The 56,608-nt window shown below is 58.3% G+C and carries 51 protein-coding genes, 1 tRNA gene and 1 pseudogene (1 of these 53 cut by a window edge); 31 read left to right on the top strand and 22 right to left on the bottom strand.

Annotation, left to right across the window (positions count from 1 at the left end; genetic code table 11):
• On the top strand, window positions 1-548 hold the 3' portion of the coding sequence (pyrF, locus tag KGD89_RS08420) for an orotidine-5'-phosphate decarboxylase (RefSeq protein WP_025259347.1). It extends 151 nt beyond the left edge of the window; the window shows 548 of its 699 coding nt (coding positions 152-699); its start codon lies beyond the left edge, outside the window; it ends in the stop codon at window positions 546-548.
• Window positions 549-599: 51 nt separating this feature from the next.
• On the opposite strand, the gene KGD89_RS08425 is transcribed toward pyrF, so the two are convergent.
• The gene (locus KGD89_RS08425; RefSeq protein WP_025259348.1) at window positions 600-1,604 is read right to left on the bottom strand and encodes an NADP-dependent oxidoreductase; all 1,005 of its coding nucleotides are present in this window, start codon (window positions 1,602-1,604) and stop codon (window positions 600-602) included.
• 196 nt (window positions 1,605-1,800) lie between these two features.
• Here KGD89_RS08425 and KGD89_RS08430 point away from each other — a divergent pair, with 196 nt between their 5' ends.
• The 3 genes and pseudogenes from KGD89_RS08430 to KGD89_RS26360 all read left to right on the top strand — a co-directional run bounded on the left by KGD89_RS08430 (window position 1,801) and on the right by KGD89_RS26360 (window position 4,931).
• Window positions 1,801-2,736: a S66 peptidase family protein gene (locus KGD89_RS08430; protein WP_038399777.1), complete on the top strand. Its 936-nt coding sequence runs from the start codon at window positions 1,801-1,803 to the stop codon at window positions 2,734-2,736.
• Between the two features lie 800 nt (window positions 2,737-3,536).
• Window positions 3,537-4,025: pseudogene (locus KGD89_RS26355) on the top strand (methyl-accepting chemotaxis protein); the annotation flags it as partial.
• Window positions 4,026-4,226: 201 nt separating this feature from the next.
• Window positions 4,227-4,931 (top strand): methyl-accepting chemotaxis protein, encoded by a 705-nt coding sequence (locus tag KGD89_RS26360; protein ID WP_404940691.1) that lies wholly within the window; start codon window positions 4,227-4,229, stop codon window positions 4,929-4,931.
• Between the two features lie 2 nt (window positions 4,932-4,933).
• Here the strand turns inward: KGD89_RS26360 and KGD89_RS08440 are convergent, their stop codons facing one another.
• Both KGD89_RS08440 and KGD89_RS08445 read right to left on the bottom strand, forming a co-directional pair.
• Complete coding sequence (locus KGD89_RS08440) at window positions 4,934-6,127, bottom strand: benzoate/H(+) symporter BenE family transporter (protein ID WP_025259351.1); 1,194 nt, start codon at window positions 6,125-6,127, stop codon at window positions 4,934-4,936.
• 50 nt (window positions 6,128-6,177) lie between these two features.
• On the bottom strand, window positions 6,178-6,633 hold the full coding sequence (locus tag KGD89_RS08445; RefSeq protein WP_025259352.1) for a MarR family winged helix-turn-helix transcriptional regulator: 456 nt from the start codon (window positions 6,631-6,633) through the stop codon (window positions 6,178-6,180).
• A gap of 82 nt (window positions 6,634-6,715) precedes the next feature.
• Between KGD89_RS08445 and KGD89_RS08450 the strand changes: the two genes are divergently transcribed.
• From KGD89_RS08450 to KGD89_RS08460, 3 genes are read left to right on the top strand one after another with little or no spacing between them, the layout of a single operon-like run.
• Window positions 6,716-7,882, top strand: coding sequence for an aminotransferase-like domain-containing protein (locus tag KGD89_RS08450; RefSeq protein ID WP_025259353.1), 1,167 nt, complete (start codon window positions 6,716-6,718; stop codon window positions 7,880-7,882).
• Window positions 7,883-7,919: 37 nt separating this feature from the next.
• On the top strand, window positions 7,920-8,522 hold the full coding sequence (locus tag KGD89_RS08455; RefSeq protein WP_025259354.1) for a glutathione S-transferase family protein: 603 nt from the start codon (window positions 7,920-7,922) through the stop codon (window positions 8,520-8,522).
• Between the two features lie 59 nt (window positions 8,523-8,581).
• Complete coding sequence (locus tag KGD89_RS08460) at window positions 8,582-8,935, top strand: lysozyme inhibitor LprI family protein (protein WP_371874959.1); 354 nt, start codon at window positions 8,582-8,584, stop codon at window positions 8,933-8,935.
• 18 nt (window positions 8,936-8,953) lie between these two features.
• On the opposite strand, the gene KGD89_RS08465 is transcribed toward KGD89_RS08460, so the two are convergent.
• Both KGD89_RS08465 and folE read right to left on the bottom strand, forming a co-directional pair.
• Window positions 8,954-9,325 (bottom strand): glutaredoxin, encoded by a 372-nt coding sequence (locus KGD89_RS08465; RefSeq protein WP_025259356.1) that lies wholly within the window; start codon window positions 9,323-9,325, stop codon window positions 8,954-8,956.
• Between the two features lie 71 nt (window positions 9,326-9,396).
• The gene (gene folE / locus KGD89_RS08470) at window positions 9,397-9,942 is read right to left on the bottom strand and encodes a GTP cyclohydrolase I FolE (protein ID WP_025259357.1); all 546 of its coding nucleotides are present in this window, start codon (window positions 9,940-9,942) and stop codon (window positions 9,397-9,399) included.
• 233 nt (window positions 9,943-10,175) lie between these two features.
• On the opposite strand from folE, the gene KGD89_RS08475 reads away from it, so the two are divergent.
• Window positions 10,176-10,358 carry a hypothetical protein gene (locus KGD89_RS08475; RefSeq protein WP_074568923.1) on the top strand — a complete coding sequence of 61 codons (183 nt, stop codon included), beginning with the start codon at window positions 10,176-10,178 and terminating at the stop codon, window positions 10,356-10,358.
• Window positions 10,359-10,397: 39 nt separating this feature from the next.
• Here the strand turns inward: KGD89_RS08475 and KGD89_RS08480 are convergent, their stop codons facing one another.
• From KGD89_RS08480 to KGD89_RS08490, 3 genes are all read right to left on the bottom strand, one after another.
• A complete protein-coding gene (locus KGD89_RS08480) occupies window positions 10,398-10,955 on the bottom strand; it encodes a Smr/MutS family protein (RefSeq protein WP_025259358.1) in 558 nt (185 codons plus the stop codon).
• 45 nt (window positions 10,956-11,000) lie between these two features.
• A complete protein-coding gene (locus KGD89_RS08485; RefSeq protein ID WP_025259359.1) occupies window positions 11,001-11,321 on the bottom strand; it encodes a hypothetical protein in 321 nt (106 codons plus the stop codon).
• Window positions 11,322-11,457: 136 nt separating this feature from the next.
• A complete protein-coding gene (locus KGD89_RS08490) occupies window positions 11,458-12,048 on the bottom strand; it encodes a cysteine hydrolase family protein (protein WP_025259360.1) in 591 nt (196 codons plus the stop codon).
• A gap of 199 nt (window positions 12,049-12,247) precedes the next feature.
• Between KGD89_RS08490 and prmB the strand changes: the two genes are divergently transcribed.
• Window positions 12,248-13,156 carry a 50S ribosomal protein L3 N(5)-glutamine methyltransferase gene (gene prmB, locus KGD89_RS08495; RefSeq protein ID WP_025259361.1) on the top strand — a complete coding sequence of 303 codons (909 nt, stop codon included), beginning with the start codon at window positions 12,248-12,250 and terminating at the stop codon, window positions 13,154-13,156.
• 38 nt (window positions 13,157-13,194) lie between these two features.
• Here the strand turns inward: prmB and KGD89_RS08500 are convergent, their stop codons facing one another.
• The gene (locus tag KGD89_RS08500; RefSeq protein WP_025259362.1) at window positions 13,195-13,995 is read right to left on the bottom strand and encodes a hypothetical protein; all 801 of its coding nucleotides are present in this window, start codon (window positions 13,993-13,995) and stop codon (window positions 13,195-13,197) included.
• Window positions 13,996-14,110: 115 nt separating this feature from the next.
• Window positions 14,111-15,106, bottom strand: a complete 996-nt coding sequence (locus KGD89_RS08505; RefSeq protein WP_038399778.1) for an alpha/beta hydrolase — start codon at window positions 15,104-15,106, stop codon at window positions 14,111-14,113.
• A gap of 143 nt (window positions 15,107-15,249) precedes the next feature.
• On the opposite strand from KGD89_RS08505, the gene aroC reads away from it, so the two are divergent.
• From aroC to KGD89_RS08535, 6 genes are all read left to right on the top strand, one after another.
• Complete coding sequence (gene aroC / locus KGD89_RS08510; protein WP_025259363.1) at window positions 15,250-16,341, top strand: chorismate synthase; 1,092 nt, start codon at window positions 15,250-15,252, stop codon at window positions 16,339-16,341.
• A gap of 31 nt (window positions 16,342-16,372) precedes the next feature.
• Window positions 16,373-17,545: an MFS transporter gene (locus KGD89_RS08515; RefSeq protein ID WP_038399779.1), complete on the top strand. Its 1,173-nt coding sequence runs from the start codon at window positions 16,373-16,375 to the stop codon at window positions 17,543-17,545.
• On the top strand, window positions 17,542-18,156 hold the full coding sequence (locus KGD89_RS08520) for a methylthioribulose 1-phosphate dehydratase (RefSeq protein ID WP_025259365.1): 615 nt from the start codon (window positions 17,542-17,544) through the stop codon (window positions 18,154-18,156). The genes KGD89_RS08515 and KGD89_RS08520 overlap by 4 nt, the downstream gene beginning before the upstream one ends.
• Window positions 18,157-18,236: 80 nt before the next feature.
• A complete protein-coding gene (locus KGD89_RS08525; protein WP_025259366.1) occupies window positions 18,237-18,782 on the top strand; it encodes a 1,2-dihydroxy-3-keto-5-methylthiopentene dioxygenase in 546 nt (181 codons plus the stop codon).
• 68 nt (window positions 18,783-18,850) lie between these two features.
• A complete protein-coding gene (gene mtnC, locus KGD89_RS08530; RefSeq protein ID WP_025259367.1) occupies window positions 18,851-19,534 on the top strand; it encodes an acireductone synthase in 684 nt (227 codons plus the stop codon).
• A gap of 275 nt (window positions 19,535-19,809) precedes the next feature.
• A complete protein-coding gene (locus KGD89_RS08535) occupies window positions 19,810-20,532 on the top strand; it encodes a helix-turn-helix transcriptional regulator (protein WP_025259368.1) in 723 nt (240 codons plus the stop codon).
• 99 nt (window positions 20,533-20,631) lie between these two features.
• On the opposite strand, the gene KGD89_RS08540 is transcribed toward KGD89_RS08535, so the two are convergent.
• Complete coding sequence (locus KGD89_RS08540; RefSeq protein WP_025259369.1) at window positions 20,632-20,910, bottom strand: DUF3509 domain-containing protein; 279 nt, start codon at window positions 20,908-20,910, stop codon at window positions 20,632-20,634.
• A 300-nt stretch (window positions 20,911-21,210) separates the two neighbouring features.
• On the opposite strand from KGD89_RS08540, the gene KGD89_RS08545 reads away from it, so the two are divergent.
• Together KGD89_RS08545 and KGD89_RS08550 are read left to right on the top strand one after the other, a co-directional pair.
• Window positions 21,211-21,741 carry an ankyrin repeat domain-containing protein gene (locus tag KGD89_RS08545; protein WP_025259370.1) on the top strand — a complete coding sequence of 177 codons (531 nt, stop codon included), beginning with the start codon at window positions 21,211-21,213 and terminating at the stop codon, window positions 21,739-21,741.
• Between the two features lie 84 nt (window positions 21,742-21,825).
• Window positions 21,826-22,350 (top strand): hypothetical protein, encoded by a 525-nt coding sequence (locus KGD89_RS08550; RefSeq protein WP_025259371.1) that lies wholly within the window; start codon window positions 21,826-21,828, stop codon window positions 22,348-22,350.
• Here KGD89_RS08550 and KGD89_RS08555 read toward each other — a convergent pair.
• Window positions 22,347-23,273 (bottom strand): ZIP family metal transporter, encoded by a 927-nt coding sequence (locus KGD89_RS08555; RefSeq protein WP_025259372.1) that lies wholly within the window; start codon window positions 23,271-23,273, stop codon window positions 22,347-22,349. The genes KGD89_RS08550 and KGD89_RS08555 overlap by 4 nt on opposite strands.
• 128 nt (window positions 23,274-23,401) lie before the next feature.
• Between KGD89_RS08555 and KGD89_RS08560 the strand changes: the two genes are divergently transcribed.
• The 8 genes from KGD89_RS08560 to KGD89_RS08595 all read left to right on the top strand — a co-directional run bounded on the left by KGD89_RS08560 (window position 23,402) and on the right by KGD89_RS08595 (window position 31,655).
• Complete coding sequence (locus tag KGD89_RS08560) at window positions 23,402-23,593, top strand: PLDc N-terminal domain-containing protein (RefSeq protein WP_025259373.1); 192 nt, start codon at window positions 23,402-23,404, stop codon at window positions 23,591-23,593.
• Between the two features lie 238 nt (window positions 23,594-23,831).
• Window positions 23,832-24,692, top strand: a complete 861-nt coding sequence (gene speE / locus KGD89_RS08565) for a polyamine aminopropyltransferase (protein ID WP_025259374.1) — start codon at window positions 23,832-23,834, stop codon at window positions 24,690-24,692.
• Between the two features lie 275 nt (window positions 24,693-24,967).
• Window positions 24,968-27,061, top strand: a complete 2,094-nt coding sequence (locus KGD89_RS08570) for an LTA synthase family protein (protein ID WP_025259375.1) — start codon at window positions 24,968-24,970, stop codon at window positions 27,059-27,061.
• Between the two features lie 141 nt (window positions 27,062-27,202).
• The gene (locus KGD89_RS08575; protein ID WP_025259376.1) at window positions 27,203-27,439 is read left to right on the top strand and encodes a hypothetical protein; all 237 of its coding nucleotides are present in this window, start codon (window positions 27,203-27,205) and stop codon (window positions 27,437-27,439) included.
• Window positions 27,440-27,683: 244 nt separating this feature from the next.
• Window positions 27,684-28,025: a ribonuclease E inhibitor RraB gene (locus KGD89_RS08580; protein WP_025259377.1), complete on the top strand. Its 342-nt coding sequence runs from the start codon at window positions 27,684-27,686 to the stop codon at window positions 28,023-28,025.
• A 457-nt stretch (window positions 28,026-28,482) separates the two neighbouring features.
• A complete protein-coding gene (locus KGD89_RS08585) occupies window positions 28,483-29,892 on the top strand; it encodes a circularly permuted type 2 ATP-grasp protein (RefSeq protein ID WP_025259378.1) in 1,410 nt (469 codons plus the stop codon).
• Window positions 29,893-29,904: 12 nt separating this feature from the next.
• A complete protein-coding gene (locus tag KGD89_RS08590) occupies window positions 29,905-30,861 on the top strand; it encodes an alpha-E domain-containing protein (protein WP_025259379.1) in 957 nt (318 codons plus the stop codon).
• Window positions 30,858-31,655 carry a transglutaminase family protein gene (locus KGD89_RS08595; RefSeq protein ID WP_025259380.1) on the top strand — a complete coding sequence of 266 codons (798 nt, stop codon included), beginning with the start codon at window positions 30,858-30,860 and terminating at the stop codon, window positions 31,653-31,655. The genes KGD89_RS08590 and KGD89_RS08595 overlap by 4 nt, the downstream gene beginning before the upstream one ends.
• 84 nt (window positions 31,656-31,739) lie before the next feature.
• Here the strand turns inward: KGD89_RS08595 and KGD89_RS08600 are convergent, their stop codons facing one another.
• Entirely contained in the window at window positions 31,740-32,111 is a 372-nt protein-coding gene (locus KGD89_RS08600) for a rhodanese-like domain-containing protein (protein ID WP_025259381.1), read from the bottom strand.
• 615 nt (window positions 32,112-32,726) lie between these two features.
• Here KGD89_RS08600 and KGD89_RS08605 point away from each other — a divergent pair.
• Window positions 32,727-33,455: an amidotransferase gene (locus KGD89_RS08605; RefSeq protein WP_025259382.1), complete on the top strand. Its 729-nt coding sequence runs from the start codon at window positions 32,727-32,729 to the stop codon at window positions 33,453-33,455.
• A 47-nt stretch (window positions 33,456-33,502) separates the two neighbouring features.
• Here KGD89_RS08605 and KGD89_RS08610 read toward each other — a convergent pair whose 3' ends face one another.
• The 6 genes from KGD89_RS08610 to KGD89_RS08635 all read right to left on the bottom strand — a co-directional run bounded on the left by KGD89_RS08610 (window position 33,503) and on the right by KGD89_RS08635 (window position 38,247).
• Window positions 33,503-34,474 carry a magnesium and cobalt transport protein CorA gene (locus tag KGD89_RS08610; protein WP_025259383.1) on the bottom strand — a complete coding sequence of 324 codons (972 nt, stop codon included), beginning with the start codon at window positions 34,472-34,474 and terminating at the stop codon, window positions 33,503-33,505.
• 109 nt (window positions 34,475-34,583) lie between these two features.
• Window positions 34,584-35,273 carry a crotonase/enoyl-CoA hydratase family protein gene (locus KGD89_RS08615; protein WP_025259384.1) on the bottom strand — a complete coding sequence of 230 codons (690 nt, stop codon included), beginning with the start codon at window positions 35,271-35,273 and terminating at the stop codon, window positions 34,584-34,586.
• A gap of 217 nt (window positions 35,274-35,490) precedes the next feature.
• Window positions 35,491-36,171: a class I SAM-dependent methyltransferase gene (locus KGD89_RS08620; RefSeq protein ID WP_025259385.1), complete on the bottom strand. Its 681-nt coding sequence runs from the start codon at window positions 36,169-36,171 to the stop codon at window positions 35,491-35,493.
• A gap of 30 nt (window positions 36,172-36,201) precedes the next feature.
• Complete coding sequence (locus KGD89_RS08625; RefSeq protein WP_025259386.1) at window positions 36,202-36,495, bottom strand: DUF6388 family protein; 294 nt, start codon at window positions 36,493-36,495, stop codon at window positions 36,202-36,204.
• A 140-nt stretch (window positions 36,496-36,635) separates the two neighbouring features.
• Window positions 36,636-37,514, bottom strand: coding sequence for a manganese catalase family protein (locus KGD89_RS08630; protein ID WP_025259387.1), 879 nt, complete (start codon window positions 37,512-37,514; stop codon window positions 36,636-36,638).
• 223 nt (window positions 37,515-37,737) lie between these two features.
• The gene (locus KGD89_RS08635; protein ID WP_025259388.1) at window positions 37,738-38,247 is read right to left on the bottom strand and encodes a ferritin-like domain-containing protein; all 510 of its coding nucleotides are present in this window, start codon (window positions 38,245-38,247) and stop codon (window positions 37,738-37,740) included.
• 279 nt (window positions 38,248-38,526) lie between these two features.
• On the opposite strand from KGD89_RS08635, the gene KGD89_RS08640 reads away from it, so the two are divergent.
• The 4 genes from KGD89_RS08640 (at window position 38,527) to KGD89_RS08655 (ending at window position 54,990) form a co-directional block, all read left to right on the top strand.
• A complete protein-coding gene (locus KGD89_RS08640; protein WP_167333076.1) occupies window positions 38,527-40,248 on the top strand; it encodes a ShlB/FhaC/HecB family hemolysin secretion/activation protein in 1,722 nt (573 codons plus the stop codon).
• 24 nt (window positions 40,249-40,272) lie between these two features.
• The gene (locus KGD89_RS08645) at window positions 40,273-53,037 is read left to right on the top strand and encodes a two-partner secretion domain-containing protein (protein ID WP_025259390.1); all 12,765 of its coding nucleotides are present in this window, start codon (window positions 40,273-40,275) and stop codon (window positions 53,035-53,037) included.
• A 28-nt stretch (window positions 53,038-53,065) separates the two neighbouring features.
• Complete coding sequence (locus KGD89_RS08650) at window positions 53,066-53,458, top strand: hypothetical protein (protein ID WP_143008677.1); 393 nt, start codon at window positions 53,066-53,068, stop codon at window positions 53,456-53,458.
• 926 nt (window positions 53,459-54,384) lie between these two features.
• Window positions 54,385-54,990 carry a hypothetical protein gene (locus KGD89_RS08655; protein ID WP_025259391.1) on the top strand — a complete coding sequence of 202 codons (606 nt, stop codon included), beginning with the start codon at window positions 54,385-54,387 and terminating at the stop codon, window positions 54,988-54,990.
• Window positions 54,991-55,118: 128 nt separating this feature from the next.
• Here KGD89_RS08655 and KGD89_RS08660 read toward each other — a convergent pair whose 3' ends face one another.
• Window positions 55,119-55,523, bottom strand: a complete 405-nt coding sequence (locus KGD89_RS08660; protein WP_025259392.1) for a hypothetical protein — start codon at window positions 55,521-55,523, stop codon at window positions 55,119-55,121.
• A gap of 140 nt (window positions 55,524-55,663) precedes the next feature.
• On the opposite strand from KGD89_RS08660, the gene KGD89_RS08665 reads away from it, so the two are divergent.
• Window positions 55,664-55,828 carry a DUF6021 family protein gene (locus KGD89_RS08665; RefSeq protein ID WP_038399780.1) on the top strand — a complete coding sequence of 55 codons (165 nt, stop codon included), beginning with the start codon at window positions 55,664-55,666 and terminating at the stop codon, window positions 55,826-55,828.
• Window positions 55,829-55,920: 92 nt separating this feature from the next.
• Here KGD89_RS08665 and KGD89_RS08670 read toward each other — a convergent pair whose 3' ends face one another.
• Together KGD89_RS08670 and KGD89_RS08675 are read right to left on the bottom strand one after the other, a co-directional pair.
• Entirely contained in the window at window positions 55,921-56,289 is a 369-nt protein-coding gene (locus KGD89_RS08670; protein ID WP_025259393.1) for a c-type cytochrome, read from the bottom strand.
• Between the two features lie 86 nt (window positions 56,290-56,375).
• A tRNA-Ser gene (locus KGD89_RS08675) sits at window positions 56,376-56,465 on the bottom strand.
• Window positions 56,466-56,608 lie beyond the last annotated feature (143 nt).

Genomic DNA, 56,608 nt, shown 5'->3' on the forward strand with positions numbered 1-56,608 from the left:
CCCTGCGTAACAAGGGCTTCGATGTGTTTCTGGACCTCAAATTTCACGACATCCCCAACACCACTGCCATGGCCGTCAAGGCTGCAGCGGAAATGGGCGTCTGGATGGTGAACGTGCATTGCTCCGGCGGTCTGCGCATGATGTCGGCCTGCCGTGAGGTGCTTGATAAGCGCACCGGTCCTCAACCGCTGTTGATCGGCGTGACCGTGCTGACCAGCATGGAACGTGAAGATCTGGCGGGCATCGGTCTGGATATCGACCCACAGGTTCAAGTGCTGCGTCTGGCAGCCCTGGCTGAAAAAGCCGGCATGGACGGCCTGGTGTGTTCGGCTCTGGAGGCCCAGGCGCTGAAGGCCGCTCACCCGTCCCTGCAACTGGTCACTCCTGGCATTCGTCCGGCAGGCAGCGCACAGGACGATCAACGTCGCATCCTGACACCGCGTCAGGCTCTGGACGCCGGTTCCGACTATCTGGTGATCGGCCGTCCGATCAGTCAGGCTGCCGATCCGGCCCAGGCCCTGGCGGCTGTGGTTGCCGAACTGGCGTGATACCGGGTTTCGCGAATGGGCAGATCTGTGCCCATTCGCGATAACGTGCTGTCAGACCTTCAACACCAGCTTGCCGAAGTTCTCGCCACTGAAGAGCTTGAGCAGGGTTTCCGGAAAGGTTTCCAGGCCTTCAACCACATCTTCGCGGCTCTTGAGCTTGCCTTCGGCAATCCAGCCCGCCATTTCCTGACCGGCTTCTGCGAAACGCGAGGCGTAGTCCAGCACCACAAAGCCTTCCATGCGCGCACGGTTGACCAGCAGCGACAGGTAGTTGCTCGGGCCCTTGATCGGTGACGTGTTGTTGTACTGGCTGATTGCGCCACAGATCACGACCCGGGCTCGCGGTGCCAGACGGCTGAGCACGGCATCCAGAATGTCGCCACCCACGTTATCGAAATACACGTCCACGCCTTTGGGGCACTCGCGTTTCAGGCCGGCAAGGACGTCTTCGCTCTTGTAGTCGATAACACCGTCGAAACCCAGTTCCTCGGTCAGCGAACGGCACTTTTCCTGGCCGCCAGCGATGCCGATGACACGGCAACCCTTGAGCTTGGCGATTTGCCCGGCCACGCTGCCCACGGCACCGGCGGCGCCGGAGATCACCACGGTATCGCCGCTTTTCGGTGCGCCGACATCCAGCAGTGCGAAGTAGGCGGTCATGCCGGTCATGCCCAGTGCGGACAGGTAGCGGGGCAGCGGGGCGAGTTTCGGGTCGACCTTGTAGAAGCCTCTGGGCTCGCCGACGAAGTAATCCTGCACACCCAGCGAGCCTTGCACGTAATCGCCTGCCGCGAACTGCGGGTTCTTCGATTCGATCACTTCACCCACGCCCAGAGCGCGCATCACATGGCCCAGCTCAACCGGCGGAATGTAGGATTTGCCCTCGTTCATCCAGCCACGCATGGCCGGGTCGAGTGAGAGGTACTGGTTGCGTACCAGAATCTGTCCGTCTGCCACTTCTGCGACCGGCACTTCCTGATACGTGAAGTTCTCTCTGCCGGGTTGGCCAACAGGTCGTTTGGCGAGCAGAAACTGGCGATTGGAAAGGGTGGTCATGACAGGTCCTCGATTTGAGTGAGAAGGCTGATTGAAGCTGTTGATGCGCTTTCAGGCAAGCAACGGTCACGCAGCGAATGCGGTTCCATCCAGCCGGATGATGCCTCTGGCCAGTCGTTACCAAAGGTGTTTGTGACTTGAGTCACCTGCATCAGTGCTCTACATTGCCGGTTCATTGAAAGTCTGGATTACCGCAATGTCTGCCACGAATCTGCCAACCCTTTATCCCCGCGTGCTGCGTGAAGGCGACGCCGTTGCCCTGGTGTCGCCTGCCGGCCCTGTGGTTGCTTCCAGGGTCGAGGCTGCAGTGCAGGTGCTGGAAGGGTGGGGATTGAAACCGCGGGTTTATCCGCATGCATTGGGCAAGCACTCCTTTTATGCCGGTACTGACGAAGATCGCATTGCAGATCTGAACAGCGCACTGGCCGACCCGCAAATCCGTGCAGTGATCTGCAATCGTGGCGGTTACGGCACCCAGCGCATTCTTGGGCAACTCGATTACGAATCCGTTCGGCGCGACCCGAAACTGGTCACGGGCTTTTCCGACATCACGGCCCTGCACGGCGCGCTGTGGACGCATGTGGGGCTTGCAACCATCCACGGCCCGGTGGCGACACAACTGGAGCGGGGCGGCCTGTTCACCAGCAGCATGCGTCACGTATTGATGAGCACCGAGCCGGTGCTGCTCAAGGCCGACTCCGCCGCTGCGACCGGCAGCGTGCGCACTCGGGGCAGTGCCAAGGGTTTGTTGCTCGGCGGTAATCTGAGCATGCTCAGTACCTGTATCGGTACGCCTTACATGCCCGACCTGACAGGCGCTATCCTGCTGATCGAGGATGTTGGCGAATCAGCCTATCGCGTCGATCGTCTGCTGACTCACCTGGGCAATTGCGGCATTCTGCAGCGTCTGGCGGGCATCGCGGCGGGCGACTTCAGTGTGCCTGCCCATGCCGCAGGTTCGATCAGCCCTGCCCATGTGTTGCAGGAGCGGCTGGGCAATCTGGGGATTCCGGTCCTTGGCGGTTTGCCGGTGGGCCATGGGGACGTCAATCAGGCCGTGTCTCTGGGAACCGAGGCGATTCTCGACGCGGATGCCGGGACCTTGCTGGTATCCGCCGCTGCCCGTTCCTGAAGCACGAATCTCCTTCATTGCATCGTGTTTCCCCCCGCAGATGGAGCATCTGGCCGCCTGTGGCCGTGGCGACCATTCTGAAAGCGACGTCTGCGTAGCTCTTTGCCATTATTGCTGAGCCACAGGCTTGCGCTTGATTCGACCCGTTGCGAATGTGCATGGATATTGAATGGCCTCGTGAGTGGATCATTCAAGGCGAATGATTCGGACGGGGATTGAACGCTATGATCTTGGCCATACAAAGACGCTTCGCCAATCTCGGTATGGCGAAGAAGCTGGGTTTTGGTTTTTCTTTGGTGCTGCTGTTGACGGCGCTGGTGGCAGCCATTGGTGTCTGGTCGCTGAAGAACATCAGTCTGCATTTCGATGGCCTGAAGCAGATGTCCTCCCTCAACAGCGGCTTGCTTCGTGTACGTCTGCTGGAGCAGGAATATGCGCTGCACAGCGACCCCAAGGTCGTCGAGCAGATTCACGCCAGAATCGATGACTTGAACACCCTCGCGCAGTCGCTGCAGGAACAGTCGCCAGCCAGTGCCGCGATGCTGTCTCAGGTTCAGCAGGCGCTGGTTGCCTATCGCACCTCTTTCGATGAGTTCGTCGATATCAGCCAAAGCAAGGACCTGGCGCTGGAAATGGCCAGTTGGTCGGTGTCCAGTGTCTCCAACAACCTTGAGGTGTTGCAGGCGGGTCTTGCCGATGATGGGACCTGGACGCTGAAGGACACCCAGGGCCAGCAAGGTGCCGAGTTCGTCGAGCAGTCCGGCAAGGTCAGTCAGGTATCGAGATTGATGCAGCAAGCCATGGACGAGGCCCGTGTCCGTCTGGACAAGAGTCGCAGGACGGGCTCTGGCGATGCTCCGAAAACCGGGACCATCGAACAGGCCGAGCAGGCCAGGGGGCTGGCCGAAGAGCTCAAGTCCCAGATCAAGGATGAGGGCTACCTGACGGTGTTGGCTGAAGTCGGCACGCACATTGTCAGCTTCACCGAAAAGCTCAATGAGTACACCGGGCTATTGGCCAGAGAAGCGCAGGTTTCCAGTCTGTTGGCGACCAATGCCCGGCAAGTGGTCGAGCTTGTCAACCAGGCGGCTGCTGCCGAGGATCAGTCCGTGCAGGCTCAACTCACGGCCAATACCCTGCAGATTATCGGCTCGTCGGTGGTGGCCTTGCTGGTGGGGTTTATTGTTTCCTGGTTGATTACCCGCTTGATTGTCGGCCCGCTGCGCAGTGTCATAGGCCTGGCGCAACGCATTGCGGCAGGCGATTTGAGCGGCAGTGTGCAGGTTCGGCGGCACGATGAAATCGGTCAGTTGATGCTTGCCATGCAGCAGATGGGCGAGGGCTTGAGCCGTATTGTCAGTGGTTTGCAGTCGGGCATCGAGCAACTGTCGAACTCGGCGCAGTCTTTGTCGAGCGTTACTGAGCAGACCAATCGGGAAGTCGGTTCTCAAAAGGAAGAAACCGAGCAGGTCGCTACCGCAATGAATCAGATGACCGCCACTGTCCATGATGTGGCGCGTAATGCCGAAGAGGCTGCACTGGCCGCGCAAACCGCTGATGAAAAGGTGGGTGGTGGGCAGACGGTGGTGCGTCAGAGCATGCAGCGCATCGAGCAACTGGCTGGTTCATCGCAGTCTGCCAGCCAGAGTATCCAGAACCTGAGCGCCGAGATTCAGAACATCGGCCAGATCTTGAACGTGATCAAAAGCGTTGCCGAACAAACCAACCTGCTGGCGCTCAATGCTGCCATCGAGGCGGCCCGGGCGGGTGAGCAGGGGCGTGGTTTTGCGGTGGTGGCCGATGAGGTCCGTGCCCTTGCCAAGCGTACGCAGCAATCAACCCAAGAGATCGAAAACCTGGTGTTCAGGCTGCAAAGTGGCGCGCAGGCGTCGGTTGAACAGATTCAGAGCAGTGGCGAGCTGGTGAAGCTGGCAGTCAGTGATGTGCTGCAAACCGAAAGCGCGTTGGGTGCTATTGCCGAAGCGGTGTCGATGATTCAGCAGATGAACCAGCAGATCGCTGCGGCCGCCGAACAGCAAAGCTCGGTGGCCGAAGAGATCAACCGCAGTGTGACAAGCATCCGTGCCAGCGCCGATCACTCGGCCCTGGCCATGCAGGACAACGCAGCGTCCAGTCTTGAACTGGCTTCACTGGGCGTGGAGCTGAAGGGGATGGTCGGGCATTTCAGGCTCTGATTTCATGCGCCCTTGCGCACATTGAGGATCAGCAGCGTCAGGACCCCGGCGACGATGCCCCAGAGTGCCGAGCCAATGGAAAACAGGGTCAGCCCTGATGCGGTGACCATGAAGGTGATGAGCGCCGCTTCCCGTTCCCTGGGTTCGTTCATGGCCACGGTCAGGCCGTTGATGAGCGAACCGAACAGCGCCAGTGCGGCAATCGAGAGCACCAGTTCCTTGGGAAAGGCCGCGAACAGTGCGGCCAGCGTCGCGCCGAAGATTCCGGCGACGCCATAGAAAACCCCGCACCAGACCGCTGCCGTATAGCGCTTGCTCTTGTCTTCATGGGCATTGGGGCTGGTGCAGATGGCGGCACTGATTGCCGCGAGGTTGAGCCCGTGGCAGCCAAAAGGTGCGGTCAGCAGCGAGGTGATGCCCGTTGCCGTGATCAGCGGTGAAGAGGGCGTGTGATAGCCATCGGCGCGCAGTACGGCAATGCCCGGCATGTTCTGGGAGGTCATCGCTACCACGAATAACGGAATGCTGATGCTGATGGTCGCTGCCAGTGAGAACGACGGTGTCGTCCAGACTGGCGTGGCCACTTCCAGAGTAACGTCATTGAAATTCAGCAACCCCAACAGGCTGGCGGCTGCGATGCCCACCACCAGTGACGCCAGTACTGAATAGCGCGGCGAGACTCGCTTGATCAGCAGGTAAGTGAAAAACATGGCCAGAACCAGGCTGGTTCGATGCTGGACGGCGATGAAGATGTCGCTGCCGATCTTGAACAGAATCCCGGCCAGCAATGCCGCGGCCAGCGAGGCGGGCAGGCGCTTGACCAGACGCTCGAAGCTGCCGGTCATGCCGCAGATGATCACCAGGATCGAGCAGGTGATGAATGCGCCGATGGCCTCCGGATACCCCACGCCACCCAGTGTGGTAATCAGCAATGCGGCGCCGGGAGTTGACCATGCCACGCTGATGGGCGTGCGATAGCGCAACGACAGGCCGATGCTGCACACCGCCATGCCGATGAACATCGACAAGAGCCAGGACGACATCTGGCCATTGCTGAGGCCTGCGGTCTGCCCGGCCTGGAGCATCAGTACCAGCGAGCTGGTGCAGCCGGTCATCATCGCGATGAAGCCGGCGACCACGGCCGAAGGCGATGAGTCTGCCAATGGGCGCAGTGGTGCCTTGAGGGTCTCGTTCATGCAGGGCTTTCCTTGAGCGGGCAGTTTGTGCGGTGTCGTTATTTTTGTATTCAGCGATCGATTGCGCCGGGCCGGAGCGTTTGCCCCAGCGCCTGGTTGACGGTCAGCCAGCCATCCACTGCCGCCTGACCTGCCTCGGCGAATACCCGTTGCAAGAGCTTCACCTGTTCGTGGCGCAGCGCCTGTTCGAACCTGATCCCTTCTTCAGTGAGCACCAGCAGGCGTTTGCGTTTGTCGGTGTCGGGCGTCGTGCTCTGTACCAGTTCCATGGCAATCAACTGGCGCAGTGGCACATTGAGCGCCTGTTTGCTGACGCCCAGTACCGTGAGCAGTTCTTTCACGCTTTGGTCGGGGTAGCGGGCGATGAAAAACACGATGCGCTGATGAACGCGGCTGAGCCCGCGCCGGGCCAGCATTTCATCGGCTTTGGCAGTAAATGCCTGATAGCCGAAAAAGAAGGCTTCCATGGCGATTTGCTGATTGGCAGGATTTTTAAGGTCAAGCATGTTGACGTATCCGGGCTTGGCGTCGTAATTTGAGTCAACAAGTTTGACGTATTTCCCTTTGACTCGGCTACAGGTAGTTGCCATGGCTTTCTCCGAACGCGTTACCCGCCTGAAAAGTTCATTGATTCGCGAAATCCTGGCTGCGGCACAGCGGCCTGAAGTGATGTCCTTTGCCGGTGGCTTGCCGGCCGAGTGCATGCTGCCAAAAGTGGAGTGGGCCGATATGCCCCTGACACTGGGGCAATACGGCATGAGCGAAGGCGAGCCTGAACTGCGCGAAGCCCTGGCTGCCGAGGCGCGGGCGCTGGGTGTTCCTTGTGAGGCCAGTCAGGTGCTGGTGGTCAGCGGTTCGCAGCAGACTCTGGACCTGGCCGCCAAGCTGTACATCGACAAAGGCACTGAAGTCCTGCTGGAAGCGCCGACCTATCTGGCGGCACTGCAAATCTTCCAGCTGTTCGGCGCCGATTGCCTGACGGTGCCGCTGCAGGCCGAAGGGCCGGACCTGATTGCCCTGCGCCAGCGTCTGGAGCAGCACAAGCCTGCGTTCGCCTACCTGATTCCGACTTTCCAGAATCCCTCGGCAGTGCGTTACAGCGAAGCCAGCCGCGATGCGGTCGCGGCCTTGCTCGATGAGTTCGGCGTGACGCTGATCGAAGACGAGCCCTATCGCGAACTGACTTTCGATGGTGGCAACGCGAAACCCATTGTCGCGCGCCTCAATAAGGCCAGCTGGATCTATACCGGAACCGTTTCCAAGACCTTGTTGCCGGGGTTGCGTGTCGGTTACCTGATTGCCAGCCCGGACCTGTTTCCGCATCTGCTGCGCCTGAAACAGTCGGCCGACCTGCACACCAACCGGATCGGTCAATGGCAGGCCTTGCAGTGGATCGGCACTGAACACTATCGTGAGCATCTGGCCGAGCTGCGCGAGTTCTACCGGCAGCGACGCAACGCATTCGAGGCGGCCTTGCAGGAGCATTTTGCCGATCTGGCCGACTGGAACAGCCCGCAAGGCGGGTTGTTCTTCTGGCTGACACTCAAGCAGAAGCTCGATACCCGCACCTTGCTGGATGCCGCCTTGTCTCAGGACGTGACGTTCATGCCGGGCGAACCGTTCTTCGCGGACCCCGACGTCAATCACGGGTATCTGCGGCTGAACTTCAGTCACATTGATCCGGCGCGTCTGGATGAGGGCCTGAAACGCCTGGCAGCAGTAATCCGCAAGGCCGTCACACGGCAAGCGGCCTGATCGATCCAGTACCGGGAATTGCAGAGGGAGCAGGGCGATGTACAAGGTTTACGGCGATTACAACTCAGGCAACTGCTATAAGGTCAAGCTGATGCTCAGCCTGTTGGGCTGCGAGTATCAATGGGTGCCCGTGGATATTCTCAATGGCGAAACCCAGACCCCGGCGTTCCTGGAAAAGAACCCCAACGGCAAGATTCCGGTGCTGGAGCTCAGTGACGGCACCTGCCTGTGGGAGTCCAATGCGATTCTCAATTTCCTGGCCGATGGCAGTGCCTACCTGCCCGCTGAGCCGCGGCTGCGCACGCAGGTGCTGCAATGGCAGTTCTTCGAGCAGTACAGCCATGAGCCCGCGATTGCCGTGGCACGTTTCATTCAGTTCTATCTGGGGCTGCCTGAAGAGCGTCTGCATGAGTACCGCTCCCTGCAGAAATCCGGCTATCGCGCACTGGCGGTCATGGAGCAGCAGCTCAAGCGCACGCCGTTCCTGGTGGGCGACCATTTCTCCATCGCCGATATCACGCTGTATGCCTACACTCACGTGGCCCATCAGGGCGGTTTCGATCTGACACCGTACCCCGGCATTCAGCAATGGCTGGAGCGAGTCAAGGAGCAGCCCGGTTACGTGGGCATGCTGGATTGACCGGGCAGAAGAGAGGAGAGCGTTCCGTGAAATATTCCATCGCCGCCCTGGCCGCCGTCATGGCGCTGGGGATCGGTTGTTCGGCGCAGGCTCAGGATTGCAATGCCAATCAGACCAGCATGAATCAATGCGCGAGCAAGGATCTGTCCGCGCTCGATACGGAATTGAACCGCCAGTACAAGGCGCAGATGAGCTGGCTGAAAGACTCGGCCAGGAAGCAGGCGCTCAAGGACGCACAAGTCAAATGGATCGCCTTCCGCGACGCCGACTGTCTGTATCGGGTGGGAAAGGCCGAGGATTCCGGTTCGATCTGGCCTTTGCTGCAATCGCAGTGTCTGGCCGAGCATACCCGGGTGCGCGTGAAGGAATTGAAGGCGTATGTGGCGTGTCGCGAAGAAGGCTGCCCGCGCTGAGGCGGGCAGCCAGCAGCTTCAGATGTGACTGAAACGCTGATCCAGGTAGCCGATGATGGCCTTGGATTCATAAAGCCAGGTGGTCGTGTCGCCTTCCTGAATGCGCAGGCAGGGAACCTTGATCCTGCCGCCTTCGTTGAGCAGCGTCTGGCGATCGTTCTCGTTGTTCTTCGCATCCCGCAGGGCGACCGGAACATTGAGGCGGCGCAGGGTGCGGCGGGTCTTCACGCAGAACGGGCAGGCATGGAACTGATACAGGGTCAGATTCCGAGCGGCCTGATCGACGGCTGCCTGAGCCTGAGGCTCGCGTTTCTTCCGGGCCGGGCGGGTCAGGAAATCAGCGACGATGACGAGCTGGCCAAGGCCAACCCTGAGGGCTTTCATAAGCACGGTCAAACCTCTTGCGTGGCAGGCATTCAGGGGGCAAGTCCGCGCCAACAGGTAGCGCGGACGGCTGCACCTTACTTGATAAGGCTGAGGAATTCGCTGCGGGTGGCTGCGTTTTCACGGAACTCGCCCAGCATCACCGAAGTGATCATCGAGGAATTCTGTTTTTCCACGCCGCGCATCATCATGCACATGTGCTGGGCTTCGATGACCACTGCAACGCCCATGGCACCGGTAACTTCCTGGATGGCCGAGGCGATCTGGCGGCTCAGGTTTTCCTGGATCTGCAGGCGGCGAGCGTACATGTCGACGATACGCGCCACTTTCGACAGGCCCAGGACCTTGCCGTTGGGGATGTAGGCTACATGCGCCTTGCCAATGAACGGCAGCAGGTGGTGCTCGCACAGCGAGTACAGTTCGATGTCCCTGACCATGACCATTTCGCTGGCGTCGGAGCTGAACAGCGCGCCGTTGGTCACTTCTTCGAGCGTCTGTTCATAACCGCGACACAGGTACTGCATGGCTTTGGCTGCACGCTTGGGTGTGTCCAGCAGGCCTTCGCGCGAAACATCTTCGCCCAACTGACTCAATATGGCGGTGTAATTCTGTTCCAGTGTCACAGGAGTGTGTTTCCGTGTGGGTTTCGATAACGCGAAGGCACGGCCCTCGCCAAAGTCGCACATAATAACTTACACGTGCGGGCAGGTGTATGGCCGCTGCGCAAATCGGCGCGTGAAGTCTGTTTGTAACGTTTTTCTTACCCTTTGGCTACCCGATTGCTACCCACTTCCCTCGTTGTCTGCGGTCAGAAGCAGCAGTAGTCAATCCCTGCGTTCTGAGAGAGTAAATCCGGATGTTGAGTCGAGTAGCAAAAATAGCGACGGTGATCGTCGTTCTGGCTTCGGTTTCGGGCTGCTGGCCGTTCTGGCCAGGCCCTGGTGGCCACGGTGGTGGAGGCGGCGGGCATCATCAGGGTGGTGGCGGCCCTGGCGGGCCGGGTGGTCCAGGCTTTGGTCCCGGTGGCGGCCCTCGCTGACGATCCGGTTCCGGGCAGTATCTGGACTGCCCGGAACCCTCATTCGTCGCGGCCTTCCATCATGGTGCGTTTGAGCATGACGTAAACCGCGCCAGCGCCACCATGTTTGGCCATGCATGAGCAGAAGCCCAGCACTTGCGGGTGTTGACGCAGCCAGGTGTTGACGTGGCTCTTGATCATCGGGCGCTTGCCATCCAGACGCACAGCCTTGCCGTGAGTGACGCGCACGCAGCGGATTTCCAGCTTCGTGGCTTCGGCAAGAAACTCCCACAGGGTTTCCCTGGCCACTTCCACGCTCATGCCGTGCAGGTCCAGGCTGCCTTCAAAACTGATCTGGCCAAGCTTGAGCTTGCGCATCTGGCCTTCCTGCACGCCATCGCGAGACCAGTTCAATACATCTTCCGGACCGACGTCGATCACGAACTGATCGGACAGCCCGTCGACCGTAACCGAGTCGGTGCGCACTGTAGCTGACTGGCGCAGTCTGGCCAGCAGCTTGCGGTCGGTCTTTGGTTTACCGACATCGGCATGTTCGTGCTTGATGGGCTTGACGCCACGCGTCTCGTTTCTGAACAGGGAAAAATCGTCGTCTTGCATGGGGCCTCCGCGAAGGAGGCTAGTTTAACCCTGCCGCGCAACACGTCAGTCGTGTTTTTTCATCAGGTGTGCAGACATGCTCAATCCTTTTGCCCGGCGTCGACGTCGACGGCAGACTCGCCATAACCAGATGCCCAGATACAGCACCACAAGTCCCAGGCCGGCAATCACTGCCGCCCCCCCGGGTGTTGCATCCAGGTCGCCCAGTGCCTGGGGATGGCCGATCAGGCCGGAGGCACCTGCCATTATCAGCAATACGCCCAGAGTGACCAGCAAGGTGGCAATCGCGGTGCCGAAACGCGTGCGCCAATTGCCCGGGCCTCTGGGGCGCAAGCGACGTGCATCGAAACCGTCGGATATTTTCATGCCGATTTCCTCAGTGGTTATCGGCGCTATGACCCGGATGACGGGGTGTTGTTCCCCGTTGTGGCGAGAGAAGAGAGGTGAAAGGGATGGGCGGTTATGTGAAGTGATTCACACAACCACTCAGGTCGCCTGTTGTTCAGATCAGGTCTTTGGTCAGCGCCAGAGTGGCGAAGTTGTCTGCCATGATTGCCATTTCCGTGCGGTGTACGTCATGGGCGCTGACGTCGCCATTGGGGCCGGGCAGGTTGCGGGTAGCGCAGGCATCGTCCACCAGGGTGCAGCGATAGCCATAATCCTTGGTCGCACGCACGGTGGTGCTGATACTCGAATGGCTCATGAAACCGCAGATGATCAGGTCCAGATGACCCAGGCTCTGCAGCAGTTCATGCAGGCCGGTGCCGTTGAAGGCATTGGGCAGGCGTTTCTCCACCAGGTGTTCGTCGCCTTGAGGGACCAGTTCCGGGACCAGTTGGCCGCGCTCGCCTTGTGGATCGAACAGACCGCCCACGGTGCCGAGGTGACGTACGTGCACGATAGGGCATTTCACGGCGCGGGCTTTTGCCACCAGTTGGCCGATATTGTCCAGGGCTTCATGGATGCCTGTCAGGGCCAGAGGACCGCTGAGGTACTCTTTCTGGGCGTCGATGATAATCAGCGTGGCATTGCTCAGATTGGCCGGTGCATGAACACGGCCGCTGAGTTGAAACATGGTCTTTAAAGATGACATCCAGAGGGCTCCTTCGAGTGGGGCTTTTGCGTCATTGTCCTCTGGCTGAGCGATTCTGTGAATCTCAACAATCGCAGGCCCCGGTTTTGTTGGGCTGCAGGGCATTTTGTCGCGGCGCGGGATGGCGGTTTGCCTTGATGAAGGTCGGCTAATGGGGGAGACTTGCGAGTCTGCCAGATCGTTTTTTCCAGGAGCTTCCATGATCACCTCTCGTTTGCGCACCGTGCGTGACCATATCCGTTGGGCCGTCAGCCGCTTTCACGAGGAAGACGTGTTTTTCGGGCACGGGACCGACAACGCTTGGGACGAAGCGCGGCAACTGGTGCTCGGCGCCTTGCACCTGCCCTGGGAAATTGCCGACAGCTATCTGGATTGCCGCCTCGAAGTCGAGGAAATCTCCGAGTTGCAACGCCTGATCAAGCGCCGCATCGATGATCGCGTTCCGACGCCCTACCTGCTGGGCGAAGCATGGTTCTGCGGCATGTCGTTCATTGTCGACGATCGCGTACTGATTCCACGTTCACCGATTGCCGAATTGATCGAAGACCGTTTCGCGCCCTGGCTGGCCAGTGAGCCTGCCCGCATTCTGGACCTGTGCACTGGCTCTGGCTGCATCGGCATTGCCTGCGCCGACGAGTTCCCGCAAGCCGAAGTGGTATTGGCTGACCTTTCGTTCGAGGCCCTTGAAGTGGCCAACCAGAACATCGAGCGCCACGCCATGGACGATCGCGTCTATACCGTGCAGGGCGATGGTTTCGACGGCCTGCCGGGGCAGCGTTTCGACCTGATCGTGTCCAACCCGCCGTATGTCGATGCCGAAGATTTTGCCGACATGCCCCATGAATACCAGCACGAGCCTGAGCTTGCCCTGGCCTGCGGCAACGACGGTCTGAATCTGGTGCGCCGCATGCTGAGCGAGGCCGCCGATCACCTGACCGAAAAAGGGTTGTTGATTGTCGAGGTGGGCAACAGCCAAGTGCATGTCCAGGCGCTGTATCCGGAAGTGGATTTCGCCTGGCTGGACTTCCAGCGCGGTGGGCATGGGGTGTTCATGCTGACTGCCGAACAGTGCCGCGAACATCAGGCACTGTTTGCTTCAAAGGTCTGAAGCGGCATGAGCGGGGCTTCATGCCCCGCTTTCACAACTTAACGATGTGTCGCAATCCAGATCAGCAGTCCCGCCTGAAACACAGCAAAAGTCACCAGGCAAGCGATGGTAAAGCGCAGGCTGCTGTCTTCGCGCTTGTACTTGTTGACCCGGTCTTCATGGGCACGAATCACGACTTCCTGCTCGGTCAGATTCTTCTCGGCCTTTTCCAGCATCTGCGATGCTTCGAGGATTTCGATGATCTGCACCTTGTCATTGTTCCAGGTGCTGTGCAGGTTGCCGACGTGAACGTCCTTGATGCTGCCTTTCATATGCTGCGCATCGGCATAGATAACTTCAAAACCCAGGGTGCGCAGAAAGTGATCGCGGCGCAGGCGGGTGTCTTCGTTCAGGCCGTCCTTGCTTGCCAGCGCGACGCCTTCGATCTTGTAGGATGACCACTTCTTTTGTGCCCAGTGAACCGCATGGGCAATCAGGAAGCGTCCAAGACCGCGGTTCCAGGGCTCTATCTGCAACCCCGACTCCGGGCCGAAGCGCACCATATGTTTCTGGTGATCGACCCAGATATCCAGGTTGTTCTGTTCCTTGCGTACCCGCTGCCCCGGCAACTGGATATTGATGCGCAGCAGGCTCAGTTCCTTGCTGTGGCGTTCGGCACGGCCGAACTGCACGAAACGCAGCGGCCGTCCGCCGGTTGCACGGTCGGTCGGCAACGGCGAAAGGCGAAGCATCTGGAAGCTTTCGGGCACCACGTCTTCCCAGGGCTGGGGCGGCAGCGCTTCGGCTTCGGGTTTTTCAGGGGCTTCGGCTTTTTCGGTCACGGTATTTGTATCAGTCATTCACGATGATCCTGTCCATGGCCTTGTGCAGCAAACACAATGCCAGCACACCCCTATCGGCAGGTTTTCCCAAGTCTGAAGGGGCGGGTGGTTTTGTTGACGTCAAATCTTTCGTTCAATCTGCGGGTAACGCACCGATAAAGCGCAGGATGTGCGCCGAAAGCTCGCTCGACAGTGGCAGGGTCGGGTTTCTGTAGGATTGCAGTTGTTTTTCCAGATCGTCGGGGACGATGCGCAATACGTGATTCATGCCGTCGATCAGTGCCAGTTCTGCATCGGGCCGGGCTTTTTTCAGGATCAGGGCATCACCGACGCTGACCTGGATATCGTTGCGTCCCTGAATGATCAGCGCTGGCATTTGCAGCTTGCCGAACGCGGCAGCCGGGTCCTGACGGAACAGCGATATCAGATAGGGCTGCACACTGGGCCTGAATACGACTTCCAGATCTTCTGGCACCTTGTCGTCGGTCTTGCCTGCCTTCAGTTCATCAAGCAACTGATTGCTGCGTTGCAAAAGCGCTGGCGGCAAGCGCTCGCGAAACTGTTCACGCAGCACCTGATCCACCGGACGACCCGTGCCAGCGACGGAAATCACCGCACGCGCACCTGCCTTTTCAGCCGCCAGCGACGCAACCAGCGCGCCTTCGCTATGGCCCAGCAGAATCAAGGAGCCAAGACGCGGGTTGGCCTTGAGCTTTTGCGCCCAGGACTGGACATCGGCGACATAGCCTTCGACGCTCAGGTCGCGTTCATTCGGGGTTGCAGCCTTGCTGGCCGCGACGCCGCGCTTGTCATAGCGCACGCTGGCAATATTGTTCTTGGCCAGGATTATGGCCAGACGCTTCATGCTGTCGTTGCGTCCGCCTTCGGGGTTATTGCCGTCACGATCGGTCGGGCCGGAGCCGGCAATGATCAACACCACGGGCACGGGTTTTGTGGATTGTGGTAGCAGAAGGGTGCCGAACAGTTTTCCATTGTTCGTGTCGACACTGATCGGGCGTTGCACGACGGTGGGGGATGCTGCGTTGGCCACGCCTGCCAGCATGCACAGTGCCAGGGCCAGCATGCGCAGGGCGTTCAGGGCTCGAATCGGGGGAGTGCCAGGTAGCATCGTAAGGCCATCATTGGTTCAGGTTTCGCTTTGACGCGCGCCGTTGCATAAGGTTCGAGGATGAACTGCGCGTTCAGCCTGCGTATACTGGCGTGCTTGATTGATTCGATCTGGTTTTTTGGCTGATTTCTCGGAGCGCCCGCATGTCCGGCAATACTTTCGGCAAGCTGTTCACTGTCACCACCGCCGGCGAAAGCCATGGCCCGGCGTTGGTCGCTATCGTCGACGGCTGCCCGCCGGGGTTCGAGCTGTCCCTGGAAGACTTGCAGCGTGATCTGGATCGTCGCAAGCCCGGTACCAGTCGTCACACGACCCAGCGCCAGGAAGCCGATGAGGTGGAAATCCTCTCTGGTGTGTTCGAGGGCAAGACCACCGGCGCGTCCATCGGCCTGCTGATCCGCAATACCGACCAGAAGTCCAAGGATTACTCGGCGATCAAGGACCTTTTTCGTCCGGCCCATGCCGACTACACCTACCACCACAAGTACGGCATCCGCGACTATCGCGGCGGCGGTCGCAGTTCGGCGCGTGAAACCGCCATGCGTGTGGCAGCCGGCGCAATCGCCAAGAAGTACCTGGCGACCCAGGGCATCGTCATTCGTGGCTACATGAGCCAGCTTGGCCCGATCCAGATTCCGTTCAAGACCTGGGATTCGGTCGAGCAGAACGCCTTTTTCTGCCCGGACCCGGACAAGGTGCCTGAACTGGAAGCCTACATGGACCAGTTGCGTCGCGACCAGGATTCGGTAGGCGCAAAGATCACCGTGGTGGCCGAAGGCGTGAAACCGGGTCTGGGCGAGCCGATCTTCGACCGTCTGGACGCCGAACTGGCCCATGCGCTGATGAGCATCAACGCCGTCAAAGGCGTGGAAATCGGCGCAGGTTTTGACTGTGTGGCCCAGCGCGGCACCGAGCATCGCGACGAACTGACGCCGGAAGGCTTCCTGTCCAATCAGGCGGGCGGCATTCTGGGTGGCATTTCTTCCGGCCAGCCGATCATTGCGCATCTGGCGCTCAAGCCGACCTCCAGCATTACTACGCCGGGTCGCTCCATCGATGTCGATGGCAATCCGGTTGAGCTCATCACCAAGGGTCGTCATGACCCTTGCGTGGGCATTCGCGCCACGCCTATTGCCGAAGCGATGATGGCCATCGTGCTGCTGGATCACCTGTTGCGTCATCGCGGGCAAAACGCTGACGTAAACGTCGATACGCCTGTATTGGGCCAGCTGTAATGAGCGGTGCCACTGCGGTCACTGATCGTGGATGACTGACGTGGCGCCACTGCCTGCCGGGCAGCTTCCTTATTGGCGGCTGTCGGGTTTTTACATTTTCTACTTTGCCTTGCTGGGCTCGGCGGCTCCCTTTCTGTCGCTGTATTTCCACCATCTGGGGTTTTCCAGTGCGCGGATTGGCGAACTGGTCGCCATCCCGATGCTGACGCGCTGCATCGCGCCCAATCTATGGGGCTGGCTGGGTGATCATACGGGCCAGCGGCTGTTGATCGTGCGCCTGGGTGCGCTCTGCACCTTGCTGGCGTTCTCGCTGATTCTGGTCGACAAGAGCTACGCCTGGCTGGCCATGGTCATGGTGCTGTACTCGTTCTTCTGGCATGCCATCCTGCCGCAGTTTGAAGTCATCACCCTGGCGCATCTGTGCGATCAGCCTTCGCGCTACAGCCAGATCCGGGTCTGGGGCTCGGTGGGCTTTATCCTGGCAGTGGTCGCGCTCGGAAGTGTGTTCGAGCAGTTCAGTCTGGACCTGTTTCCCCATATGCTGCTGATCATCATGGCCGGTATCGCGATCAGCAGTTGGTGGGTGCCCAATGCGCAGCCGCGGGTTTCGGCACAGCCACTGGATGCTGGCGGTTTTATCAGGCAACTGACCCGTCCCAGCGTGCTGGTCTTTTATGTCTGTGTGGCCTTGATGCAGCTCAGCCATGGGCCGTATTACACCTTCCTGACCTTGCATCTGGAGCAGTTGGGTTACAGTCGCGGTGTGATCGGCATGCTCTGGGCAGTGGGGGTCGTGGCCGAAGTCCTGATGTTCATGGGTATGAGCCGCATACTGCAGCGTTTTTCTGTGCGTCAGGTGCTGATGGCGAGCTTTCTGCTGGCCTCGCTGCGCTGGTTGCTGCTGGGCAGTTTTGCCGATCATCTGCTGGCGCTGCTGGTTATCCAGCTCATGCACGCAGCAACCTTTGGCAGTTTTCACGCGGCTGCCATCCATTTCGTGCAACGTAGCTTCGGTTCGCGCCAGCAAGGTCAGGGGCAGGCGTTGTATGCCGCCCTGTCCGGAGTGGGCGGCGCGCTGGGAGCGTTGTACTCCGGTTACAGCTGGAATGCGCTCGGGCCGTTCTGGACATTTGCCATCGCCAGCCTTGCGGCATTGGCGGCAGCCGTCATGATTGCGACACCAAAGAAAGAGGAGGGTGCATGACCCGCGAACAACTCAGCCTGGAAATCATCGAAGCCGGGCGTTTCCTGTATGGACGCGGCTGGTCGCCAGCCACCAGCAGCAACTATTCCGTGCGCCTGTCCGCCACCGAAGCGCTGTTGACGGTGTCCGGCAAGCACAAGGGCCAGCTGGGCATCGATGATGTTCTGGCTACCGACCTGGCCGGCAACAGCCTTGAGCCCGGCAAGAAGCCTTCCGCCGAAACCCTGCTGCACACCCAGCTTTACAGTTGCAAGCCTGAAGTGGGCGCGGTGCTGCATACGCACTCGGTCAATGCGACCGTCCTGTCACGGCTGACCGACGCCGATCATCTGGTGTTCGAGGATTACGAGCTGCAAAAGGCTTTTGCCGGCGTGGTCACCCATGAATCCCGGGTGGTGGTGCCGATCTTCGATAACGATCAGGATATTGCTCGCCTGGCCTCGAAGGTTCAGCCTTGGCTGGACGCTCATCCCGACTGTGCCGGTTACCTGATTCGCGGGCACGGCCTGTATACCTGGGGAGCGAAGATGAATGATGCGCTGCGTCAGATCGAAGCTTTCGAGTTTCTGTTCGAGTGCGAGCTGAAAACCCGTACGGTCCTGAATCGTTGACCTTTTAACCGTTAATCAGGAAACCCAGCCTGAACGGCCTGTAAAAGCCGGGGGCCTGTTTCCAGCCGAGGAATTACGCCATGAGCTGCCTGTCCGTTTACCACGTTTCCAGCCCTGAAGTGCCCAACAAGGTCCTGACCCACCTGGAAGATATCGCGTCGACCCTGGCCGAGCACGGTGTCGCTTTCGACCGCTGGCAGGCATCTGCACCGATTACGCCGGGCGCCAGTCAGGAAGAAGTGATCAGCGCCTATCGCACCCAGATCGACAAGCTGATGACCGAGCGCGGTTATGTCACTGTCGATGTGGTCAGCCTCAACAGCGACCACCCGCAAAAGGCTGAACTGCGCGCCAAGTTTCTTGAAGAGCATCGCCATGGCGAAGACGAAGTGCGTTTCTTTGTCGCCGGGCGTGGCCTGTTTACCCTGCATATCGATGATTACGTCTATGCCGTGCTCTGCGAAAAGAACGACCTGATCTCGGTGCCCGCCGGAACCCGGCACTGGTTCGACATGGGCGAAAACCCGCATTTCGTCGCGATTCGCCTGTTCAACAACCCGGAAGGCTGGGTAGCGAACTTCACCGGAGAAGATATCGCCGGCCGTTTTCCGCGGCTGGATGACTGATCAATTACACATTGCAGGAGCGCACCCGGCCGTGCGCCCAATGTTTCAAACACAGGAGCCCGTCCCAGATGTCCATCAAAGTTATCCTTACGGATATCGAAGGCACCACCAGTGCAGTGAGCTTCGTGTTCGATGTGCTGTTCCCGTTCGCTGCCAAGCATTTGCCCGATTTTGTCCATCAGCAGGCGGACAAACCTTCGGTGGCCGCCCAGTTGCAGGCCGTGCGCCAGGAAAGCAACGAGCCTGATGCGGATGTCGAGCGGGTTATCGAAATCCTCCTCGACTGGATTGCCCAGGACCGCAAGGCCACGCCACTGAAGGCCTTGCAGGGCATGGTCTGGGAGCAGGGCTATAACGCCGGGCAACTCAAGGGGCATGTCTACCCGGATGCCGTCGAAGCCCTCAAGCGCTGGTATGAGGAGGGTTATAAACTTTACGTTTATTCCTCCGGCTCGATTCAGGCTCAACAACTGATTTTCGGGTGTTCAGAGGCGGGCGATCTGTCTGGCTTGTTCAGTGGTTATTTCGACACCACGTCCGGCCCCAAGCGCGAAGAGCAATCCTATCGCACCATCACCACCGCCATCGGCTGCCCGGCCGAAGAGATTCTGTTTCTGTCGGACATCGTCGAAGAACTTGATGCCGCCCGAGCAGCAGGCATGGCGACATGCGGTCTGGTACGCGCTGGCGGCGAACTGCCGGGGCATGTATCCGTGACGGATTTCGCCGCGATTGCTCCCCAAAAGTTTTAAGCAATAATACCCATTGTTCTTCGCGAATGAATTCGCTCCCACTTCAGGGAGCGAAGGCGCCAATAAACTCGCTTCTGCACCCTCATTCTTTGCTGATCTGTCATCCCCGTCTTGCTTTCAGGTAGGCTCGTGCCTGTCTGCTTGTGCATAAATCCTGTTTGTTTTAGCCCTCGATTTTAAACGCAATTATTCGTGTAATTTCTGGCGGCCATTCCCCCTGATTGATCAAAAACAGCAACTGTGCATACCGAGGGGGCGCAACAGGAGCGGCAGCGATGTGCAGTGCCAGGACAGTAAATACAACGATGGGTTTATTGATACAGCAGATGGTCAGCAGTATTGCCGAGGACGATGGTCAGGTGGCTATCGAAAATGCACTTCAGTGGCTCAGGCAGGAGTGCCGGTGTGAGCGGGCAATGTTCTATCAGTTCAAGGGCCCGTTATTGCTGACGTTCATCACTTCCAATGTCGAGGATGTCTGGGGAGATATCTATCGAAACCATCGCATGCTGACGGAAGATCCGGTTATTCGTTGTTATCGCAATACACAGGGCTTTGTCGATTGGCGCGAGGCGTTCAAGCAGTATCAGGCGCCTGATTGCTACAACGCCGCGGTTGAGGCCTGCCAATTGCTGCCGGCCTTGTCCTACGGGTACTCCAGCCATTGTCGGGGTGTCAGTGGTGTGACTTCGGTATGTACCTTGAGCGCGATGCAGCGTGCCACTACCACCGAGGACCGATACCTGCTGAGCAGTCTGGTCCCTGTGCTTCATACGGTCGGCAGGGGAACCCGATTCCGTTCCCATGGCCTTACTGTGAAGGAGCTGGAAATCCTGCAGTGGGCACGTGATGGCAAGACGGCCTGGGAAATTGCCTTGATCCGCGAGGTGTCCGAGGCCACGATCAAATATCACTTCAAGATGATCTACAGCAAGCTCGGGGTCGCCAATCGGGCTCAGGCCGTGGGGGAGGCTCTGTGTCGAGGCCTGATCAAATGAGCAAAAAAAACCGCGAGAACAAGAATGTTGTCGCGGATAACAAGGGAGGAGGTTGCCGCCGATTGCAGTCGGCGGCTGGATGCAGGAGGAAGCGTGTGATCAGCGGGTGTGATAGGTCGGCAGGTCAAAACGTTGCTGGCTTTGCAGCATCGTGATGGCAGGCAAATCACTGGCCTGGGCTGCCAGGTCACGGCGAATCGCGCTGATGACCCACTCAAGCTGAACAGGCGTGTGCAGTTGTGCGTAAGAGATGGAACGGCGGATCTGTTTGCCTTCGTTATCGCGCAAGGACAGGAGCACACCACCGTCAGGACGAGGCTGAGTGGTCACGGTGTAGCTGGAGAATACGGATGCGAATTTTTCTTGGATAAAAGACATGTCTAGCGGCTCCATTGCTCACGGGATAACAAACCTGCAAGTACTGTTGCAGCGTCCATGCCAGCGTTTGCGTTTTATTAAAATCCTTTAAAATCAATGGCTTGAAAATATGATGTTTTTCATCTTTCGTGCAATTTGCATGAATGGCCATCGTGCATCCTGCATTTTGCTGGTTGTGGCCACAGTGGATGCAGGCGGGAATATTTTCCTATGAGACGCATAGCTTGACCTGTGGCCCTCATCTGACAAGACTTGGGCTCATTGTATCGAGCGCCATTAGTGGCATTGAGGGAGAAACCTATGACCGATCCAGGCACCCATGCCCCGAAAACCATGACGGATGATGAAGCCGCCGAGTTCGCCGAGCAGGTTTTCGAAGTCGCCCGGCAAGGTGATGCACTGATGTTGAGTCGGCTGCTGGAGAAGGGGCTGCCTGTCAATCTGCGCAATCACAAGGGCGATACGCTGCTGATGCTCGCCAGTTACTACGGCCAGCAGGAAGCCGTGCGTGTGCTGCTTGAACACAAGGCCGACCCGCACATCCGTAATGACAATGGCCAGAGCCCGATTGCCGGTGCTGCGTTCAAGGGTGATCTTGCGGTCGTCAAACTTCTTGTCGAGTCGGGTGCGGATGTGGAGGGTGCTTCGGCGGACGGTCGGACTGCCCTGATGATGGCTGCGATGTTCAACCGTAGCGAAATCGTCGATTACCTGATCGGAAAGGGTGCCAACCCCCATGCCCGCGACGCCAAGGGCGTCAACGCCCTGGCGGCTGCCCAGGCGATGGGCGCAACGGAAACCGCCGCTCAGTTGAGCAAACTGATGGTTTAGCGCGCTGATCCTGAATCGATAGAGGTGTGCAGCGTTTCCCGTTATCCTGCGCGCCTCGTTTTTGCCTCTATCAGGATCTCCCCCATGAAAGACTCCCTCATTGAATTAATCAGCAAAATCAGTTCGGGCTGCATGGGGGAAGACGAGATCGCAGGCATCGCCGCCGAAGCCGCTCAGGCTTACGCGGACCCCGAAGCCTTTCTGGCAGCCAATCCGGATATCAACTACGACGATACGTTTCCCATTCCTCTGGGCGAGTGGGTAGTGGTCGGTAGCTTGCCGGAAACCGTGCTGTTCCAGGCGGACACTTACATGGATCTGTTCGAGCAGATCGTGCAGTCGTTCGGCAAGGATGTATCTTTCAACATCAAGCCAAAGCAACTGGCCAAGGTGGAGGCTTTGACCGCCCTCAACCGTATCCAGATCCAGCTCAGCAGCATGAACAAGGAAATGGGCGGCTACGTGCTTGTGGATTTCAGCCAGCCGCTGGACGACGAACTTCAGGCGGTGCTGGTCTACGGCTGTGATGAGGCGCGAGTGCTGGAGCTGGCGGCTACTGTCGGCATCCATGCTGCATCGTCATTGCAGGCGCTCAAAGCCAACGCCTAACCCAGGGCTGTATCCAGGAACATCATGACCCCGAAGCCCAGCATCAGGCCCAGTGTGGCTGAGGTCTGGTGACCATTGCGGTGGGTTTCCGGGATGACTTCGTGGGACACCACGAAAATCATCGCACCTGCTGCCAGACCAAGGCTCAGCGGGTAGGCAATCGCAAAACCGCTGGAAATCCCCAGGCCGACCAGCGAGCCCAGGGGCTCCATCAGGCCTGAGCCGATTGCCACCAGCATGGCCTTGAATGCCGAAAGGCCGGTTGCCCGTAACGCCAGGGCAATTGCCAGACCTTCGGGAATATCCTGGATGGCAATGGCGGTGGTCAGTGGCATGCCCACATTCATGTCGCCGCCGGCAAAGCTGACGCCAATGGCCATGCCTTCCGGCAGGTTGTGCAGGGTGATTGCCAGCACGAACAGCCAGACCCTGTTGATACGGTCGGAATCAGGTCCCTGTCGACCGACGCTTTCGTGCTCATGGGGTGTGAATCGGTCCAGGCCGAGCATCAACAGCACCCCAAGTCCCAGGCCCGAAACCACGGTGGCAGCCGCGAGCGGGCCATTGCCGGTAATCTCCCGGGCTGCGGCCAGCCCCGGCAAAATCAGCGAAAAGGAGCTGGCGGCCAGCATCATTCCGGCAGCAAAACCGAGCATGATGTCCTGGGTTCGCTGGCTGATGTTGCGGAAGGCGACAGCCATGACCGCACCCAGCGCCGTGGCCCCGAAACCTGCCGAGCCGCCGATCAGGGCGTAGGTCAGATTGCTCTGATTGGTCCCGAAGAAGGCGTTATAGAGACTGGCGGCCCCCAGGCCCAGCACGATGATCAGCGCCAGGATAAATCCCAGGCTTACCAGCGGGCTGGTCTGCAGTTGAGCCGACCATGTCGCCCAGAGTGTGCGGGGTTGAAGGGGTGTTTGCATGGAGGACGACCTGTCTGGAAACATGATTCAAAGGATAGCGGACTCAGTTTCCGAGCATGAAAATATGCGGTTGGTTCAATGGAGCTGACTATTCTCTATTCCGTCATTACTCAATCGGGAACACCATCATGGGCTCCACTTTCAATAGCCTGATCGGCTTGATCATTCTTGCTCTGGATATCTGGGCCATCATCAATGTACTGAAAAGCAGTGCCAGCACCGGGGCGAAAATCCTCTGGATACTGCTGATCCTGTTGCTGCCGGTATTGGGGCTGATCATCTGGGCCATTGCCGGACCGCGGGGCAATGTTCGTATCTGAGGTAGCGGCTTTATCTGCTGTAGGAGCGGATTCATCCGCGAAACCTTCCAGACGATACATATACGGGGGCTTTCGCGAATGAATTCGCTACTACATGCCTGTATTACCTTCTACGGACCATCAAGTTTGCGGTCATGCAGTGATGAGGTTCGACCTGTCATCTTTCGCAACGTAGAATGCGCGCCTTTCTTGTGGGCGGTCGGCCGTCCTGTCATCAGTCTTTAGCGGGAGCTTACCCATGAGCGATTATCAGGAAACGTTATACGAAGGCTATGGCCAACGCTTTCGTATGGAAAAAATGCTGCACGAAGTCCGTACGGAACATCAGCATCTGGTGATTTTCCAGAACCCGCGCATGGGGCGGGTCATGGCGCTGGATGGCGTGATCCAGACCACCGAAGCCGATGAGTTCATCTACCACGAGATGCTGACCCATGTGCCGATCCTGGCTCATGGAGCTGCCAAGCGTGTACTGATCATTGGTGGCGGTGACGGCGGCATGCTGCGCGAAGTCGCCAAGCACTTGAGCGTCGAGCACATCACCATGGTCGAGATCGACGCCACCGTAGTGGAAATGTGCAAGGAGTTCCTGCCCAACCACTCCAGCGGTGCCTTCGAGGACTCGCGTCTGAATCTGGTGATCGATGACGGCATGCGTTTCGTCGCGACCACCGAAGAGAAGTTCGATGTGATCATTTCCGACTCCACCGACCCGATCGGGCCGGGTGAAGTGCTGTTCTCGGAAAACTTCTATCAGGCCTGCCATCGCTGCCTGAACGAAAACGGCATCCTGGTTACCCAGAACGGCACACCGTTCATGCAATTGAGCGGCGTGCAGACGACTGCTGGCCGTATGAATGGCCTGTTCGCGGACTGGCATTTCTATCAGGCGGCAATCCCCACCTACATCGGTGGCGCGATGACCTTCGCCTGGGGTTCTACCAATACCACCTATCGCAAGCTGCCACTGGAAACCCTGCGCCAGCGCTTTGCCGGCAGCGGTATTGTTACTCGCTATTACAACCCGGAAATCCACATCGGCGCGTTCGCCTTGCCGCAGTACGTGCTGCAGGCAGTGAGCAAACCCAGCAACGACTGAGGTTTTTCTACCACAGGCATGATCTGAGTCCCTCAAGGTCATGCCAGCAGGGGCAGTTATCACAGTACGGTGTCTGGTGCTTGCCAGGTGCCGTACAACAAATTTTTCACACCCGCTTGTCGAAAATGGCGCGCGATCATTCAGGGCCTCGTCCTGACAAGCGCTAAAAACACGGCAATCACGTAATATCTGCCCCCCATGCGCTGCCTCCTGTTTCGGGTCGGCAGGTATCGCATATCCGACTCAACTCCTGAATCCACCGGATCCTGACAAAAATGGCTAACACGGACGCCCAGATTCATCGGCAAGCTTTGTCCCGTCTGCAACACCCAACCGTCAAATCACACCTGGCCTACATCCTGCTCAGCGGCCTGACCCTGATGGTGATGTACACTCTGCTGCGTATCGGGTTGCTGGTCTACAACCGTGAAATGATTGGCGAGACGCCAGCGTCGACCTTTATCGAAGCGTTGTTCAACGGCATGCGTTTCGACCTGCGCCTGACGATCTATCTGCTCATTCCTCTGATGCTGTCGCTGTTCAGTGTCCGTGCCATGGCTGCACGGGGTTTCTTCCGGTTCTGGCTGACCCTGGTCGGCAGCATCACGCTGTTCCTCGGCCTGATGGAAATGGACTTCTATCGTGAGTTCCACCAGCGCCTGAACGGTCTGGTGTTCCAGTACGTGAAGGAAGATCCGAAGACCGTCCTGAGCATGCTCTGGTACGGCTTCCCGGTGGTTCGTTATCTGCTGGCGTGGGCACTGGTTACCTGGTTGTTGAGCCTGGTGTTCAAGGGCATCGATCGCGTGACTCGTCCGCGTCGCGAATTCAGCGTTGGCAGTGGCAGCAATCGCTCGATTGCGCCCTGGTACATGCGCGTCGGTGTGTTCTTCGTCGTGCTGGTCATTGCTGTCATTTCTGCCCGTGGCACCTTGCGTCAAGGCCCGCCACTGCGTTGGGGCGATGCTTACACCACCGAATCGAACTTCGCCAACCAGTTGGGCCTCAACGGCACGCTGACGCTGATCACGGCCGCGAAAAGCCGCATGTCCGAAGATCGCGACAATATCTGGAAAGCCACCTTGCCTCAGTCTGAGGCACAGCAGGTCGTGCGCGACATGCTGCTGACCAGCCATGACCAGTTGATCGATCCGAACATTGCGGCAGTACGTCGCGAGTTCACGCCGCCCGTTGAAAACACGCTGCCAATCCGCAACGTTGTGGTCATCCTGATGGAAAGCTTCGCAGGCCACTCGGTCGGCGCTCTGGGCGATAAAGCCAACATCACCCCTTACTTCGACAAACTGTCCAAGGAAGGTCTGCTGTTCGATCACTTCTTCTCCAACGGCACCCACACCCACCAGGGCATGTTCGCTACCATGGCGTGCTTCCCGAACCTGCCGGGCTTCGAGTACCTGATGCAGACGCCAGAAGGCAGCCACAAACTGTCGGGCCTGCCGCAACTGCTCAGCACCGGGCGCAACTACGACGATGTCTATGTCTACAACGGCAACTTTGCCTGGGACAACCAGTCGGGTTTCTTCAGCAACCAGGGCATGACCAACTTTGTCGGTCGTGAAGACTTCGTCAACCCGGTGTTCTCCGACCCGACCTGGGGTGTTTCCGACCAGGACATGTTCGACCGTGGCGCCGAGGAGCTCAAAGCCCGCCAGAACGGCAAGCCGTTCTATGCCTTGCTGCAAACCCTGTCCAACCACACGCCTTACGCCTTGCCGGAAAACCTGCCGGTGGAGCGCGTGACAGGCCATGGTTCGCTGGACGAGCATTTGACCGCCATGCGTTATTCCGACTGGGCACTGGGACAATTCTTCGAGAAGGCCAAGAAAGAGCCTTACTTCAAGAACACCCTGTTCGTAGTGCTGGGTGACCATGGTTTTGGCAACAAGATGCAACTGACCGAAATGGACCTGGGCCGCTTCAACGTGCCATTGCTTCTGATCGGGCCGGGCGTGCAGGAGAAGTTCGGCCAGCGCAGCAGCATCGTGGGTACCCAGGTCGATGTGGTGCCGACCATCATGGGCCGTCTGGGCGGTCAGACCCGCAACCAGTGCTGGGGACGCGATCTGCTGAACCTGCCTGAAGGCGACAAGGGCTTTGGTGTGATCAAGCCGTCGGGCAGCGAGCAGGTGGTCGCCATCATCCATGGCAACCGTATCCTGATCGAACCTACGGAAATGCCTGCCAAGGTCATGACCTACACCCTGGGTGCAAACCCGCATGCCGAAGTGGTGCCCGATGCTCCGGACACGGCCGAGCTCAAGCAGAAGCTGGAAAGCTTCCTGCAGACCGCTACCAAGAGTCTTCTGGATAACACCGCCGGTGTAGAGGCCAGCAAGAACCGTAACTGATACCGCTGGCTACACAAGGAAAGGCCCTCTGCATCCGATGCGAGGGCCTTTCTTTTTGCCTGCATTTTTCTGGAACGAATGCCGCAGCAAAAAGGTCAAGATCATGTAAGCCAGCGTTCTGGCTTCGTTCGGGAGGTATTGATGAAACAGTGGGTCATTTCGTATCTCGATAAAGATGGCGTGCAGCAGCGCCATGATATTGATTCACCGGAACGCCCAAGCGAGGAGGTTGCGGCACGTCTTCTGCGTCCGATTCTGTTTCCGGTCACGGATGAGCTGGATCTCAATGATCTTGAAGGACGCACCGAGGAGCCGACAGTCAAAACCCTCAAGGACCACAACAGTGTGCAGATTATTTCCATTACAGAAGTAATCTGACTCATTTGCACCTGCAAAGACTTGTTGTGTCAGGCACTTGGCAGCAGGCCCTAGTTGGGTCTACTCTGCAAACGAGGCTGATCCGTCAGCCTTCCAATGTCGAAACCGGGTTGCTACAGATCCGGTCTGGTCAGCTTCATGCTTGATTCCCCACTGCGGATTAACTGTCGTGTGGCGACCACCAGTCAGGTGGTCGTTCTGGAAGAGTTGAAACTCTATCTATCGTTGCATAGGAGGACGTTTCATGAGCACAGCCTATCAAGAGGACATCAGCAGTCATGTACTGCGCCGCATGAAAGAAGGCGGTTTTGATTTTGCACGTACCTATCCTATCGAGTTCTACGCCGTCTTCCCGGATGAGGAACGGGCGCGGCAGGCTGCAGGACAATTTCGTGGTGAGTCCATCAATACCCAGATTAATGTGCGTGACGACGGTGCGTGGCACTTGCAATTGAGCAAGGTGATGTATGCCACCTATGACGGCATCGGCGACTTCGAGCATGACTTCCAGAACGTGATCTCGCCGATGGACGGTGAGGTTGAAGGATGGGGCGTCACAGCGGAGGTCAGAAGACTGCACGCATGAATCATCTGTCTGTTAGTAACACGACCGGTCAATTGCGGAGTATGCCGCCATTGGCCGGTCGTGCTTTTGGCCGCCGGAAAAGGAACGGATGCAGCCGATGTGCAAAAAAAAGCCACTCGATGGAGTGGCTTGAAGGGAAGTCCGGTTAGAAAAGCGCCAGGGCGCAAACTCCAGAAAAAAAATCGAGACAGGCAATCGGGCCTTTGTTTGCTCGGTTACTGGCGATTATGGCGAACTAATATCCCCCAATGAAATCAACACTGACTATGCTGGTGATAGATTTCGCGATTGCCTGACGCTTCCGAATGAGGCGTAGGAGAAATGGTCATGGCATTTATTGCACAGGAATGGTGCGTTGAATGTCTGTTGTTTGCGTAAATCATTGATATCAAAGCGTTTATGCCGATGGCACGGGCCTTGCGAAGGCCTGTAGGTCCATGGTGACAAGGAGTACGGCATGATCCGCACCTTTTATGACGAGATGTACGACGCTGGCGGCCAGGTCCGCCCGCATTACCGGGAATTTGCCCGCTGGTTGGGTGACACGCCCCCTGAGCTTCTGGCTCAGCGTCGGCGTGAAGCCGACCTGTTGTTTCATCGCGCCGGGATCACGTTCACGCTCTATGGTGACGAGCAGGGGACCGAAAGGCTGATCCCCTTCGATACGATTCCGCGCAGCATTCCGGCCAGTGAGTGGCGGGTTGTGGAGCGCGGCTGCATTCAGCGCGTCAAGGCGCTGAACATGTTTCTTGCGGACCTGTACCACGATCAACGGATCATCAAGGCGGGGATCATTCCTGCCGAGCAGGTTCTGGCCAACGAGCAATATCAGTTGGCAATGCAAGGCCTGAATCTGCATCGCGATCTGTATTCGCACATTTCCGGGGTCGACCTGGTACGCGACGGCGATGGCACGTATTACGTGCTTGAAGACAACCTGCGTACCCCGAGCGGCGTGAGCTACATGCTCGAAGACCGCAAGATGATGATGCGCCTGTTCCCGGAGCTGTTCGCCGCGCAACGCATCGCCCCCATCGATCACTACCCGAACCTGTTGCTCGACACGCTCAAGAGTTCGAGTCATCTGGACAATCCGAGCGTGGTGGTCCTGACGCCGGGTCGTTTCAACAGCGCCTTTTTCGAGCACGCCTTTCTGGCGCGTGAGATGGGGGTCGAACTGGTGGAAGGTGCTGATCTTTTCGTGCGCGATGATCGCGTCTTCATGCGCACCACCGACGGTCCCAAAGCCGTTGATGTGATCTACCGCCGTCTGGACGATGCCTTCCTGGATCCGCTGGCCTTCAACCCGGATTCGATGCTCGGTGTGCCGGGCCTGCTGTCGGCCTACCGTTCCGGCAATGTGGTTCTGGCAAATGCCATCGGGACTGGAGTTGCGGACGACAAGTCGATCTATCCCTATGTGACGGACATGATCCGTTTCTATCTGGATGAAGAGCCGATCCTCAAGAACGTGCCGACCTGGCAGTGCCGCAAGCCCGAAGAGCTGTCCCATGTGCTGGCCAATCTGGGTGATCTGGTGGTCAAGGAAACCCAGGGTTCCGGCGGTTACGGGATGCTGGTCGGCCCTGCAGCGACCGCTGCGGAAATCGAAGCCTTCCGTGCCCGTCTCAAAGCCAAGCCACACGCATATATCGCCCAACCGACCTTGTCCCTGTCGACCTGTCCGACCTTCGTCGAGAAAGGCATCGCCCCGCGACATATCGACTTGCGCCCATTTGTCCTTTCCGGTCGCGAAACCCGCGTCGTGCCTGGCGGGCTTACCCGAGTAGCGTTGCGTGAAGGCTCGCTGGTGGTGAACTCGTCGCAGGGTGGTGGAACCAAGGACACTTGGGTGGTCGAGGATTAAGGATGCCTGCCAATGCTAAGTAGAACTGCCTCGGATCTTTTCTGGATGTCGCGTTACCTGGAGCGAGCGGAGAACCTCGCCCGAATGATGGACGTGAGTTATTCGCTGTCATTGATGCCTCAGGACGGGCGCGGTGGGCTGGACGAAATTGCCATGCCACTGCTGATTACCGGAACCCTGGATACCTATGTGGAGCGCCATGGCGCACTGCATGCCGAACGCATGCTGCATTTCTTCGCCCTGGATGCCAGCAACCCGGCCAGCATCTATAGCTGCCTTGGCGCGGCACGTGCCAGTGCCCATGCGGTGCGCGGGCGAATTACCGCGGACATGTGGGAAAACATCAACTCCACCTGGCTGGAGATTCGCGGGATCGCCGAGCAAGGATTGGCGCGCTATGGCATGAGCCATTTCTGCGAATGGGTGAAAGAGCGTTCCCATCTGTTCCGGGGCGCGACCTACGGCACCATCATGCGTAACGATGCGTTCCGTTTCATTCGTCTGGGGACCTTTATCGAGCGTGCCGACAACACCCTGCGCATGCTCGATGCCCGTTACGAAATGCTGGAATTGCGTGGGCCGCAGGCCAATGCGGCGGCTGACAACTCCGCCGCCGGTTACTACCAGTGGAGCGCCTTGTTGCGCGCCTTGTCGTCTTTCGAAGCTTACACCGAGCTGTACCGGGATGCGCCAGGGGCGCGTCAAGTCGCCGAGCTGTTGCTGCTGCGCGCTGACATACCGCGCTCCTTGCGTGCCTGCCTGGAAGCACTGGACCAGATTCTGTCCAGCCTGCCGGGATCCAATGGCCGTCCTGCGCAGCGCATGGCCGCCGAAATGGACGCACGCCTGCGCTATACCAGCATCGACGAGATACTGGGCGAAGGCCTGCATGAGTGGCTGAACGAGTTCATTCCCTTGGTGGCCCAGCTGGGTGATGCCATCCACACTTCATACCTGGAGGCTGCATGAGACTTTCCATTAGCCACGAGACCACCTATCACTATGATGATCAGGTTCGGGCCAGCATCCAGTACCTGCGTCTGACGCCTCATGACAGCGAGCGCCAACAGATCCTGAGTTGGCAATTGAGCCTGCCGCGACCGGTGCGTGCGCAGATCGATCCGTTCGGCAATATCCTGCACGTGCTGACTCTGGACGAGCCCCATGAGTCGATCATCATCGGTGCCCGCGGGCAGGTGGAAATCGACGAAACCCGTGAGGCCGAACATGAAAGCCAGTCGGCGCTGCCATTTCTGCGTTTCACCCGCCTGACCGAAGCGGACGAAGCGATACGGGCATTCGCCACGAAGGAAAGCAGCAAGCGTACTGATCGCACGGGCTTGATCGATCTGATGCAGGCGCTGAATCAACACATCGTATACACGCCGGGCGCGACTGAGGTCGACACCAGCGCGGCCCAGGCATTTGCCGGTCGTTCAGGTGTCTGCCAGGACCACACCCATGCATTCCTGGCCTGCGCCCGCAGTCTTGGTGTGCCCGCGCGTTATGTCTCTGGTTACCTGTACAGCGAAGACAAGGATCATCTGTCCAGCCATGCCTGGGCCGAAGCCTGGATCGACGATGGCTGGTACAGCTTCGACGTTACCAACACGCTTGCGATTCCGGCACGCCATCTCAAGCTGGCGGTAGGCCTGGATTATCTGGATGCCTGCCCGGTACGCGGCATGCGCCGTGGCGGTGGTTACGAACAGATGCACGCCAAGGTGTCAGTCTCGACGCAGGTTCAGGTGCAGCACCAGTAATTCCTGTACCGCTTGTGGGAGCGAATAAATTCGCTCCTACAAGTTTGTGTACCTTAACTGATCGGCACTACTCCTACAGGTGGTTTACTCCGCCGGATCATCGGTAATGTCATAGAGCGCATTATGCAGCTCTTCATAATTGCCGCCGTTGATGACACTGAAGTAACCGGCTTGTCTGAGTTTGTCCTGGGCTCTGCTCGCCTTTTCGTTCGAGCTGCTGAAGATGACGAAAACAGAGTTGCGGTCGGCGAGCACCTGTTTCAGTTGATTGACCAGGCGAGCATCCTCGACCCGAACCGCATTGAGCACGGTGCCAGCGTCGTACTCGGTCTGGCTGCGCACATCCACTGCCAGTTTCCCTTCCTTCAAGGCCGCCACAGCAACGGCCTGCTCGACCTCACCTGCCTGCGCCGTGAAGCTGCAAGCCAGAATTCCCAGTGCTATCCATTGACGCATAAACCTATCTCCCATCATTTGACAGGAAGATTGGCACAGATATGAGCGCTTCGGTAGCGCACGCCGGATCAGCCGAACAACCGGTTCAGATTGGGCAGGATCAAGATAAGAGTGGTTGCAAATACAATAAGCCCCGCCTGACGTATCTTTGAATGCTTGAACATGGCTGACTGCCTTTTGTTGTTATTCCTGAGCGACAAAAGCTCACCGAATTCATCAAGTCCGAAATCGGGCAGCTGGCAAAGGTGGTGCTGATGAACGGGTGGTCTCGGCCATATCGCCGCAGACCTGACGCTGGATGTATTTTTATCGCGCCTTCCTGTTACAGATTTAACCTTAGAGGCCCCATTGTCTGTGGCTTAGAACTATTAGGTATTTATAGATCTTAATTTATGATTAAAGGTTATTTAGACGTTGCTGATAACATGGTCAGGCCTTGGCTAGAGGCTTTGAGGGCAGATCATTAGCCTTCTACCGTTCGTCTGGCCGAGGTGTGTCCTGCTCGCTATACCGTGTGGGGGGCCATACCGATACTGGCTTCTTGCTTTGGTCGTGCCATTCAGGGCAGGCTTTGCCCGTGCGCTATTGCCTTTTTACTGTTTCAGGTCCTTTTTTATGTCGTTACGCATCTGCATTCTGGAAACCGACATCCTGCGCCCGGAGTTGGTTGAGCAATATCAGGGGTATGGGCGGATGTTCGAGTTATTGTTTGCGCGCCAACCCTTTGCCGTACAGCTCAGTGTCTACAACGTGGTGCAGGGCATTTATCCACCCGAAGACGAACGTTTCGATGCCTATCTGGTGACCGGCAGCAAGGCCGACTCGTTTGGCAGCGATCCCTGGATTCAGACGCTCAAGGTCTACCTGCTCAAGCTGTACGAGCGGGGCGACAAACTGTTGGGGATCTGCTTCGGGCACCAGTTGCTGGCGCTGTTGCTGGGTGGCAAGACCGAGCGCGCCAGCCAGGGCTGGGGAGTGGGCATTCATCATTATCAACTGGCTGACCCGCAACCCTGGATGGCACCGGCCATCGACAAGCTGACGCTGTTGATCAGCCACCAGGATCAGGTCACGGTATTACCGGAAAATGCGACGGTGATCGCTTCCAGCGATTTCTGCCCGTACGCGGCTTATCACATCAATCATCAGGTCCTGTGTTTCCAGGGGCACCCCGAATTCATTCACGAGTTTTCCCGCTCCTTGCTGGACCTGCGCCAGCAAGCGTTGGGTGAGCAGGTTTATCGCAAGGGGCTGGACAGCCTGGACCATGAACACCACGGCGCAACCGTGGCTGAGTGGATCACGCGCTTTGTGGCGCACAAGCCGGATTCGAGCGTGGCTTGAAGCTTGATGGCTCCCGGCGCCGCACTGGCATCGGGAGCTTTTGCCGGTTACAGCCAGCCCGAGCGCTTGAAGCTGGTGAACAAGGCTGCGCAGCCTCCAACGATCACCCCCAGCACCGCGAAATAGCCGTAGTGCCATGTCAGCTCCGGCATGTTCTCGAAGTTCATCCCGTAGATGCCGGCGACAGCAGTCGGAAACGCCAGGATTGCCGCCCAGGCCGCGAACTTGCGCTGCACGATGCTTTGTCGCGATGACTCCAGCAACAGACCGATCTCGATGGTCTGGCTGGCGATGTCCCGCAGATTGCCCAGGTCTTCCATTTGCCGTTTGACGTGAATCTCAACGTCGCGAAAGTACGGACGCATGTTCTTGTCGATGAAGGGAAAGCTCAGTTTCTGAAGCTCTTCGCCGACTTCCACCATGGGCGACACGTAGCGGCGCAGACGAAGAAGATCCCGGCGCAGGCTGTGAATGCGATGGATGTAGGCTTCATTCAGGATGCCGCCGAGTACGCTTTGCTCCAGCTCTTCCAGCTCGGCATGGATGGCTTCTGTCACCGGTTGGTAACTCTCGGTCACGAAGTCCAGCAGGGCGTAGAGCACGAAGTCTTCGCCATGCTCCAGCAGCAGCGGCCTGGCTTCACAGCGCTGGCGCACAATCCCATAGGATTTTGAGTGGCCGTTGCGCGAGGTGATGATGTAGCCCTTACCCGCGAAAATATGGGTTTCGATGAACTGCAGTCTGCCGTTTTCCCGCACCGGCGCGTAGGTGACGATAAACAGTGCATCGCCGAAGGTTTCCAGTTTGGGGCGGCTGTGGACTTCCAGCGCATCCTCGATAGCCAGTTCGTGCAGGTTGAATTGCTCTTTGAGGCTTTCCAGTTCTTGCGGGGTGGGCTGCTCCAGCCCGATCCAGACAAAGTGATCCGGCTTGGCTGCCCAGGCTGCGCCTTCTTCAAGGGTGATATTGCTGACTTTCTTGCCTTTGCTGTAAACCGCTGCTGCAACAACTCGGCCCATATCGTTTCGCTTCTTGTTCAAGGAGTGGCTGTGATGCAAAAAGGATTGCGTCATGGCTCAACACGATAAAGCCCGCGTTGGCGGGCTTCATGGCTGTCGAGCGCAAGGCTTAGAGCGAAAGCTGCTTGTCGAGTTCTATGGCGGCATCCAATGTATCGAGCAGCGCTTTTCTGACCTTGAGCTTGGTTTTTCTGTGGGCGTTCATATTGATCTTCTTCAGTTGCAGGGCCGCGGTGCGGGCGGTTTCCTGCAACTCGTCGATGCTGACCACCTTGTCCAGAAAGCCCGCGTTCAGTGCGCCTTGGGGGTCGAACATCTCGGCGTTGATCACCGAACGATGAAACGCGGACTTGCGCAGACGGTCACGTGCCAGCTCGATGCCCACATGGTGCATGGTCATGCCGATCTGTACTTCATTGAGGCCGATATTGAAGGGACCTTCGACCCCGATCCGGTAATCGGCGGACAGCAACAGGAATGCACCCTTGGCCACGGCATGGCCCGGGCAGGCGACAATGATGGGGAAGGGGTGCGCCAGCATGCGTCGCGCCAGTGTCGAACCACGGGATACCAGGTCGATGGCCGCTTCGGCGCTGGAGGTCATGACCTTGAGGTCATAACCGCCCGAGAGAATACCCGGTTGCCCTGTGACGATCACCACGGCACGATCTGTCTCGGCCTGATCCAGCGCGGCATTGAATGCGGCGATCACATCCGGCGAGATGGCGTTGACCTTGCCGTTGTTGAGGGTCAGCGTGGCAATACCATCTTCAAGCTGGTACGAGATCAGATCGCTCATGGCGCAATTCCTTCTTGTTGAGATGCGCAGACGTTACTCAGCTCAAACCATCAGGTAAAGCGCTGACTGATCGGTCATGAACGGATTGTGAGGTCACCCACGAAGCAAACCGGTAGGAGTGAATTCATTCGCGAAGCGTCATTCGAGGCGATAGATTCTCTTCGGATGTACGGGCACCTTCGCGAATGAGTTCGCTACCAAGAAAAAACCATTTAATTCATGATGTTACGTCTTGTTGGATAAGAGGCGATCTTGCCGTAAACAATGCCACTTTCCCCGTGACCTCCACCGTCACGTCCTTGAAATGCAAGGCCAGGGCATTGCGCAGGCTGGCAACGCTGTCACTGCGATTACCAAAGATGCCTTTCTTGTTATAGACATCCATCAGCTTGCGACCAAACCCGTTGTGCCCGGCTTCGTCGCCCAGAATGGTTGCGCCGAACAGCACACCGTCATCTTTCAGGCGAGTCTTGAGGTTGGCGAAAACCTGGGCCTTGTCGCTCATGGTTCCGGGCAGGCAGTGCAGCAGATAGAACAGAGAGATCGAGTCAAACCCTGTCTCATGCCCGGGTTCAAACGGCTTGAACACATCGTGGCGGATCACCCGGATGCCCGGCCGCCCGAAGCGCTGGCGTGCGGCTTCCAGGCTGCTGCTGTTGAGGTCCAGCAAGGTGACTTCGGTACTGATGGGCAGATTGGCATTGGCCAGGTAATAGCCGGTGCCGACGCCTACATCCAGATGGCGTGCGCCGACATGGCGATTGAAGAACGGCTGCAATACCTGAGTCGTCGAGCACTGCCAGGCAAAACGATTGGAAACCCCCAGGACCCACCAGTCATAAAGTTTCAGGGTCAGGGGAGAGTAAACGGCTGCGCCCGCTTCGGAAGAATGGTTCATGGCACTTCTATTCCTTGTACAGGCCCGGGATTACTGTTCGATTTCGTTCAGTTCGCAATACTCGTCCCAGTCCATGCCCAAGGCTTCGGCCACCTGTGCGTGGGCTTCAAGGCGCATGCTCTTGAGCTGTTCCGGGGATTCTGCAATCAATTGCAAAGCCAGTTCCCAGGGTTCGATACCCTGATCCTCGGCTTCATCCTCAAAGGCCCATTGCGCCTGCTGCTTCTGTTCTTCGGGGCTGAGGTTCTTGATTTCATCCTGCAAGGTCGGATGGGTCGAGAGGTATTTCGCCAGGGCGGCTTCGTTCCACTCCAGTGCATTCATGCCGGGTTTCCTCAAACTCATGGGGTAGCCAGGCCTGCCGGGGGAGGCAGGTCTGGCGAGATCGCGAGATTGTGAGGGAACATTTCAAACGCTGCCAGTGCTGGCACTGCTGAATACATCGTGCCACAAGCAGGAAGCCGTCATTTGTCTGACATGAAACCTGATCCCAGCTCCGCTCCTGTAAGTGGATCGGCATCCGGGTCGGACTTGGTGCGTTCCTTCATCATGTTCAGGGTCAGCACATCCTCTTCATCGAGCGCCACTGAGGCAGTGCCATCGCCTCCGTCAACGGCAGGTTGAGGGTTTTCTACATACTCGAACTCTTCATCACTGTTCCATGGCCCGCGAAGGTTCGGTTCGCCACTGGACATGCTGAAGTAGGTGCGGGTGAATTCCGGCATGCCGGGCAGTTTGCCCTGCGGGAAGTTTGGCTGGATCGAGTGCAGCGCTTTTTCGAAGGACTTCTGGTGGGCGATCTCGCGGGTCATCAGGAAGCCCAGCGCCTCCTTGATGCCAGGGTCGTCGACGACATTCAGCAGCCTTTCGTAAACGATCTTGGCCCGGGCTTCGGCGGCAATGTTGGAGCGGAAGTCGGCGGTGGGTTCGGTGATAGTGTCGATGTAGGCCGCGGTCCATGGAACGCCCGCAGAGTTGACCAGCGGAGCGCCGCCACCATAAAGCACGCTGGTGATGTGCGAGTCGTTACCCGCACCATGGATGCTGCGATACAGTTCACCTTCTTCCTGCACGCCTTCGGCCATCTGTCCTTTCGCGCCGCGGTTGAGCATGACGATGATCGAGCCCACGACCTCAAGGTGGCTCAGCTCTTCCGTGGCAATGTCCATCAGCAGATCCTTGCGACCCGGATCCTCTTCGGCCAGCGCTTGTGTGAAGTAACGGGTCGCTGCTGCCAGTTCGCCCTGGGCACCACCGAACTGCTCCAGTAGAAGATTGGCAAGACCGGGATTGGGCTCGGCGACACGGACGGTGTACTGAAGTCTTTTGTTGTGTAAAAACATTGTGCGTTCCTCAATACTCAGGTTTGTGCGCGTTTGCCACTTCGGGCAATGGCGCAGACATAAGTTTCGAGAAGGCCTGGAGGTTAAAGATTCTTTGTTTATTCGTTTACTGCGATGAGCGGAATCAGGCGAATAGTTCAAGACGACTGATGAGCTGTCGTTTCAGATTAAACGAGGGCTGTGCAAGAGGTACATAGCCGCCTGAGCGGCTACGCCCTTACGTTTACTTCTTGGCTTCAAGGTCGGGGTTTCTGGAACGAGCCAAAAAGGCTGCCGTGATTTCAGGAAGGTGTTCAAGCAGCCATTTCGCCATGGCTTCTTCCTGCTGAAGCGTTTCCTCGCAGGCCCTTTGGGTTTCCGGATCTCCCGCCACCTTCGCAGCTTCGATCAATACCGTGTAAGCCGCGATTTCCACGTTCTCGAACACGTAGCCAGACATCGCACCTTTCACGACCTCATCGCTCATCATCGAGCCACCTATCGCCTGACCGAACGCCATGACCTTGCCAGTCAGATCCTTCAGGGTGGAAGGGCTTTCGTCATACCGGGAAAGGCATTCACTGATACGTTGCTGCTGACCACGTGTCTCTTCGATGTGCTGCTCGATGCGCCTTTTGAGACTTTGGTAATGCTCCAGACGCTCAGCCTGTGCGGTGAGCATCTTTTCAGCCTGCTGCTCCATCGCATGGGCATCACGCAGCCAATCGATAAGGTTTTCCTGTGGGGTAGCCATGTGTTCGTCCTCGTTGTGACGTTAATGGGGATACGCACGGATGAGCCATTCGGCGACTGCGGATTTCCGTCTTTGCCGTGCCGGGCAAGGCCCGCATTCGGTAGAGCCGGGGAGGGTGACGGGGTTCGCGGTATTTGTTGGCCGTCTGTCATTAATGACGGGGAAATGGATGCTTCGGGCAGGGCAAAAAAGGTGTGTAGAAAATCTGATACACGGCAGGTACAAAAAATTGACGTCATGATGATGGCTATCTACAATCGCGCCGAATTTGATATCAATATGATATTGCAGGGACGCACCGTGTACTCCTACGCCTCCAGAGCAGCTCTGCTTGTTCTCTTCGCTGTCACTCCCCTTGTTTCCCTGGCTGCCCCGACCCCCGGTGAGCAGGACCTGATCCGCGACCGTCAGGACCGTCTGCTCGAAGAGCAGCGCCGTCGCCTGGAAGAACTCAAGGATTTACCAGGCGCCCAGCCTGCTCCCCAAGCCCCCGAGGCTCCGGTCGATACGCGCTGTTTCAGGATTGACGTCATCGAACTCAAGGGCGCCGATTCATTGTCGGCCGGTGAGCGCGAAACCCTGCTCAGGCCCTTTCTGGGTGAATGCCTGGGTGTTGCCCAGCTCAACGATGTACTCAAGGCCGTCACCGATCACTACATCGACAAGGGGTGGGTCACGACACGTGCCTACCTGCCGCAGCAGGATCTGTCCAAAGGCCATCTCGAAGTCCTCGTCGTCGAAGGCAAAATGGAAAACCTGCGCAGTGGTGAGGGCAGCGGCCTGACCCCGCGCGAGCTGGCCATGACCTTTCCGGGCAGTGAAGGCGGCGTACTGAACCTGCGCGAGATCGAGCAGATGGTCGATCAGCTCAATCGCTTGCCGTCCAATAAGGCGCAGATGGAGCTGACACCGGGTCAGGCCGTCGGCGGCAGTGACGTATTGGTCAATAACACCCCGCAGAAACCCTGGCGAGCGAACCTGTCGCGCAATAACGAAGGCCAGCGCAGCACGGGTAAACAGCAGTGGAACGCCGGTCTGGAATGGGACAGCCCGTTGGGCCTGGCGGATCAGTTGAGTCTGCGCGGCGGTCACGATGGCATCAGCGATCACCAGAAAACCTCCAGAAACCACATGTTGGCCTACAGCCTGCCGTGGGGTTGGTGGACGTTGAGTTATACCTACAGCGAAAGCGAATATCGCTCGCTGGCCCAGGCCAACGGCTTCAATTTCAAGCAGACCGGTGACAGCCAGAATCATCAGTTGCGCATCGAGCGTGTGATCCATCGCGATTCTGTGAGCAAGACTTCCCTCAGTACCGGGCTGGCCTATCTGCGCACCAACAATTACATCGAAGACAGCAAGCTGGCCTTGAGCAGCAATCGCCTGAGCGAAGCCCAGTTCGGTATCAACCATGGGCGTCGGATCGGTTCTGCGTTCGTCAACCTCGATCTGGGCATGCAACAAGGCACCGGCGCTTTCGATGCCCAGGACAATGGTCATCCAGGCCCCGGCGAAGCCGATGCCCGCTATCGCAAATACACCGGCACCCTGAGCTACCTGCAACCCTTTCAGCTCTGGGGCGAAAACTTCAGCTTCACCAGCCTGGCCACCGGCCAGCGCAGCGAGGATGTCCTGTTCAGTCCGCAACGGATGAGCCTGGGTGGATCCTCCTCGGTACGTGGTTACAAGGACCAGTTTCTGTCCGGCGACAGTGGCGGTTACTGGCGCAACGAATTGCGTCTGACGCGCCCGGTGACTCTGGACTGGCTGCACCCTGTGTTCAGCGAGTATGGCGCGGCGGCCGGTTACGACCAGGGCGTGATCCGCAATGACCGCTACAACGGCGAAGCGCACGGTCGCCTGTCCAGCAACTCGTTTGAAGCCTTTACCCGTGGCCAGCATGTGGCGCTCAGCGTGACCTTTGCGCACTCCCTGGAACGCCCGGCTGACCAGATCGAACGCGAAGCGCCGGTCTACCTGCGCATGGATTTTTTCCTCTAAACCCGTTTTTTCGAGACCGCCCACATGGACGTCCGCCAACTGGCTTTTCTTGCCCGTCAGCCTTCTGCTGCCCTGAAAGAACGTGAGCACTTCTGGGGCCTGCCCAAACGTGGCATTGCGCTGATCCTGGCCCATGCGATGTTCTGGCAGCCGATGTGGGCGCAGGCCGATGGGATTGTGGTCAGTGGGGCGGGGACCGGCCTGGGGCAGGCGGGCAATGGCGTGCCGATCGTCAACATTGCGACGCCCAATGCCAGCGGGCTGTCGCACAACCAGTTCCAGCAGTACAACGTCGACGCCCAGGGCCTGATCCTCAACAACATCGCCCAGCAGACCGGCGCGACCCAGTTGGGCGGGATCATCGTCGGCAACCCGAACCTGAACAACGGGGTGGCGGCGCAGGTCATCCTCAACGAAGTGGTGGGCGCCAACGCCAGCCAGCTCAAGGGCTACACCGAAGTGGCCGGGCAGGCGGCGCGGGTGATCGTGGCCAACCCCTATGGCATCACCTGCAACGGCTGCGGTTTTCTCAACACCCCGCAGGTGACCCTGACCACCGGCAAGCCGGTGCTGGACGGCAACGGCAACCTGACGCACTTCAATGTCCAGAACGGCAGCGTGGCCATCGAAGGGCTGGGGCTGAACGCCGACAACGTCGATCAGTTCGACATCATCACCCGCAGCGCGAAGCTCAACGCCGAGCTGCATGCGAAAAGGCTCAACATCATCGCCGGACGCAATGATGTCGACGCCCAGACTCTCACTGCCACGGCGCTGGCGGACGATGGCAGCGTCAAACCGGAACTGGCCATCGACAGCTCGGCGCTGGGCGGCATGTACGTCGGGGCCGTGAAACTGGTCGGCACCGAGGCGGGTGTCGGGGTGCGGCTGGCCAGCAATGTGGCGGCCAGTGCTGGCGATATCCAGATCGATGCCAATGGCCACCTGAGCCTGACCCAGGCGGCTGCCAGCGGCGCGGTCACGGTCAAGGCCGCCAGCGTCGAGGCCAACGGACCGCTGTATGCGGGTTCCTCGCTGACGGTGACCACGCCGGGCGATCTGGCCATTAAGCAGAATGTCGCCGCGCGCGATGTCGTCACCTTGTCCAGCGGTGGACAGCTCACCAACACCGCGATCATCGAAGCGGGCATCAATGCTGACAACAGCCGCAATGCCACGGGCGATGTGGTGCTCTCGGCGGACAACCTGACCAACACCGGCAGCGTGGTGGCCAGCCGCGCCCTGCAGGCGACCGCCACCCGGACCCTGACCAACCAGGGCGGGACCCTGAGCGGGCAGTCCAGTACCCGGGTTACGGCCACGACCCTGGATAATCGTCAGTCGGGACGCATCCTGAGTCAGGGCGGCAGCGTGGAGGTCACGGCCAGTGGCGTGTCGAACGGCCAGAAGGGCCTGATTTCCAGCGCGGGCCCGCTGACGATCAATGCCGCATCACTGGATAACACGGCAGGCAGCCTCACCAGCACCGGCACGGCCCGGCTCACCGTCACCGATACGGTGGTCAACCAAGGCGGCGAAGTGCTGAGCGAGGCGGGCCTGGCCCTCACCAGCGGTCGTTTGGACAATAGCCGCAGCGGGCGGATTGCCGGTAAAGGCGTGACCGTCACCACCGGCGCCTTCGACAACCACCTGGACGGTCGCCTGACCAGCACCGAGGCCTTGCGCCTGACGGCGGCGCAGGTGAATAACAGCGAAGCGGGGCGCATCGCCAGCGCCATGGCCCTGACCATGGTGGTCACGGACCTTGACCTCTCGACCGCAATCCTCAATAACGCTCAAGGCGTGGTGCGCAGCGAGGGTAGCCTGACGCTGAATGCGGGTACGGTGACCAACACGGCAGGCAGCCTCACCAGCGCGGGCGCCTCGACCCTGACCGTCACCGGCGCCGTGGTCAACCAGGGCGGTGAAGTGCTAAGCGATGCGGCCCTGACCCTCACCAGCGGTCGCCTGGACAACAGCCGCAGCGGGCGGATTGCCGCCAAAGGCGTGACCGTCACCACCGGCGCGTTCGACAACCACCTCGATGGTCGCCTGACCAGCACCGAGGCCTTGCGCCTGACGGCGGCGCAGGTCAATAACAGCGAAGCCGGACGCATCGCCAGTGCCATGGCCCTGACCGCCGTGGTCACGGGCCTGGATCAACACGCCGACGGGCGCCTTTATAGCAATGGCGATGTCAGCCTGGACCTGAGCAATGGCCACCTCAATAACCAGGACGGTTTGATTACGGCCCCCGGCCAGTTGCTGCTGACCCGTCTGGGCACGGTCAACAACCAGAGCGGCGAAATCTCCAGCGCCAAGGGCTTTACCCTGGCCGCCACGGCGCTGGACAACACCGACGGCACGGTGTTCAGCGATCAGGCGCTGATCGTGCGCATCGACAAGGTGCTGACCAACCTGCGCGGCCTGGTGTCCGGCACCGGCGTGGACCTCTCTGCCGATACCCTGACCAACGACAGCGGTGAGGTGAGCAGCGAGGCCGGCCTGACCCTGGACGTCACCGGCGAGGTCAGCAACCGCAAGGGCCTGCTGAGCAGCGCGGGGGCCACCACCCTCGAAGCCCGGAGCCTGAACAACGCCGAAGGCCAGGCCATGGCCGACGAGGTGCTGACCGTCATCCTGGCTCAAGCCCTCGACAACCAGGCCGGCACCCTGGGGGCAGGCCTGGGTCTGAACCTGCAGGCCGCGAGCCTGGATAACCGCCTGGCCGGTGCCGTGCTCACCGATGGCCAACTCGATATCACCCTGACCGGCACCCTGGATAACCGCAGCGGCGGCCAGGTGCAGGCCAAGGGCATCCTTAACCTGACCAGCCAAGCCCTGAACAACCAGGGCGGCCGGGTGGTGGGGCAGGACCTGCTGACCGTGAACAGCGACAGCGCGCTCAACCGGGGCGGGGTGATCCGCGCCGACAAGCTGATGACGCTGTTGATCGGTGACCTCGATAACAACCAGATTGGCCTGAGCGCCGCGCAGAAGGGCGGAATCACCAGCCAGGCCGGGCTGGCATTCATCGGCCAGCGACTGGACAACCAGAACGGCCTGCTCACGGCCGTGGGCGGGATGACGCTGGAGGCCGACACGCTGCTCAACGGCACTGGCCGCATCGCCAGCCAGAACAATCTGACCGCCACCGTCGACAGCCTGACCCAGCAAGGCGGTGAACTGGTGGCCCAGGGCACCCTGACCCTGACTGGCCAGAGCCTGGACAACCGGGCCGGTGGCCTGGTGGGCGCCACAAAAGCGCTGAAACTCGAAGTCGACGACATCGACAACCGGGCCGGCGAAGTGTCCAGCCAGGTGGGCGTGGAACTGATCGGTGAACAGCTCAATAACAGCGACGGCGGCAAGGTGCTGGCCGGTACGGCGCTGCAACTGATCGTCGAGCGGGTGATCAACGAGAACAAGGGCCTGCTGTTCGGCCAGACCTTGACCCTGGACGGCAAACGCCTGGACAACGCCGGTGGCACCCTGGCCAGCCAGCAGGCCCAGACCCTGACCCTGACGGGCGCACTGGACAACCGCGGCGGTTTAATCAGCAGTGAAGCGGCGCTGACGGTCAAGGCCGATTCCCTGGACAACACCGACGGCACGTTGTCCAGCGCCGGGGCACTCAAGGTCACCACTGACGGCGAACTGATCAACCAGACCGGCTCGATCACCACCGATGCGGCCCTGACCGTGGTCAGCGCCAGCCTGGACAACCGCGAAAAAGGCAAACTCTCCGGCCAGGGGGCGACCCGCGTCACCACCGGCGCCTTCGACAACAGCCAGGGCGGGCAACTGACCGGCGGCGACACCCTGGAACTGATCGCTCACGACGTCATCAACCAGAGCGCGGGCCGTATTGCCAGTGCACTGGCCCTGACCGCCAGCGTCACAAGCCTGGATCAGCAGGGCGGCGAACTGTTCAGCAACACCACCCTGAGCCTGGACCTGAACAACGGCCAGTTGAACAACCAGGGCGGGCTGATCAACAGCCCCGGCGCGCTGCTGCTGAAAAACCTCAAGGCCGTGGACAACCAGGGCGGGGAAATCTCCAGCGCCCAGGCCTTTAGCCTCACGGCCCAGAGCCTGGACAACAGCGCGGGCAAGCTGCTCAGCAACCAGACGCTGACCCTGGACCTGGTCGAGTTCTTCAGGAACCTCAAGGGCACCGTGTCGGCCACCGGGCTGACCATCGACAGCGACAGCCTGGACAACAACGAAGGCCTGATCAGCAGCCGCGCCGGCCTGACACTGACCGTCGACCAGGCCTTGGGCAACGTCAAGGGCACCGTGATTGCCGATGGCGATCTTGAAATAAGCGCTGCCAGAGGCGACAACACCCAGGGCCAGATTTCCAGCAAACAAGCCCTCACCGCCGTGATCGGCAACCTGCAACAGCAGGGCGGGCAACTCTTTGCCCTGGGCACCCTGAACCTGACCGGCGCCACCCTGAACAACAGCCTGAAAGGTTTTGTCGGGGCGGGTGAGGCCCTGACCCTCACCGTCGATGACGTCGACAACCAGGGCGGCGAAATTTCCAGCCAGCAGGGCATCACCCTGACCGGCCAGACCCTCACCAACACCGGCGGCCAGATCCTTGCGCAGCAGTTACTGACCCTCGACATCGCCAAGACCACCAACCGCAGCGACGGCGTGCTGTCCGGCAAGACCGGCCTGACCCTGACCGGCAGCTCACTGGACAACACCGGCGGCGTGCTGCTCAGCCCACACGACCTGAGCATCGACCTCTCGGACACCCTCGACAACACCCAGGGCCTGATCAGCAGCGAAGGCACCTTGACCCTCGACGTCGGCAGCCTGACCAACACGGCGGGCAGCGTGTCCAGTGCCGGTAAGCTGACCCTCGACAGCGCCGGCGCGATCCTCAACCAGGGCGGCGAACTGGTCACCGATGGCGAGCTCGACCTGGACAGCACCGCTCTCGACAACAGCCTGCAAGGCACCGTCAGCGGCAAGGGCCGGGTCACGATCGACACCGGCGACCTGAACAACAGCCAGAAGGGCCGGATCAGCAGCGGCGAGCGGATGGACCTCACCGCCGCCAAACTGACCAACCACGACGGCAGCATTGCCAGCCGCCAGGCACTGGTTGCGAGCGTCAGCAGCCTTGAACAACAGAAAGGCAGCCTGACCAGCGCCACCTCTCTGAGCCTGGACGTCAACCAGGGCCTGCTCGATAACCAGGGCGGCCTGATCAACGCGCCCGGCACGCTGCTGCTGAAAAACCTCGGGGTCGTGCTCAACCAGGGCGGTGAGATTTCCAGCGCCCAGGCCTTCACCCTCAAGGCCCTATCGCTGGACAACAGCGGCGGTACGCTGCTGAGCAACCAGTTGCTGACCCTGCGCATCGCCCAGGCCCTGAACAACGTCAAGGGCCTGATCGCCGCGGCGGGCGTCGATGCCACGGCGGGCAGCCTGGACAACAGCGGCGGCACCCTGACCAGCCGCAATGCCCTGGAACTCACCGTCACCGGCCAGCTCACCAACCGCGACAACGGTCTGATCAACGCTGCCGAGACCTTGAAGATCACCTCGGGCGACCTCAATAACCGCGCAGGACAACTGCTGGCCAACACCGCCCTGACCCTGGACAGCGCCGCCCTCGACACCGGTGCCAACGGCCTGATCAACAGCCGTGGCACCCTGAACATCACCGCCGACAGCCTGAGCGCCGACACCGGTGGCGAAGTCTCCGGGCTCGGGGCCATGACCCTGGTCCTCAACGCGATCTCCCTCAATGCCGGTCGCCTGATCGGCAATGCCGGGCTGAGCGTCGACCTCAACGGTGCGGACCTCAACAACAACGCCGGCCTGATCACCGCCACAGGTCCCTTGACCCTCACGCGGGTGCGAAACATCAACAACCAGGGCGGTGAAATCTCCAGCGCCCAGAGCTTCACCCTGACCGGCCAGACCCTGGACAACAGCGGCGGCCAGCTCATCAGCAGCAACCTGCTGACCCTCAATGCCGCCAGCCTGCTCAACCAGAACGGCCTCATCTCCGGCTGGCAAGGGCTGGACGTGACCGCCACCTCCCTGGACAACCGCAACCGCGGCACCCTGTCCAGCCGTAACGGCGCGGTGGACGTGGACCTCAGCGGTGCCCTGCTCAACAGCAGCAATGGCGCGCTGGTCAGCCAGACAGCCCTGACCGTGACCGCCGACAGCCTCGACAACCGCGGCGGCATCCTCTCCAGCGGCGCGGCACAGACCCTGACCGTTACCGGCCTGCTGAACAACAGCCAGAACGGCCTGATCGACAGCGGTGCGGACCTCGCGATCACCGCCAACGCCCTCGACAACAGCGCGGGCACAATCACCAGCCCGGGCAAGGCCACCCTCGACCTGATCGGCGCCCTGACCAACACCGGCGGCACACTCGCCAGCGGCGGTGACTGGCTGCTCAAACGCAGCAGCGCCGTCCACAACCAGGGCGGGCAACTGATCAGCCAGCGCCTGATGACCCTCAACACCGGCGCCCTGGACAACAGTAATAAAGGCACCATCGCGGCCAACGACACCCTGCTGATCACCGCCACCGGCAAGGTCCTCAACCACACCGACGGCCTGATCTACAGCCAGAACGCGGGCGTGGAACTGGACGCCGCGAGCCTGGACAACACCCGGGGCGCGGTACAAGGCCAAAGCACCCTCAAGGTCGAAGTGGGCGAGGGCGTCGATAACCTCAACGGTCGCCTCATTGCCCAGAACGGTGACCTGACAGTAGAAGCCGCCAGCCTCGACAGCCGCGGCGGCGTGTTGTCCAGCCTCAAAGGGCTGTTGACCACGCAGATCACCGGCGTCCTGAGAAACGGCTACGACCTCGCGGCCAACCGTCAGGGCGGCGTCATCCAGGGCCAACGCCTGAGCCTGACCGCCCTGGGCGGCTTCGACAACTACGGCGGCCGCGTCTCGGCCAGCACCGGCGAAGCCTTGCTCACCACCGCCAACCTCGACAACCGCAACGGCGGCCTTTACGCCAAAGGCCTGGTACGGGTCATCGGCAACGACTTCGACAACAGCGGCGACAACGACGGCCAGATCGCCGGCGGCCAGGTCGACCTCAGACTGACCGGCGCCCTGAACAACCGCCTGGGCATCATCGAAAGCGACAGCAGCCTGGCCATCAAGGCCACCAGCCTCGACAACCAGACCGGCCAGATACGCTCACTCGGCACCACTGACGCCGCCGACTTCCAGATCGGCACCCAATTCGACAACCGCAACGGCACCGTGGAAGTCGCCAACAGCAACCTGATCCTCAACGCCGCGAGCTTCCTCAACACCAACGGCAACCTGCTGCACGCCGGTGCCGGCACCTTCGACATCTCCACCGCCAACCTCACCCAGGCCGGCGGCAACCTCGTGACCCGCGGCGGCCTGACCGTCACGGCAGACAACTGGACCAACAGCAGCGTGATCCAGGCCGGCCGGCTTACGGTCAATGTCGGCACCTTCAACCAGACTGCCAGCGGACAGTTGCTGGCTTCGAGTGCGTTTGTAGGGACGGGGGGGAGCTGGACGAATGAAGGGGTGATCGCCAGTGACGGGACGCTGAGTTTGAACCTGAGCGGGGGGTATGGGGGAGGTGGGCGTACGAGCAGCCTGGGCACCCTGGGCCTGACCGCCAGCCAACTGGCACTCGCCAGTACCGCCAGCCTTACGGGTGGCGCCCGGACCGAACTCAACATCACCGGTCTGGCCAGCAACTACGGGCGTATCACGTCGGCGGCCGATTTGATCGTCAATGCCGGTAGCGTCACCAACTACGGCACCTTGGGTGCCACGCAAAACCTCACCTTCAACACCGCGAGCCTGATTAACAGTCAGGGGCTGATCTTCAGCGGCGGGGATATGCAGGCCAATGTGGGGAGTTTGAGCAACCTGAAGGGCGATCTTTACGGGCTTGGTAACATAGTGATCGGCGGTTACGGTGGCGCGGCTCGGGCCACTGATGTTTACAACATCTCCGGCTCAATGGAGAGCGGCGGGGCATTCACGCTCAACGCTGATCGTTTTGAGAATCGTACCGATGGCAGCTTGGCGTCTAGTCAGCGAAAGTTGGTGTCGGGATTGATTGCCAGTATGTGTAATGACTGTACAGGTGACTACAACACCCTTACGTTTGCTTCTCGTGAGGTCTATGAAAGTTTAGACACCGACATCAGTGCTCCAGCACTATTAACGGCTAGCAAAGATTTCGTTTTCCGGGGAGGAAGTTTTCTCAATAGCAAAAGTACGGTGAGTGCTGGCGGTAATATCAATATCAATGCAGACAGTCTGCAGAATATCGGCGCACAGAGCGGGATCATAGAGCGCACGCGCGTGTATCTGATCCGTGACATGGACGCTGATAGTGTTGGGGATTTTTTATCCACTGTCATGGTGCCCTACAACCAAAGAAACAGCCCTGACTTCCCCTCCTATGTGTATTACCTTGATGTGGAAAATAATATCCACAAGGCCATACCTCGATCAGGTTCTGCCAGAGTGGGAGGGCGAGATGGTTATACGTACCGAGGAGCGCTTCTCAGAGACAGTGAGACGGGAGCCGATGTCCTTGTATATGGTGCCTATAACATCATAAGAACTGGACTTCAGTTCGGTTTTGAGAGTGCAACGCTCTCTCAGTATGATCGGAATAATCTGCTAGAAGTGCCGACCCAGATATCTAATCATCTACTACTCAGCGATATTGAAATTGCGAAAGACAGTGGCGGTGCAGCAGGTACAAGTAGCGGCCGTAGTGCCGTTATCCAAGCGGGTGGCAATGTTTCGATCACGGCCGCCCAGACCCTGGAGAACAGTGTTATTCATCAGGATTACATCCTGACTGGCGGCACCAGTAAGGTAGGCGACACCAAAGTCAATGGTATCGGAACCTCCGTTATCAGGCTCAACAGTCAACTACCGCCTGATTTGTCCCAACAACAAGTCAATCCATTAGCCCTGCCAGGCTTCAGCCTGCCCACTGGCCAGAATGGCCTGTTCCGCCTGAGTGCTCAGACCGGCAGCAATGTCGCAGCCACTCAAACCAGCACTGCGCCACAAAACTGGACACTCGGCAGTGCCAGCGTGTCGGTCGCCCAACGCGAGCAGACCGTTTCCGATACCCAGGCCAGAGCCCTTCAGTTCGGGACAGCCGGGCAGGTTTCGACAGCCACTCGCCAACTGGCTGATGTGGTCCGTCAGAACTCGGGGTTGAGCGCCAATGCTTCCGCCTTTGACTCCAGCGCTCCAGTCGATTCAGCGACCCGTCTGCAACTTACTGGCCATAGCGCCGGGTCTACAGGCTTGACACCGGTTGCCGACGTGACCCAGGTTCAGAGCCAGAACGGCACCGTTTCCTTGCCCGGTCAAGGGGCAACAACCGTTCCCGTCATTACCCCTGTGGCTTCCAGCACCACCACGGCTCAGAACGGCACAACCACGTCGACAGCGGTGCCGAGCACCCAGGTCGCCCGTGTCCAGGCCTTGCCCGGTAATACCGCGCCGCCGAATCCACATAAATACCTCATCGAAACCAACCCGGTCCTGACCGACCTGCGCCAGTTCATGAGTTCGGACTACCTGCTGGCCGGCCTGGGCTACGACCCTGAAGCCAGTGCCAAGCGTCTCGGTGATGGCCTGTACGAGCAGCGTCTTGTCCAGCAAGCCATCGTGGCCCGTACCGGTCAGGCGTTCCTGGCTGGACAGACCTCTAACGAGGCTCAGCTCAAGTACCTGATGAACAACGCCATCGCCAGCAAGGAGCAACTGAACCTGGCTATCGGGGTGACATTGACGCCACCACAAGTGGCGGCCCTGACCCATGACATCGTCTGGCTCGAAGAACATGAGGTAAATGGCGAGAAAGTCCTGGTGCCCGTGCTCTACCTGGCCCAGGCCAACAACCGTCTGGGCCCGACCGGTGCGCTGATTGCAGGTAACGACGTCACGCTGACGGCAGGTCAAGAGCTCGATAACGTCGGAACATTACGCGCCACCAATAATCTGTCTGCAACGGCAGGCACCAATCTGATCAACACAGGCCTGATCGAAGCAGGCAATCGTCTTGACCTGCTGGCAGGCAACGACCTGATCAACAAGGCTGGCGGCATCCTTTATGGGCGCGATGTGACACTGGCCGCCACTCGTGGCGATGTCATCAACGAACGGACCGTTTCCCGCGCTGGCGGACTAATGGGGTATGAGGTTTTTGCCGACAGCGCCGCCCGCGTCGAATCCGCCAACGACCTGACCATCAAGGCCGGTCGCGATGTTCAGAGTATCGGCAGCACCTTGCAGGCAGGTCGCGACCTCAGCCTGATTGGCGGTCGTGACGTAAATATCGGCGTGGTACAAACGGAAAAGACACGGCTCTTCAGCACGAACAGTACCCAATCCAGCATCACGCAACTGGGCTCCAGCGTCAGCGTCGGCCGTGACCTCATGGCCCTGTCGGGACGTGACATCAACGTTGTAGCCAGCGACATCGACGCCAAGCGCGATATCGCCATGGCCGCGACCGAGAACATGACCATCAGCTCGGCGGCAGACGAAACCCACTCCCTGTCCAGAAGCAAGAAACTCACCGTCCAGAGCGACCACGTCAAACAGGTATCCGCCGACTTGAACGCTGGCGGCAGCATTGCCCTGAACGCAGGCCAGGACTTGGCCGTCATCTCCAGCCGCATCACCGCAGGCGAAAACGCCAACCTGTCGGCAGGCGAAAACCTCAGCATCCTGGCCGCACAGGACAGTGATTACTACCTCTACGACAAGAAGAGCAAAGGCAGCTGGGGCAAAAAGAAAACCAAGCGGGATGAAGTGACCGATATCCGCAATGTCGGCAGCGAAATCACCTCCGGCGGCGACCTGACGCTGGAGAGCGGTGGCGACCAGTTGTATCAGGTGGCCAAGCTTACCAGTGGCAATGATCTGACCATTGAAAGCGGTGGCGGTATCACCTTTGAAGGGGTGAAAGATCTGCATCAGGAGAGTCATACCAAGAGCAAGAACAGTGCTACCTGGTTCTCATCGAAAGGCAAGGGCAGAACTGACGAAACCTTGCGCCAGAGTGAGTTGGTGGCTCAGGGCGATATTGTCATTAAGGCTGTGGATGGCCTTCGGATCGACGTCAAACAGGTCAATCAAGAAAGTGTAAGCCAAAGTATTGATGCCATGGTCCAGGCCGATCCGCAACTGGCCTGGCTGAAAGAGGCCGAGAAGCGAGGCGATGTGGATTGGCGTCAGGTCAAGGAAATCCACGAGAGCTTCAAGTACAACAACTCAGGGCTGGGGCCAGCTGCACAGATTGCAATTGCCATTCTGATGTCGTTTGTGATGGGGCCAGCCGGGTTTGGCTTGATGGGGGCTACCGGTGCCGTTGCGAGTAGCGTAGCAACGACGACAGTCACAAGCGCAATCAATAACAAGGGGGATCTTGGGGCCATTCTCAAGGACGTGACCTCTTCAAATAGCATCAAAGGTTATGCTCTGGCAGGGATGACGGCAGGTCTTGTGCCAGCTATTGATCCGACCAATCTGGGTTTTAATCTTTCCAGTGTTAGCGCTGTAACCCAGAAGGTTGTTGTCGAGTCAGCGCTCAAGACCGCGATCATGGGTGGTAGCTTCAAGGATAATCTGGCCGGTTCCGCTGTGAGTGCGGGTATCAGTATTGCCGGTGCGGTTGCTGCCAACGAGATCGGCGATTACGCACTTATCAATGACAGCGGCAAACTCACGAAAGTAGCGATGCATGCTGCGCTTGGCGGATTGATGGCCGAAGCCATGGGGGGGGATTTCCGTACGGGTGCATTGGCTGCCGGTGCGAACGAAGCACTCGTAGGGCTGCTGGCGGAGAAGTTTCTGCCAGCAGGTCTCGATAAAAACAGTACGGCTTATAAGGCAGGTGTGAGTCAACTGTTGACGGCTTCTCAGTTGATTGGTGTTTTGACGGGGATTGTAACTGGGGGCGATGCGTCAGCGGCTTCTGCTGTTGCTGCAAATGGTACCCTTTATAACTCCCTTAAACACGCCGAGTTAGAGAAACTTGTAGGGGAGGCTCGCGGGTGTGAAGAGAAAGGGAATTGTGCTGAGGTCAAAGAAAATTTTAGAAAGCTAAGTGTTGTTAATCAAGATGAACTGTTGCTGCAATGTGATGTGGATCCTGCGGGTTGTCTGAAAAATAACAGGGATATGCTGGATCATCGTCTTGAATTGTTGGATCGCTTGTCCAAGCTCACAAAAGACTCGGCCATTCCGATGTCTATACGTGCGGATTTGCCTGCATACGCACTTCAGCTTATGACAGAGGTGTCGGCACTCAGGCAGGCTGAAAGTAAGATTTCTCTTGAGGCTAAAGGAGTGTCTCCTGAGACTGCTTCATGGCTTTCAAAACTTCAAGGTGCTGCATTAGGTATAATGTCAGGGGGGAAAGGCGGTTTTGGTACAAATGGAGGGCCGAAGGTTCCAAAAACTGTAGAGGAAATATCAAATCCTCCACAGGCACCTATAATTCCATCAGGCTGGGTGAGTCGGCCAGGACGAAATGGTGGTGAAATTTATTTTCCCGCTGGTACTGATCCTGCGAAGGGAGAGCACATTAGAGTTATGCCACCTGGGTCATCACCTATATCAGGATACGAAAATGGGTATTGGCGTTGGCAAAATGCAGGCAAGCAAGGGATGAATCCTGCGACAGGAAAACCGGGTATAGGACCGGGAGATACGCATATTCCACTTCCACCAGATTCTGTACCACCTACTCGTCGTTGAAAGACCATAGATTTGACTAGGATGAAATATGTACACTTTACCAGATGATTTTGATTTTCAACTTCTTTCCGGGTGTTACTTGGAAATGGTGTGTTTCGGTGTAGGGGTCACAAGGCTGGATTTTTCGCGTCCACAAGTTGCCCCCGGCATACCTCCATATAAAGTTTCCTTTTGTATTGAGGCGGGGCTGGCTTATCAGCTTAATGGTGTGCCGGGGAGGCGTGAATTCACAGACTCATCTACCAGCGCTCCCTTGTTGGATTTTTTGTTGAAAGATGTCGTGTTGGTTGAAGCAGTTGGGAGTGCGACATTGCAAATATCATTTGGCTCTGGTGATGGGGTTTTAGTTGAGGCTGACCCCTGTGCTGAATATGAGTCTTATACAATTTATCTGGATTCTGGTGATGTTGTAGTTGTTTAGTTTGGGGTGGATGACTATGCTAAAGGTGCTCCTTAATTCTGCTTCATAGGGTGCTTAAGATTGATGTGTGAGGTGCTGTAATCGTTATAATAAAAGTAAGTTTTGAAAGGATGTGTTTAATGCTGCGCTTAATTCTGGTTGGGGGTGTTTTGGGGGTGTTAATGGGGCGATTTGTAAGAGTTAAGTGATACGGTTTTTTTTGTTTAGAGAGCATTCTGTGGTAGGGGCGACTCTCGAAAGATGCCCTATTTATAGAGTCGTATTTTAATTATTTTGATTTTCAAAGAGGAGGCATATTGGAGGGTTTTATTTTATTTTGTGGGGGGTGAAAATTCTATTGAGGCTTTGAATCCTGGCTTTGTTTATATTTGTGGTGTGAGTGACATCCTAGATGTAACGTCCTCTCACCCGGATTTTAATAGGTAGCTATTTTCTGAAGAGAACTCTCTAAAGATTTGGTTTGCAGCTATCGGGTTGTTCGGTTTTTAGAGTTGTCGGGCTATGAATTATTTGTGTGGTCGATGAGTAAAAAATAAAGCTCATTGCAGTGGGTGGGGGTGCTATATTGTGGGTGTAGAAGGGGGCTTCTATATTCATTAGGTTATATATTTTTTGAGGAGATTGCATTCCTGTTAGACAGTAATGTCAGGATCTACGATAAGTCACTGTTTTTTTTGGGGGTGTGAAGTTTATGCTGCTAGTTTTAAGGGTGTTGTCTGTATGTGCCGCTCTTTCAGGAAAGATGACGTTCAGATCTCATTGGTTAGGAATTGTTAAAAATAAATTTACGGGTATTTGGGTATTATTTTGTCTGTGGTTGATGCTGCTGAAAATACCTTGTGATAGTTATGGTTGGCGTGAAAGCGCACAGTGACCCCAAAAGGCCATAGCATTTTTTTAGAACTACTTAATAATAAGGTCTTTAAATGATTGGATTTTTAAAGTTAGTCATTCTAGCCCTACTGCTGTCAGGCTGTGCCAGCAATATGAAACACGAGTACCTGGAGCAGCTTAAGACTTCCACAACACCAATCGCTTACTCATTTCCCCAAGCCATCCAGCAGGCTACGTCTACGCCTCTGCCAATTGGCTGGGAAATTTTTCCCGAAAAGTGGCAGATTGGCGCCACCGATCCACGCCTTGCCATCGGCCAAGAGCCTGGAAATTATCGGGTATTTGATTTTCAGATGAAGAAAGGGCAAGCCTATACCATTCATCTCCGAACGATGTGCAATAAGATGTGCCTTGCGCTTTTCAATACTGCTCTGAAACCTCGGGTTGCAGTGGCTAATGCAAAAGGGGATTTGATCGCTGACCATCTGCTTGGCGAAAACTCGATGACTGTCCGGTGGTCAGGCGTCGCTCCCTCAGATGACAAGTATTTCTTGATCGTTGCCGCAGATAATCAAACGCCCGCAGAGTTTTTTTACTATAGCTACAAGTCAATTTCGCCGGGAGTGATTGTGTCGGACGCGATGAGGAGTGCCCCGTTTGGAGAGATTACGGCGTATGTCGAGTTTTCGGCCGACTAGATCGACGAAGCACAGGCTGTTGCCGCCAGCCCTGTCTATGTGCCACTTATTATCTCCCAGGTAAAACGCTAACGATCCATCAGATAAAAAAGGGACGATATCAATACATCCCTTTTATCGAGCCCCGCTCATTTCCCCATCTTCTTCGACGAATACCCACCCGACGGATCAAAACACTGGCTGTTATAAAGCGGGCTCTTGCACTGCGATACCGCTGTAGGCGGTGGTGGTCTGTCTCGCTGGTATTGCTTGTAACTTTCCGTCTCGTAGACAGTAACCTTCGCCCGCCCGCTGACTTTCAGAAATTCGGTGGCTTTGAGGTTGACCTTGTGGGCATGGTCCACGGGTTCGCCCTGGCGCAGCATCTTGGGCGGGCCTTGTCTTTGTACTGAGGTGCTGGCGTCGCTTTCAGCGCACGGTATGGATGCGAAGCTCACATGGCCTTCAGGTGAGGTGCATTTGAATATTTCGCTGTGGGCGGTACCGTTGAAGCTCAGCGCTGCGGCTGCCAGCGCCAGTGAAGGCCATTTCATGAAGTATCTCCGTCGAGAGCGCAAGGCTAGCATTTGCGTCTTGTTGCGGCTACCGCTGGTCTGTTGTGTCGCACTCTTGTGGCCAGAGGTTTTCTGACGTGCAGGTATCAGACTCAAACCGATCTGACTGGAGGTACGCAATGACAGGTGATAACTCGAAGACTGGTAACTCGGACGACCCGGATTTCAATACGGAATCCCCTGATGCCGAGGATCCGCAAATGGACCCTGTAAAGCCTGCAAAGACGCCGGCAAAGGAGAAGGGCACTCAGGATGATTACCCGCCTTACAATCCGGAAAAGTAAGGTCAATCACGCCCTTTTAGGCAGTGAAGCAGGTCGATGGGAGGCGGCTGTTCCATGGCATCGCCAGCAAGCTGCCTCCCACAAAAAGCGGGCTACTTATTTGCTTCCAGATACTCCAGCAGGTCTTCCATGCGCTGATCGTTACCCATCCACCAGAGTTTCATGCGGGTGCCGGGAACCATTTCGCTGGGGTCCTTGATGAAGGCGCTGAGCTTTTCGCGGGTCCAGATGATGCCGGAAGCCTGCATCTCGGGGGTGTACTTGTAGTCTGGGTATTGTGCGGCCTGGCGATCGATGATGCCGTTGAGAGGCGGGCCGAATGCGCTGCGCGCCGAGGGGCCGATCTTGTGGCAGCCGGAGCAGAGTCGGGTAAAGACCGCCTTGCCTGCTTCTGCATCGCCAGCAGCCTGGGCGGTTGTCTGGACCAGCAAGGCCAGTATCAATAGCGCGGTTTTTGTCATGTGAATCCCATGAGCATTTTTCAAACGCCGAAAACCACGAAGCCCCTGAGATTCTGTGAATTCAGGGGCTTCGCGTTTTTCTAATTTGGCGGTGAAGGAGAGATTCGAACTCTCGATACAATTTCTTGTATACACACTTTCCAGGCGTGCTCCTTAAGCCACTCGGACACTTCACCGTATCTCTTCAGACTGTTGTGTCTGTCGAGGCGCGCTAATGTAGTCGAAACGTTTTCTGAACGCAAACTTTTTTTCAGAATTTTCATGCGGTTAAGCAAAAAGTGCAGCTTTCAGGTTCATCCCCGGCTTCCTTGCCTGGCGA

This window comes from Pseudomonas cichorii (assembly GCF_018343775.1).
GTDB classification, from domain to species: domain Bacteria; phylum Pseudomonadota; class Gammaproteobacteria; order Pseudomonadales; family Pseudomonadaceae; genus Aquipseudomonas; species Aquipseudomonas cichorii.

Excerpts from the sequence above, each read along its gene's own strand:
- KGD89_RS08425 (WP_025259348.1), bottom strand. The coding sequence starts at position 1,604 with ATGACCACCCTTTCCAATCGCCAGTTTCTGCTCGCCAAACGACCTGTT.
- KGD89_RS08430 (WP_038399777.1), top strand. The coding sequence starts at position 1,801 with ATGTCTGCCACGAATCTGCCAACCCTTTATCCCCGCGTGCTGCGTGAA.
- KGD89_RS26360 (WP_404940691.1), top strand. The coding sequence starts at position 4,227 with ATGACCGCCACTGTCCATGATGTGGCGCGTAATGCCGAAGAGGCTGCA.
- KGD89_RS08440 (WP_025259351.1), bottom strand. The coding sequence starts at position 6,127 with ATGAACGAGACCCTCAAGGCACCACTGCGCCCATTGGCAGACTCATCG.
- KGD89_RS08445 (WP_025259352.1), bottom strand. The coding sequence starts at position 6,633 with ATGCTTGACCTTAAAAATCCTGCCAATCAGCAAATCGCCATGGAAGCC.
- KGD89_RS08450 (WP_025259353.1), top strand. The coding sequence starts at position 6,716 with ATGGCTTTCTCCGAACGCGTTACCCGCCTGAAAAGTTCATTGATTCGC.
- KGD89_RS08455 (WP_025259354.1), top strand. The coding sequence starts at position 7,920 with ATGTACAAGGTTTACGGCGATTACAACTCAGGCAACTGCTATAAGGTC.
- KGD89_RS08460 (WP_371874959.1), top strand. The coding sequence starts at position 8,582 with ATGGCGCTGGGGATCGGTTGTTCGGCGCAGGCTCAGGATTGCAATGCC.
- KGD89_RS08475 (WP_074568923.1), top strand. The coding sequence starts at position 10,176 with ATGTTGAGTCGAGTAGCAAAAATAGCGACGGTGATCGTCGTTCTGGCT.
- KGD89_RS08480 (WP_025259358.1), bottom strand. The coding sequence starts at position 10,955 with ATGCAAGACGACGATTTTTCCCTGTTCAGAAACGAGACGCGTGGCGTC.
- KGD89_RS08485 (WP_025259359.1), bottom strand. The coding sequence starts at position 11,321 with ATGAAAATATCCGACGGTTTCGATGCACGTCGCTTGCGCCCCAGAGGC.
- KGD89_RS08490 (WP_025259360.1), bottom strand. The coding sequence starts at position 12,048 with ATGTCATCTTTAAAGACCATGTTTCAACTCAGCGGCCGTGTTCATGCA.
- prmB (WP_025259361.1), top strand. The coding sequence starts at position 12,248 with ATGATCACCTCTCGTTTGCGCACCGTGCGTGACCATATCCGTTGGGCC.
- KGD89_RS08500 (WP_025259362.1), bottom strand. The coding sequence starts at position 13,995 with ATGACTGATACAAATACCGTGACCGAAAAAGCCGAAGCCCCTGAAAAA.
- KGD89_RS08505 (WP_038399778.1), bottom strand. The coding sequence starts at position 15,106 with ATGCTACCTGGCACTCCCCCGATTCGAGCCCTGAACGCCCTGCGCATG.
- aroC (WP_025259363.1), top strand. The coding sequence starts at position 15,250 with ATGTCCGGCAATACTTTCGGCAAGCTGTTCACTGTCACCACCGCCGGC.
- KGD89_RS08515 (WP_038399779.1), top strand. The coding sequence starts at position 16,373 with ATGACTGACGTGGCGCCACTGCCTGCCGGGCAGCTTCCTTATTGGCGG.
- KGD89_RS08520 (WP_025259365.1), top strand. The coding sequence starts at position 17,542 with ATGACCCGCGAACAACTCAGCCTGGAAATCATCGAAGCCGGGCGTTTC.
- KGD89_RS08525 (WP_025259366.1), top strand. The coding sequence starts at position 18,237 with ATGAGCTGCCTGTCCGTTTACCACGTTTCCAGCCCTGAAGTGCCCAAC.
- mtnC (WP_025259367.1), top strand. The coding sequence starts at position 18,851 with ATGTCCATCAAAGTTATCCTTACGGATATCGAAGGCACCACCAGTGCA.
- KGD89_RS08535 (WP_025259368.1), top strand. The coding sequence starts at position 19,810 with ATGTGCAGTGCCAGGACAGTAAATACAACGATGGGTTTATTGATACAG.
- KGD89_RS08540 (WP_025259369.1), bottom strand. The coding sequence starts at position 20,910 with ATGTCTTTTATCCAAGAAAAATTCGCATCCGTATTCTCCAGCTACACC.
- KGD89_RS08545 (WP_025259370.1), top strand. The coding sequence starts at position 21,211 with ATGACCGATCCAGGCACCCATGCCCCGAAAACCATGACGGATGATGAA.
- KGD89_RS08550 (WP_025259371.1), top strand. The coding sequence starts at position 21,826 with ATGAAAGACTCCCTCATTGAATTAATCAGCAAAATCAGTTCGGGCTGC.
- KGD89_RS08555 (WP_025259372.1), bottom strand. The coding sequence starts at position 23,273 with ATGCAAACACCCCTTCAACCCCGCACACTCTGGGCGACATGGTCGGCT.
- KGD89_RS08560 (WP_025259373.1), top strand. The coding sequence starts at position 23,402 with ATGGGCTCCACTTTCAATAGCCTGATCGGCTTGATCATTCTTGCTCTG.
- speE (WP_025259374.1), top strand. The coding sequence starts at position 23,832 with ATGAGCGATTATCAGGAAACGTTATACGAAGGCTATGGCCAACGCTTT.
- KGD89_RS08570 (WP_025259375.1), top strand. The coding sequence starts at position 24,968 with ATGGCTAACACGGACGCCCAGATTCATCGGCAAGCTTTGTCCCGTCTG.
- KGD89_RS08575 (WP_025259376.1), top strand. The coding sequence starts at position 27,203 with ATGAAACAGTGGGTCATTTCGTATCTCGATAAAGATGGCGTGCAGCAG.
- KGD89_RS08580 (WP_025259377.1), top strand. The coding sequence starts at position 27,684 with ATGAGCACAGCCTATCAAGAGGACATCAGCAGTCATGTACTGCGCCGC.
- KGD89_RS08585 (WP_025259378.1), top strand. The coding sequence starts at position 28,483 with ATGATCCGCACCTTTTATGACGAGATGTACGACGCTGGCGGCCAGGTC.
- KGD89_RS08590 (WP_025259379.1), top strand. The coding sequence starts at position 29,905 with ATGCTAAGTAGAACTGCCTCGGATCTTTTCTGGATGTCGCGTTACCTG.
- KGD89_RS08595 (WP_025259380.1), top strand. The coding sequence starts at position 30,858 with ATGAGACTTTCCATTAGCCACGAGACCACCTATCACTATGATGATCAG.
- KGD89_RS08600 (WP_025259381.1), bottom strand. The coding sequence starts at position 32,111 with ATGCGTCAATGGATAGCACTGGGAATTCTGGCTTGCAGCTTCACGGCG.
- KGD89_RS08605 (WP_025259382.1), top strand. The coding sequence starts at position 32,727 with ATGTCGTTACGCATCTGCATTCTGGAAACCGACATCCTGCGCCCGGAG.
- KGD89_RS08610 (WP_025259383.1), bottom strand. The coding sequence starts at position 34,474 with ATGGGCCGAGTTGTTGCAGCAGCGGTTTACAGCAAAGGCAAGAAAGTC.
- KGD89_RS08615 (WP_025259384.1), bottom strand. The coding sequence starts at position 35,273 with ATGAGCGATCTGATCTCGTACCAGCTTGAAGATGGTATTGCCACGCTG.
- KGD89_RS08620 (WP_025259385.1), bottom strand. The coding sequence starts at position 36,171 with ATGAACCATTCTTCCGAAGCGGGCGCAGCCGTTTACTCTCCCCTGACC.
- KGD89_RS08625 (WP_025259386.1), bottom strand. The coding sequence starts at position 36,495 with ATGAATGCACTGGAGTGGAACGAAGCCGCCCTGGCGAAATACCTCTCG.
- KGD89_RS08630 (WP_025259387.1), bottom strand. The coding sequence starts at position 37,514 with ATGTTTTTACACAACAAAAGACTTCAGTACACCGTCCGTGTCGCCGAG.
- KGD89_RS08635 (WP_025259388.1), bottom strand. The coding sequence starts at position 38,247 with ATGGCTACCCCACAGGAAAACCTTATCGATTGGCTGCGTGATGCCCAT.
- KGD89_RS08640 (WP_167333076.1), top strand. The coding sequence starts at position 38,527 with ATGATATTGCAGGGACGCACCGTGTACTCCTACGCCTCCAGAGCAGCT.
- KGD89_RS08645 (WP_025259390.1), top strand. The coding sequence starts at position 40,273 with ATGGACGTCCGCCAACTGGCTTTTCTTGCCCGTCAGCCTTCTGCTGCC.
- KGD89_RS08650 (WP_143008677.1), top strand. The coding sequence starts at position 53,066 with ATGTACACTTTACCAGATGATTTTGATTTTCAACTTCTTTCCGGGTGT.
- KGD89_RS08655 (WP_025259391.1), top strand. The coding sequence starts at position 54,385 with ATGATTGGATTTTTAAAGTTAGTCATTCTAGCCCTACTGCTGTCAGGC.
- KGD89_RS08660 (WP_025259392.1), bottom strand. The coding sequence starts at position 55,523 with ATGAAATGGCCTTCACTGGCGCTGGCAGCCGCAGCGCTGAGCTTCAAC.
- KGD89_RS08665 (WP_038399780.1), top strand. The coding sequence starts at position 55,664 with ATGACAGGTGATAACTCGAAGACTGGTAACTCGGACGACCCGGATTTC.
- KGD89_RS08670 (WP_025259393.1), bottom strand. The coding sequence starts at position 56,289 with ATGACAAAAACCGCGCTATTGATACTGGCCTTGCTGGTCCAGACAACC.